We start from the raw sequence: 54528 nt of genomic DNA, 5'->3' as shown, positions 1-54528 counted from the left end.
CGTACTCGATCGTCAGGATTTCGTAGGCCCGCACACCACCGGGGGTGCGCACCTCGACACTGTCGCCTTCTTCTTTGCCGATCAGGGCGCGGGCGATTGGGGACCTGATGTTCAGCAAGCCGTTTTCAATGTTGGCCTCGTATTCACCAACGATCTGCCAGGTCTTTTCCTCGTCTGTGTCCTCATCGACAAGTGTTACCTTGGCACCGAACTTGATCGCACCGGACAGTTTGGCTGGATCGATCACATCCGCCAACGAAAGTATACCTTCAAGCTCTTTGATGCGGCCTTCGATAAAGCCCTGCTTTTCGCGGGCCGAATGGTATTCAGCGTTTTCCTTAAGGTCGCCCAGTTCGCGTGCCGTTGCGATGGCCTCGATGATCGCAGGGCGTTCAACGGATTTCAGGTTTTTCAGTTCCGCCGCGAGCGCGGCATTGCCCGCGGGCGTCATTGGAATTTTTTCCATTTTCTTGTCGTCCACGCAAAAAGTGAGTCGCCCCGCCGCAAAAGGTTAGCGTCGGGGCGATGTGTTGGGTTGCTAAATACCTGACCCAAATGCAGCGTGAATTGCAAGAGGGCTTGAACGCGTAACGCGCGGAATACGGCCTAGTTGTAACTTATGACCTCGAATTCGATGCCATTGTCATCGTCGAAATAGAACCGTCTGCCGGGTTCGTAGTCCGCGTGGGATTTGGGGGTAAAACCCGCATCCTTTACTTTCCGCTCGGTGGCGTCGATGTCTTCGACCAGAACACCCACATGGTTCAGCCCGCCGACGATGTCATAGCTGATTTCGCCAGAAGGCTTTGGATCGCTGGGCGCATAGAGCGCAAGATAGGTATGCGCGCTGCCCACATGTACGGTGTAGCCGCCCGCAATGGCCGGGCCTTCCCAGCGGGTTTTCCAGCCAAATACCTTATGCATCCAAGCGGCCGAGGCCTGTGGATCGCGGACCGTGAAATTGGTGTGTTCAAGCGTCGCCATCATGGGATCTCCTTTTCCGTCTTGAGGCTTGTCCCGACTCACTGTAATTTCTAAACCTCACTTGAGGTCAAGGTATTTGTTGAGAGGTGAAGTGGCAGTTTCCGAAGGGCTGGCAATCGGCGCATTGGCAAAGCGAACGGGATTGGCCGTTTCGGCCATTCGATACTATGAGGCGCAGGGTCTGATCGCTCCTTGGCGCAATGCCGGTGGACAACGAAGGTACCAGCGCGCAGACATCCGGCGGCTGAGCTTTGTGATGATTGCCCAACAGTTCGGCCTGTCACTGCCGGAAATCCGCAGCGTTCTGACCGATCTGCCCGGACACCGGACCCCGACGCCGCAGGACTGGAAGGATATCAGCCTTAAACTGAGGGCTCATCTTGATCAGCGAATCGCGACGCTGATGCGGCTACGCGACAATTTGGACGGGTGTATCGGCTGTGGCTGTCTGAGCTTGCCCAAATGCGCACTTTACAACCCTGATGACCGCGCCAAGTCTAAAGGTAGCGGTCCCAGGTATCTTATGGGGGATGGGCCAGAGATATAACTGCCGCATAGCAGCATTGTTACGCCGTGTTTTGATTGACCAAGGTCTTTCAGAGCATGTAATCAGCCGTGAAACAAAATTGCGCCGACCGCGCGTGAAAAGCGCCAATTCGGAAAGTTAGCTAGGGAGCCCGCGATGGCCGAAATTGAACGCGAAGCAATGGAATATGACGTGGTGATCGTGGGTGCAGGCCCTGCAGGTCTGTCTGCGGCCATCCGCTTGAAACAGCTGGATGCCGATCTGAACGTCGTTGTTCTTGAGAAAGGCTCGGAAGTGGGCGCGCATATCCTGTCTGGCGCGGTGCTTGACCCGTGTGGGCTTGATGCACTGATCCCCGACTGGAAGGAAAAAGGCGCGCCGCTGAATGTGCCGGTGCATGAAGACAATTTTTATATGCTGGGTGAGGCGGGCCAAATCCGCATCCCGAATTTCCCCATGCCGCCGCTGATGAACAACCACGGCAACTACATCGTCTCGATGGGGAATGTCTGCCGCTGGATGGCAGAACAGGCCGAGGAACTGGGCGTGGAAATCTTCCCCGGCATGGCGTGTTCGGAACTGGTGTACGGCGAAAACGGCGAGGTCAAAGGCGTCGTCGCAGGTGTGTTTGGGCTTGAGCCCGACGGCTCGATCGGTCCGAATACCGAGCCGGGCATGGAACTGCACGGCAAGTACGTGTTCCTGTCGGAAGGCGTCCGCGGTTCGCTGTCCAAGGAAGTCATTGCCAAATACGACCTGTCGGCGGGCAAAGAGCCGCAGAAGTATGGCGTCGGCATGAAAGAAATCTGGGAGATCGACCCGGCCAAGCACAAGGAAGGCTCGGTCACGCACACGATGGGCTGGCCGCTGGGCAGCAACGCAGGTGGCGGGTCGTTCATCTATCACCTTGAAAACAATCAGGTCTATGTCGGTTTCGTGGTCCACCTGAACTACAAAAACCCCTACCTGTACCCCTACATGGAATTCCAGCGGTTCAAGCATCACCCCATGGTGGCCGAGCTGCTCAAGGGCGGTAAGCGCGTTGCCTATGGTGCGCGGGCGATCACCGAGGGTGGCTATCAGTCGATGCCAAAACTGGTTGCGCCGGGTGTGGCGTTGCTGGGGTGTTCGGCGGGTATGGTCAACGTGCCGCGCATCAAGGGCAATCACAACGCGATGCTGTCGGGTAAAGCCGCGGCAGAGGCTGCCTATGATGCCATCAAAGCCGAACGGTCGGGAGATGAGCTGTCCGCGTATGAGGCCGACGTGCGCACCGGAGCGATTGGTGCCGATCTCAAAAAGGTCCGTAACGTCAAACCGCTGTGGTCGAAATATGGTCTGACCGCCTCGCTGGTGCTGGGCGGCATGGATATGTGGACCAACACGCTGGGCTTTTCGCTGCTGGGCACATTGGGCCACGGTAAGAATGACGCCGAAGCAACCGAGGATGCCAGCAAGCATCAGCCTATCGACTATCCAAAACCCGATGGCACGCTGTCATTCGACCGTCTGACCAACGTCTCTTTCGCGATGACGAACCACGAAGAAAGCCAGCCTTGTCACCTGAGACTGGCTGACCCCGAGGTCCCCGTGAAAGTCAACCTGCCCAAGTTCGACGAACCGGCACAGCGCTATTGTCCGGCAGGTGTGTACGAGGTTGTCGAAGATGACGGTGATCCGCGGTTTGTGATCAACTTTCAGAACTGTGTTCACTGCAAAACATGCGATATCAAAGACCCGAGCCAGAACATCACCTGGACCACACCGCAAGGTGGGGATGGGCCGAATTATCCCAATATGTAGGCAGAAAACCGGGCAGTGGCGGGGTCGTGAAGGCTGCGCCATTGCCTCTTGTGGACCAAAGCCCTAGCTTGTTGCGCAGATAAGACTAACAAGGCAGTATTTTGGTGTTTTCTCTGGCTCGTCGCGCAACAGTCGCAGCACTTTTCATCTCGTCATTTATGCTTCCGGCTGTGGCGGACACGGGGTCCGGTGCCTATCTGGCCGGCCGTCAGGCTATTTTCCAAAATGATTATGCGGCCGCCGAAAGTTTCTATGCGCAGGCTTTGAAAGCTGATCCTGAAAATCCCGCGCTTTTAGAAAGCGTTGTTGTCGCCCGGCTGGCCCTGGGTGAGGTAGAACGCGCCCTTCCCGTGGCGCAGGTGATTGAGAATATCGGCCTGAACAGCCAGGCCGCCCGCATGGCGATTGCCGCGAATCTGGTGGCGGACGGTAAACTGGATGAGTTGTTGGCGCGGGATCCTGAAACACAGGGTGTTGGGCCCTTGGTCGACGGGCTAATGCAAGGCTGGGCACATATGGGTCGCGGCGCTATGACCAGCGCGATGGAGCAGTTTGACGCGGTTTCGACCGAAGAGGGGCTGCGCGATTTTGCATTGTATCATAAGGCGTTGGCATTGGCCTCAGTCGGCGATTTCGAGGGTTCGGAAGAGGTTTTTGCCGCCAACAACAATGCGGTCGCCCGCTTTTCGCGCCGCGCGGCTTTGGCCAGGGCCGAAGTGCTGTCACAGCTGGATCGCAACGCGGATGCCTTGCAGTTTCTGAAGGATGTTTTCACCGCGGGCAGTGATCCATCCATCGAAAGTTATCTGGCCCGCTTGACCGCAGGCGACCGGCTGCCCTTCACCCACGTCCAAAACGCGCAGGATGGCATGGCCGAGGTATTCTTCACCGTCGGCGCCGCATTAAGCAACGAAGCAGCGCAAAACTATGTTCTGTTGTTCGTGCGCACTGCCGTTTTCCTGCGCCCTGACCACGTTGATGCGATCCTGCTGAGCGCCGAGTTGCTGGACGCGCTGGAACAATACGATCTGGCGGTGGAAATTTATCGGAAGGTGCCTGCAAGCAGCAATGATTATCACGTTGCTGAACTTGGGCGGGCCGAAGTTCTGAGCCGGTCGGGCAAAAAGGACGCCGCTGCCGAAGCGCTGCAAACATTGGCCAGTCAGAACCCCAATCTGCCCAGTGTGCATGTGGCATTGGCGGACCTGCAGCGCCAGCAAGAGGAATACGCAAGCGCAGTTGTCTCGTATAACCGCGCCATTGAATTGACCGAAGACACCTCGGGTGGCAATTGGTTCCTGCACTATGCACGCGGAATCTCGCATGAGCGGCTCAAGCAGTGGGACGAGGCCGAAGCAGATTTTCGCCGCGCGCTTGAGCTGAACCCGGACCAGCCGCAAGTGCTCAATTATCTTGGCTATTCGCTGGTTGAACGGCGGGAAAAGCTGGATGAGGCGCTGGACATGATTGAACGTGCCGTCGCCGCGCGACCTGACAGTGGTTACATCGTCGACAGTCTTGGCTGGGTCCTGTTTCGTCTGGGGCGGTATGCTGAGGCGGTCGAGCATATGGAGCGGGCGGTCGAGTTGATGCCGGTCGATCCGGTGGTAAACGACCATCTGGGTGATGTGTATTGGGCTGTGGGTCGCGCGCGTGAAGCGGAGTTCCAATGGAAGCGCGCCCTCTCGTTTATTGATCCTGTTGACACAGACGGTGAGGCTGACCCGGAACGCATTCGTCGCAAGCTGGAAGTTGGGTTAGACGCGGTTCTGGCCGAAGAGGGCGCCGACCCGTTGACAGTCGCAAATGGCAACTAAGGCCTTTGCGCCCGCCAAGGTTAACCTGACCCTGCATGTGACTGGTCGCCGGGCCGACGGATATCACGAATTGGATTCACTGGTGGTGTTTGCCGATGTCGGTGACACCTTGGAATTCTCACCGGGTCCCGATCTGTCGATGGCTGTGATTGGGGAACATGCAGCCGGGGTGCCAGTGGACGCCCGGAACCTGGTTTGGAAAGCCGCCGAAGCCGCGGGTTGGACCGGGCATATCGTCCTGAACAAAGTGCTGCCGCACGGTGGCGGTATCGGTGGCGGATCATCTGACGCTGCCGCGACCCTGCGGATGGCGGCAGATCAGGGTGCGTCCGTGTCGTCGGAGGCGGCGTTGTCACTTGGTGCGGATGTTCCGGTCTGCCGGCTGGCGCGGGCAGCCCGGATGCGAGGCATCGGCGAGCAGCTTGACCCCATCTCGTTACCGCAGTTGCCCGCCTTGCTGGTCAATCCGGGTGTCGAAATCCCGACGGGCGCGGTGTTCTCAGCCCTCGAAAGCCGGGAAAACCCGCCGATGCCCATGGAAATCCCGTTATTTGAGACCCCGGCGGATTGTGCCGAATGGCTGCGGCATCAACGCAACGATCTTGAGCTGCCGACAACTGGGTTAGCGCCTGACGTGGCCCGCGTGATTGAGGCGCTGTCCGGCACAAAACATGCGCTGCTGGCCCGCATGTCAGGATCGGGGTCAACGTGCTTCGCGCTGTATCCCACGATGAAAGACGCGCATTTAGCAGCTTACGAGATTGGTGCAGCACATCCGAGCTGGTGGTGCCGCGCGGCGCAGCTTAATTAAGGCGCGCGACCACGTAATCAGCCAGATCATGCAGTAGCGTGCGGATTTCGTGATCAGGCAGTACCTGCAGCGCCGCCTTCGCTTTCTCGGCCCAATTGAATGCGTCTGACCGTGTGGCGTCGAGCGTGCCATACTTTTCCATCAGACCCAGCGCATGGTCCAGATCGCCTTCGTCCTGACGCCCCCTGCTTATAGTGCGTTCCCAAAAGGCATATTCGTCCGGTGTCGCTTGCGCTACGGCCTTGATCACCGGCAACGTTAACTTACGCTCGCGAAAATCATCCCCGACATTCTTGCCGGTGGTTTTGCTATCGCCCTTATAGTCCAGAAGATCATCAGCGATCTGGAATGCGATGCCTAGGGCGTCACCATATTCAAACAGAGCCTTGACCTGATCCTCTGACGCCCCGGCGATGACGCCACCCACCTCGGTTGCTGCTGAAAACAGGGCCGCCGTTTTGCCGCGTACGACTTGCAAATACACAGCCTCATCCGTGCCCAGATCTGTGGCCGCGGTCATCTGCAGCACTTCGCCTTCGGCAATTGTGGCCGACGCATTTGCCAGAATGTCCAAAACGCGCAGCGATCCAGTTTCAACCATCAATTGGAAGCTGCGGGCAAACAGGTAGTCGCCGACAAGAACACTGGATTTATTGTCCCACAAAAGGTTCGCCGTCGGACGCCCGCGCCGCTGGGCGCTCTCATCCACGACGTCGTCATGTAACAGCGTCGCCGTGTGAATGAATTCAACCGTCGCGGCCAGACGTATCTGGTGGTCGCCCGAGTATCCGAACAAGCGCGCCGTTGCCAATGTCAGCATCGGGCGCAGACGCTTGCCGCCAGCCTCGACCAGATGCGCGGTCACCTCGGGGATGCGTGGCGCATGTTCCGAAGCCATACGCGTGCGGATCAGCGTGTTAACCGCATCCATTTCGCTGGTCAGAAGATCTGCAAGACGCTCATGCGGTTTCGTGATCGTGTCGGTATCCATCACACTCCTGATACAAGGCTCGACTTTCAGCGCACCTTGCCCTTACATCCATCCCCATGAAAGAACTTTTGCGCAGCACCGATCCGACGATCCTGGCCTTTGCTTCTGCCCTTCTTGAGGGTGAGGATATAGACTGCTTTCAGATGGACGTAAATATGAGCATCCTCGAAGGTGGCATTGGCATCTTTCCGCGCCGCCTGATGGTGCGAACCGATGATCTTTCCCGTGCAGAGCGGGTCATGCGCGACAACGACATCCCGCTGGGCCGATGAGCCGTATCCAGGATAGTGACCTCACGTGTAACGACTTTTTGAATGGGCGTTTGCACCTATGGCAACCGCGTGCGGGTTACCGTGCAGGGGTTGATCCAGTGCTTCTGGCGGCTGCAGTGCCGGCAACGTCCTCGCACACCGTGCTGGAACTTGGCTGCGGCGCAGGGGCTGCTCTTCTTTGCGTTCTGACGCGCGTGCCGGGCGCTAAAGGTGTCGGGGTAGAGTTGCAGCCGTTCTACGCCGATCTTGCGCGTCGCAATGCAGCTGAAAACAACCTGCCGATAGAAGTGCTTGAGGCCGACCTCAGCGCGCTTCCAGCGGATTTGAAACAACGCCAGTTCGACCATGTCATCGCCAATCCGCCCTACTACCGTGCTGGGGCACATAGTGGTGCATCCGATGACGGACGGCGAATTGCATTAGGGGAAACTACACCGCTGGACACGTGGTTTGACACGGCCGCCAGACGTCTGGCACCACGGGGCTATCTGCACATGATTCAGAAGGCTGACCGCCTGCCAGACATGTTGGCGGGCTGCGCGGGGCGCTTAGGCTCGGTCGAAGTTCTGCCATTGGCGGCGCGGGCAGGTCGCTCTGCTGAATTGGTGATTCTACGGGCCAGAAAAGGCGGAAAAGCAGCGTTTCGTCTGCACGCCCCATTGATTTTACATGCCGGTGAGCGTCACGAAAAAGACGGCGAAAGCTATACGCCTCAGGTCGTGGAAGTGCTGCGTCACGGCGCCGCGATCAGTCAGTTTTTCTCAAAATAGGCATTAACCAGCCGAATTTGTCGGATTTATTATAATTTCTGTGCGCCTGCAGCGTGACAGGGTGGAAACGATGTGTTCAAATTCTTACGTGAAACTCAGACACCAACAAAGGAGTATCGCCATGAGCGTGAGCGCACACCTGACCGAACTGAAGAAAAAGCACGAAACCCTCGGTCTTGAAGTTGAACAAGCCCAACGCTCGCCCGGCATCGACGATCTCCACGTATCTCAACTCAAAAAGAAGAAGCTTAGGTTAAAAGAAGAGATCGAGCGTTTGTCGAATTAACGACGCAAACTTGCCCGCGCTGCAAGAGCAGCGCCGCCTGTAACCAAGACGGCTGCGATCGCCAATCCCCAAGACGGGGTGGCGATCCCGGCCACAACCAGGGCCAGAGTGGACAAAAGCGGTGCCGCGTAGGATGCCGTGCCGAGAATCTGAATGTCCCCCTGCTTCACCCCGATATCCCATACATAAAACGCCAGACCCACCGGCCCCAGACCCAGTGCCACGACTGAGGCCCAGCCATATCCGCTGTCTGGCCAGATGGTTTCTTCCAGGGTCAGATGCAGCGCGCCCGAGGCGATGGCCGTGGCAATGCAGAACACGGCAACAGAACTGGTGGGCGTATGCCCCAGTCTGCGCGACAGGACCGAGTAGCCTGACCAAGTAAGGGCACACAGCAATGCCAACCCATAGCCTGGCAGATGTGCGGCCTGAAATCCGGTGCTGCTGCCCCCGGCAATGATCACGGCCGCCCCTGCAAAGCCAAGGCACGCGCCGATCAGATGCCCGATACGCAGATGTTCGCCCGGCAGCAGCCCGGAAAACAGGACGATGAGCAGCGGCCAGAGATAGGCGATCAGCCCAGCCTCAGCTGCTGGGGCCATTCTCAGGGCTGAAAAGTACAGCGCGTGGTATCCAAACAAACCCACGGTTCCGAATAGGTATGTGCGCCAGCTAACAGAGCGTAATTGGCGCAGCCCGCCACTTGCCCATGTCCAGATCAGACCCAGAGTACCCCCGATCGAAAAGCAAATAGTGTTCAGCAGCAAAGGCGGAGTTGGGGTAGACCCAACTGTGAAAAGGGCCAGCAAGGACCATAACAAAACGGCCACAAAGCCGATGCTCGTCGCCTGTGTTCTGGTCAAAGCGCTGTTACCTTTTCAACGGGGATGATTTCGAATTCATCCGAGACATGTGCGGTTTTTTCGATCTCAGCCACGAACCAATCTCTGAACGCTGCGATCTGGGGCCGTTTTTCCGCGCCGGGAAGGCAAAGAAAGCGATATCGGCCTTTGGTTTCGATCGCTGTTTTGAAAGGGGCAACCAAGCGTCCCTCGGTCAAGTCTTGAAGGATCATTGAACGGCGGCCCAGTACAACGCCAACGCCCGCAAGGGCGGCATCAATCGCGTGATCGGCGTTGGAAAACCGCGCCCCATGTTCGGGGACGAAATCGATCCCCACAGCCCGGAACCAAGCAGGCCAGTCGCAGGGCGGCTGCAGAAACGTAATCGAGTCGTCATGGATCAAGGGCGCATCCCTAAGGCTGTCGGGCGTTGGATACTGTGCGGCCAGCTCCGGCGTCATCACCGGGGTTTGCCATTCCTTACGTACCGGCAGGGAATACAGGCCTTCGTCAGGGCCATCGCCAAAGCGGATAGCGACATCTACATCATCGCGTTCCAAGTCCATATTCCGCAAGGTGGCCGAGAATCTCAGGTCAATCTCGGGGTGTTCTCTTGCAAAATCATACAGGCGCGGGGCGAGCCATTTTGCGGTCAGGGCCGGCCCTGCGGTCACGGTCAGATTGGTGTCGTCCCCTTGCCTTCGGGCGGCCTGCCAAGCGGATTGCAAGGCGGCAAACCCCTCGGCCGCGCCCGGAGCAAGGGCGCGCCCTGCTTCGGTCAGCTCAACCGCGCGATTCAAGCGTCGAAACAGCGGACGTCCCAGATGCTCTTCGAGCGATTTGATCTGAAACGACAGGGCCGCAGGGGTGACGTGTAATTCCTCAGCCGCCTTTGCAAAAGACATATGCCGCGCAGCTGCATCAAAAGCACGCAAAGCGGTCAGAGGGGGGAGGGAGGTGCTCATCAGTAAAGTAATTCTTATGCGAAAGCCGTAGAAACCTCGTTTGTCAGCCTTTTAAAGCCAGCCCATACTTTAAGCAAGTCAAACAAAATTAAACTGAAAGGAATAAAGTCATGATTGAAGTTTCCAGCAACTCTGCGATGGCTCGCGCCTTTCAGCGCGCACATTTGGAACGGTCCCGTGCAGTTGGCAAGGCACTGAAATGGATTTTTGGTTCCCGCTGAGCGTAGCGCGCACGTTCTTACGGGATAAAAATGGGCCGGTCCAAATGGACCGGCCCAGCTTTTCTTAAGTCGGTATCAGCTAAAGAACTGCGCGCCGTTGGCAGAAAGAGTCGAGCCGTTGATGAATTGCGAGTCATCGGACGCCAGGAACGCAACGCAGCGCGCGATTTCCTCGGGCTCACCCAGGCGGCCCGCTGGTATCTGGCCGATGATGGCTTCACGGACCTTTTCGGGAACGGCCATCACCATCTCGGTCGCGATATAGCCTGGGCAGACCGCGTTCGCGGTGATGCCAGCGCGTGCGCCTTCCTGAGCAAGCGATTTCACGATACCCAGATCACCCGCCTTTGTCGCGGCATAGTTCACCTGGGCGAACTGACCCTTTTGACCGTTAACCGAACTTATAACGATCACGCGGCCAAATTTCCGTTCACGCATGCCGGGCCAGACAGGATGGACGGTGTTGAACACACCGGTCAGGTTGGTGTCGATCACCTGGTGCCACTGTTCGGGGGTCATCTTGTGGAAAGGCGCATCGCGGGTAATCCCCGCATTGGCAACCACGATATCAATCGGGCCAACTTCGGCTTCGACTTTTTCGATCCCGGCCTTCGATTCATCATAGTCGGCAACGTTCCACTTATAGGTGGCGATACCGGTTTCCTCGGTAAACTTTGCGGCGGCTTCGTCATTGCCGGCATAGGTGGCTGCAACATTGTACCCTTCGGCCTTGAGCGCCTTAGAAATTGCTGCGCCTATGCCGCGGGAACCGCCGGTGACGAGTGCTGTACGTGCCATTGAGGACTCCTCCAATATTAGTCTGGCTTGGTAATCTTGTTACTCTGAGTGTTCAAATCTAGCAATAATGTATCGTGACGAATTTTTCGTTTTGATTCAAATTCATTGAAGCACTCGGGAGAGGGATTAGAAGTTTTACAAAAAAGGGCGCCAAAAGGCGCCCTTGGTATGATGCGTAATCCGGTACTTAGTCGCGCTCCACGCAGAGGGCGACACCCATGCCGCCACCGATACAGAGCGTTGCCAAACCCTTCTTGGCGTCGCGGCGTTTCATTTCAAACAGCAAGGTGTTCAGAACGCGGCAGCCCGAAGCGCCGATCGGGTGTCCGATAGCAATTGCTCCGCCATTCACGTTCACGATCGAAGGGTCCCAACCCATGTCCTTGTTCACGGCGCAGGCCTGGGCTGCGAAGGCTTCGTTGGCTTCGATCAGGTCCAGATCGTCTACCGACCAGCCTGCCTTTTCAAGTGCTTTGCGCGACGCGTAAATCGGGCCAACACCCATGATCGACGGGTCGAGACCAGCGGTTGCGTAAGAGGCAATGCGCGCCAGCGGTTCAATTCCGCGCTTTTCGGCGTTTTCTGCCGACATCAACAGGGTGGCAGCAGCGCCGTCATTCAGACCGGATGCGTTAGCAGCAGTCACAGAACCATCCTTGGTGAAGGCAGGGCGCAGCTTGGCCATGGCTTCCATCGTGGCACCGTGGCGGATGTATTCGTCGCTGTCCATCACAGTTTCGCCCTTGCGGGTCTTGATGGTGAATGGAACGATTTCATCGTTGAATTTGCCTGCCTTCTGCGCGGCTTCGGCTTTGTTCTGCGAGGCTACGGCAAACTCGTCCTGCATGTCGCGGCTGATCTGCCATTTTTCGGCGACGTTTTCGGCGGTCTGACCCATGTGATAGCCGTTGAACGCATCCCAAAGTCCATCACGGATCATCGTATCGATGTACTTCATGTCGCCCATTTTGTGACCTGCCCGCAGAGCGGCGGCGTGGGGCGAGAGCGTCATATTCTCCTGCCCACCTGCCGCGACGACTTCGGCGTCACCCAGTTGGATATGTTGCGCGCCCAGAGCGACAGCGCGCAGGCCCGAACCGCAAACCTGGTTGATACCCCAGGCAGCGCTTTCCTGTGGCAGGCCGGCGTTGATGTGAGCCTGACGTGCCGGGTTTTGACCCTGAGCAGCCGTCAGAACCTGACCCATGATGGTTTCGCTTACTTCGCCCTTTTCAACTCCGGCGCGTTCGACAACGGCTTCAAGAACGGCCGCACCCAGATCATGTGCGGGTGTGTTTGCAAACGAGCCGCCAAAACTGCCGACACCAGTGCGTGCTGCGGATGCGATTACTACGTTGGTCATTTAGACAATCCTTTACCATCAAGGTCCTGTGGGAACCGTAACGGCGCGGATCACTGGCGCAAAGCCCCAATGAACCAGAGCGCCTCCTGATCCCCCGCTCCAACTGCACATGGCATAGCGTAACGCTGCAGTTGCAGCAACGGTAAGCTTGTCACGGGTACGAAGGACGGCGTGTTTACTAGGTTTAAGTGCCTGTTTGTTTGAGTTTTTCGCGCTCCCATGGCGCGGAGACGGTGGGCGCGCCGAACAAAAAGCCCTGCAAACAATCCACACCGCTGGCCACGAGAAATTCGGCATCTTCCTTTGTTTCAACCGATTCGGCGGTTACCAGGATCTCGAATTCCCGCGCCACGGCCACCAATGCCCGGACCAACGCCTGATTGTCGGGATTATCGCTGATACCCCGGACGAACTGCCCATCGATTTTGGCCGCGTCGAACAGAAACTCACGAAAATGACGGAAACTGAAATTGCTGGCGCCGAAATCATCCAAGGCAAAAGCAACGCCACGTGGTTGCAGCCGGTCCATGAAGTCAATCACAAGCTCGGGCACCGTCATGGCTGATTTTTCTGAGATTTCGAGGATCAGACGCTCACCCAGAGTTTCATCTTTCTTCAGATACCGGTCCAGAACCCGAGCGTATCGCGCGTATCCGATCGAGCGCGCGGACATATTGATCGACAAGCGTATGTCTGGATTTTTGGTCAGTGTCCGCAGACCCATCTCAAGCGCTACGCAATCCAGGTCACGACCGATGGGTGTGTTTTCCAACTGAGGCATAAATTCGCGCGCGGGGATGGCCCGACCAGTTTCATCCAGAACCCGAATGAATCCCTCATAAAAAGCGACACCGAAGGGAGGATGCGCTTGCATAACAGGTTGATAGGCCAGTTTACACTGTTTGTGTTTGACCGCCTCGGTTGCCATTTGAACAGTAGACTTGTCACGGGATGAAATGGCCGCATTCAGCGGGCTTTCGGCGCCTTCTGGTATGTCCGCTTGGTGTTTGTCCCCCATGCTTGTGAAATCCCCCTACGTCACAGGTCAGGGTCGGATTTCACTGCAAAGTCATGAATTTGAGGTTAAAATCAAAAGAACTGATTGCCGTTATCGTGGCGTGTCCCAAACGCGACCCAATGCGGCCGCCGCACTGATGACCGCGCCAAAAAAACCCAACGCCAGCATGATGAAACCAAGGGCGACCATCGTTTGCGCGGTTCCGATTAAGGCTGACACCATTGCGATGATTAGACCGATCAGACCAAGTGTGGTTGATATCATCATCAATCGGCTCATGGGTTCCTCAAATCGTTTTGGTGTTTAACTCATTAACAAACTGGAACCGGGTGGCGTAATTTCAAGGACGATGGGCTTCGGATCGGCGGATTTAAGCCTGTTTTGCCTCCGTATTGTGCGATTTTGCCTCGAATTGCTCGAATCCGGGCGTTCCACGATCCTCCGGGTGGCGGGCCAGATGTCGGGCTTTGATCTGTTCCGAGTTCTGACGGCTGCCATCGTGACTGTACCCGGGCGGTGCAAAGCAATAGGCGAGGCGTTCCCGTGGACTCAACCCCGGTTGCGTCGCATCGCGCCAGATACCAACCCATTCGTGAAATGCGACGCGCAGCGGGTTGAACGTGCCGATATTGTGAACCAAGCCATAGTCGACCCGGTCGTTTTCTTGTTCCGGGACGAAGGTGCCAAAGATTTTGTCCCAAATGATAAAGACTCCGGCATAGTTGCAATCCAGATAGCGCGCATTGCGGCCGTGATGCGCACGGTGGTGGCTGGGCGTGTTCATGACGGCTTCGAACCAGCGGGGCATTTTGCCAATTGCTTCGGTATGAATCCAGAATTGATAAATCAGGTTCAACCCGCCCACAAACAGCACCATCGCGGGGTGAAAACCCAAAAGGATTAACGGCGCCCGAACCACCATCATAAAGGTAAAAGTATAGGTCCAGGTCTGCCGCAACGCGGTGGTCAGGTTGTAGTGTTGGGAACTGTGGTGGTTCACGTGGCTGGCCCAAACCCAGCGGATACGGTGACCAAAGCGGTGAACCCAGTAATAGCGCAGATCATCCAGCACAAAGCACAGCACAATCACAGGGACCGAGGTGCCAAGGTCCAGCGGCGTAATCTGCCACAGCCACATGAAGAATCCATACGCGATGAACCCCAGCAGAAAGCCCGAGGCGATATTTCCCGCGCCCATCACCAGTGAGGTTACCGCATCCCGCGTCTCGTACCGTCCCCCTTTGCCTTTGACTGCGATCCACAGGAATTCGACCAGAATAGCGGCGATAAAGAACGGTACGGCCCATTGTACGGCGTCTGGAAAGCTGATTTGATCGGTCATGCAGTGTCCATCAGGCTTTGCCACTGAGGGCGTTCGAATTCATCCAGGCGGACGAGGGCGTTTGGGGTGCCGAAATCGTGGAAGCGAATCTTGAAGCCTTCAGGGTGGACGATCCGGTCAAAGTCCTGCAGATGGCGCGCCACTGTATCGGCCCCGAAAGACCACAGCAGACCAATGCCTACCTCGGTCCGAACCAGCGCCGACCGCATGTCATGCGCTATTGTAACGTCCACGATCACATCGTCTGGCGCATGGCGCATCCATTCAGATCGCGCGCTCTGCTGCGTCAATTCACGCACACGCGACCGCCCCGACAGGTGCAGCAGAGCAGTTATCGCAAGGATGCCTCCGACCACCAGAACCAGAAGAATTTCAAGCGGCATATTGTCCTCCCGCCCGGCAAGGTGCAGAGCGGTAGAGAGCTTGTCAAAGGTTGCGTAGCGTCAGCTTGTTTCGAGCTTGTTCAGGATTTCGTGCTGCACAACCCGTTCTACGAATGGCACAAGCCCATCCGGGCCTGACGATCGGTCTTTCAGGTGCATGCAGATGTCCGGCCTGCGTGTGGCGATGATGCCAACCATCTCGCCGCGTATCTTGTCATTCAGTCCTGCGCCCATGATCGCGCAGACGATCCGCGGTTCGGCGTCCAGTTGCCGCCGAACTTCATCCGCATCATGCGCACCCAGCCATTGGATCGGCAAGTGATCCAACTGCCGTGCCACGTCGCCGATGACGCTCGGCAAGCGGCCAATCAGTAAAACCACCGGTTTCATTGTCGCTTCCGTTTCGTTTTTGCGTTTGGAGTGTCACTGTTCACGACGGTGACACTCTAAGTTTAACACGAAAGTGAAAAAATCGGTGGATTGGGTATTTTGGCGGTTTAGCGGATCAGCTTTCTGCGCCCACAAGCGTCGATATGATGGCCTTGGCGCTGTCGGAGTTCCATTCCGCGTCACCGATCAGGCGGGCCATTTCATTGCCTTCGGGGTCCAGAATTACCGTGATCGGCAATGCGATTACGCCAAATTCTCGTGCCACGGCTGAACCAGTATCCTGATGTCTGGGCAGGTTGTTGATCCCGTTTTCCTCGAAGAATTTCTTGATCCCGGCAGGGGAGTTGCGACCGGTTGCAAGCGTAAGAACCTCGAACTTGTCACCGCCGAATTCTTCTTGCAGCTCGGCGATCTGCGGCATCTCTTTACGGCAGGGCGCACACCATGTCGCCCAGAAGTTCAGCAGAACGTATTTGCCTTTGTAGTCTTCAATCGTTGCAGTGCCGCCATCATCCTCAAGCTGAAACTCAACCGGTTCTACGGGTTTCGGTTCCTTATGAAGGATCAACCGCTTCAGGGTGCCATCCCGCAGCGGACCCAAGGTCTCGGCATCTGTGGCCAAAGCGGTATTTGCACCCAACGCAAGGGCCATATAAAGGGGGATCAAACGAAATAGGCGCATATCAACTCCGGGTTTTCTTTCATGACCGATCAATCCTCGAACCAGATGTGGGGCGGCCGCTTTGCCGCCGGTCCAGACGCGATCATGGAGGCGATCAATGCCTCGATCGGGTTCGATCAGCGGATGGCAGCCCAGGACATCGCAGGCTCGCGCGCCCATGCCGCCATGTTGGCTGCCACAGGCGTCATAAGTGATAGTGACGCTCAGGCCATTCGGGAAGGGCTGCTCACTGTTTTGTCAGAAATCCAGAGCGGAGAGTTCAAGTTCTCGACCGCGCTTGAAGACATTCACATGAATGTTGAGGCGCGCCTGAAAGAAGTCATAGGCGAGCCTGCGGGTCGTTTGCACACAGGGCGGTCGCGGAACGACCAGGTGGCGACCGATTTCAAACTTTGGGTGCGCGATCAGCTGGATGCAGCGGAAACCGGCCTGCTGGCCCTGATCCGCGCGTTGCTGGCGCAGGCTGAGGCAGGGGCAGGATGGGTCATGCCCGGTTTCACCCATCTTCAAACCGCCCAACCGGTGACATGGGGCCACCACATGATGGCCTATGTCGAAATGTTTGGCCGCGACTTGTCCCGTGTCCGCGATGCCCGCGCCCGGATGAACGAGTCCCCCTTGGGTGCGGCGGCGCTGGCTGGCACGTCTTTTCCGATCGACCGGGACATGACGGCGCAGGCGCTGGGCTTTGACCGGCCTGCCGCCAATTCACTGGATGCCGTCAGCGATCGTGATTTCGCGTTGGAGTTCCTGTCCACAGCTTCAATCTGCGCCGTCCACCTGTCGCGCTTTGCCGAAGAATTGGTGATCTGGTCCTCGGCTCAGTTCCGCTTTGTCACGCTCAGCGACCGGTTCTCGACCGGCTCATCGATCATGCCGCAGAAAAAGAACCCCGATGCGGCCGAACTGATCCGGGCCAAGGTGGGTCGGATCTTTGGTGCAAACACTGCATTGATGATGGTGATGAAAGGTCTGCCGCTGGCTTATTCCAAGGACATGCAGGAAGATAAGGAACAGGTCTTTGACGCTGCCGACAACTGGATGCTGGCGCTGGCGGCGATGGAAGGCATGGTCAAGGACATGACCGCAAATCGCGACAGCCTCGCCGCTGCGGCGGGCTCGGGCTTTTCGACCGCGACTGATCTGGCCGACTGGCTGGTGCGGGTGCTGGGCTTACCGTTCCGCGATGCACATCATGTGACAGGATCACTGGTCGCGATGGCTGAGGATAAGGGCTGTGATCTGCCCGACCTTACGTTGACTGACATGCAATCGGTGCATTCCGGGATTACCGAAGATGTCTTTTCTGTCCTTACCGTCGAAAACTCGGTAAACTCGCGTCAGTCTTATGGGGGAACCGCACCGGATCAGGTGCGCGCCCAGATCAAGCGGTGGAAGGCGCTGGTGTGATGCGGATACTGCGTGTAATGCAATTGATCGTGATCGGGTTCGTTCTTGCGTCTTGTGGCGCGGATGGAGAACCTATTCAGCCGACCATGAGCGCAAATATTGGCGTTGGCAGCAGTGGCACCCATGTCGGGGGCGGCATTGGGCTGCGGCGTGGCGGCCTTGGGATCTACGTGGGACGGTGACACGGGGCGAAGGCAGCTCGACCGCGCCCGGCTATGTCCAGGCAAGTTACGATCTTTCTAAAATAACAGAAAAAGAGGCCAAGTATGAGATTTACCGGCTTGATCCTGACCCTTGTCGTGCTTGCCGCCTGCGAACCAACTGGCAACACGCGACCACAGCCGGAAGCCAGTACCGGGGGCTCCGGCATCTCAATCTCGGGTTATGGCCGGGTCGGTGTGTCGACGACACGGTGACGGAATGCCGCCAATAGCGCGGAAATTATTGATCAGCCCGGCGGTTTTGGTCTAAGCGCGCAGTTATGGATCACTTTCTTTACCGCGACGGCGCGCTCTACGCCGAGGATGTTCCGATCACCGAAATCGCCGCTGCGGTGGGAACCCCGTTCTACGTCTATTCGACGGCAACCCTGCTGCGGCATTTCAAGCTGTTTGACGATGCTCTGGACGGCACTGACCACCTTGTTTGCTACGCCATGAAGGCAGCCAGCAATCAGGCGATCTTGAAGACGCTGGCGCAGGCCGGTGCCGGAATGGACGTTGTGTCTGGCGGGGAATATCTGCGCGCCAAAGCTGCTGGTGTTCCGGGCGACAAGATCGTGTTCTCGGGCGTTGGCAAAACGGCAGAGGAAATCCGCACCGCACTGACCGGTGGCATTCGCCAGTTCAACGTCGAATCCGAGCCTGAGATGCAGGTGATCAACACGGTTGCGCTGGACTTGGGTGTTGTTGCGCCGATCACCGTGCGGGTGAACCCCGACGTAGATGCCAAAACCCATGCCAAGATCGCCACCGGCAAATCCGAAAATAAATTTGGCATTCCAATCTCGCGCGCATCCGAGGTTTATGCCTACGCGGCCAGCTTGCCGGGTCTGGAGGTCATTGGTATCGATGTTCATATCGGCTCGCAACTGACCGAGTTGGAACCGTTCGAACTGGCCTACACCAAGGTCGCCGAACTGACAGGGCGTCTGCGCGCCGAGGGCCACACCATTCGCCGCCTGGACTTGGGCGGAGGTCTGGGTATCCCCTACACCCGCTCGAACGAGGCACCGCCTTTGCCGGTAGAGTACGGCGCGCTGATCAGGAAAACGCTGGGCCATCTGGGGTGTGAGATCGAGATTGAGCCGGGACGCCTGATTGCTGGCAACGCTGGTCTGATGGTCAGCAAGGTGATATATGTGAAATCGGGTGAAGGCCGGGACTTCCTGATCCTCGATGGGGCTATGAATGACCTGATCCGCCCTGCGATGTATGAGGCGTATCATGATATCGTTGCCGTGCAAGAGCCCGCGCCGGGCGTGGAACAGCGGCCCTATGACATTGTCGGCCCCGTGTGCGAGACGGGCGATACCTTTGCCAAACAACGCGACATGCCGCCGCTTGAACCGGGTGATCTGGTCGCCTTCCGCAGCGCTGGCGCATATGGTGCCGTGATGGCCAGCGAATACAATACCCGCCCCCTGATCCCTGAGGTTCTGGTTCACCGGGATCAATTTGCAGTTATTCGTGAACGCCCAAGCTTTGACGAAATCATAAACCGCGATACCATACCAGAGTGGCTCTGACGCGATAACCGTGCGGGCCTGTTCAGGAGGCCCGCCTTGACCACAAGACCGACCCTGCCGATTCCGAGACTGTCCCTGTTGCTGACGCACGCAGGTATGCTGGCCGAGCAGGTTTTGCGTGCCTTCTGGCCCTTTTTCTCGATTTTTATGGCGATTTTAGCCGCTTTGATGCTGGGTCTTCAGGATCACATCAGGGTTGAGATGGTTTGGACCCTTGGTGGTTTAGCGATCATCGCAGAGGTTATTTCGCTGATCTGGGGCATTCGGCGATTCCATCTGCCTCGCCGGGCCGAAGCGCTTATGCGACTGGACGAATCCCTGCCGGGACGCCCGATTCAGGCATTGATGGATGATCAGGCCATAGGTGCGATGGATGCGGACTCAGTTGCTTTGTGGCACGCGCACCAGGCTCGGATGGCACAGCGGGCGGCACAAGCCGAAGCGGTCAAACCCGATCTGCGGCTTGCAGACCGAGACCCTTATGCGCTGCGGTACTCAGCGTTGCTGGCGCTGGTGATCGCAGGTCTTTTCGGATCATTCTGGCGCATTGGGTCCGTGGCCGAGATGACGCCGGGCGCAGCCGTGGCAGGGCAGGGACCCAGCTGGGAGGGTTGGGTTGAACCTCCGCGCTATACCGGCTTGCCGACGCTTTATCTGGCGGATCAGTCTGGTGATACTCTTTCAATACCGCAGGGCAGCCGGATCACATTGCGGTTCTACGGCGAGGTGGGCGCGCATAGCTTGTCGGAAACCACGTCGCTTTCGGGCACACAAGGTGCAGCGGACCCGGAACAGGAGTTCGTGGTCGAGCGTTCGGGCCAGATGGTGATCGAAGGACCTGCCGGACGAGACTGGGCGCTGAGCGTCATAGAAGATGCGCCTCCGCAGATCGCTGTTACCGATCCGGCCGAGGCCGAAGCGGGCGGGCAGATGAAGCTGCCCTTTACCGCCACTGACGATTACGGCGTGGTGTCCGGTACGGCGGTGATCGAGTTGGACCTGCCTTCCGTTGCCCGTCAATATGGCCTGGCGTCTGACCCCGAGCCACGTGAGAGGATCGAGGTGCAGCTACCGATGCCGATAACCGGCGACCGTTCCGATTTTACCGAGGATCTGATCGAAGATTTCTCGGAACACCCTTGGGCACATCTTCCGGTCAAGATTACTTTAATGGCACAGGATGCAGCCGATCAGGAAGGAGAGTCCGCGCCTTATACGACGGATCTGCCTGCGCGCCGCTTCTTTGATCCATTGGCTGCGGCGGTGATCGAACAACGCCGCGATCTGCTCTGGACGCGGGACAACGCGACCCGGGTGTCGCAGATTCTTCGCGCGGTGTCGCATCTGCCTGAAGAGGTGTTTCGCTCGGACACGGCCTATCTGCGCCTGCGTGTCACGCTTCGACGGTTAGAGACGTTCAATGACTATGGATTGACCCAGACTCAACAGGAAGAGATTGCACAGGCTTTGTGGGATCTGGCGATCATCATCGAAGAGGGCACCTTGGCCGATGCGCTGGAGCGTATGCGCCGCGCGCAGGAGCGTCTGACCGAAGCCATGAAAAACGGCGCCACCGATGAGGAAATCGCCGAGTTGATGCAAGAGCTGCGCGAAGCGACACAGGATTACATGCGTCAGTTGCAGCGTCTGGCGCAGGAAAACGGTGAATTCGACGAAAATCAGCAAGGTCAGAATGGCGAAACCATGCAGATGACGCAGGATGATCTGCAACGGATGATGGATCGCATTCAGGAACTGATGGAACAGGGCCGCATGGCCGAAGCACAGCAAGCGCTGGAAGAGTTCCAGCAAATGATGGAGAACATGCGCGTCACCCAGGGCCAGGGTCAGGGCCAACAGTCAGAAGGCCAACAGGCAATGGAGGGACTGGCCGAAACCCTGCGTGAACAGCAGGGGCTGAGCGATCAGGCCTTCCGCGATCTGCAAGAACAGTTCAATCCCGGCGCGCAGGCCGGTGAAAGCCAAGGCAACGAAGGCCGCAATGGTGGTCAGGGCCGCGGCCAAAGCCACGAAGGCCAAGGCGGTCAGGGTCAGGGGTCTGATCAGGCCGAAGGCGGCGGTGGCCAGCCAAGCCAGGAGTCTCTGGCTGATCGCCAACAGGCTCTGCGCGACGAACTGGGTCGCCAACAACAGAATCTGCCCGGTGCCGGAACACCTGAAGGCGAAGCGGCACGCGATGCGCTGGGCCGCGCAGGTCGGGCAATGGATGGTGCTGAAGAAGCCCTGCGCAGTGACGACCTGGCCGAGGCCATAGATCGCCAATCTGAAGCGATGGAAGCCCTCCGTGAAAGCATGCGATCACTGGGTGAAGCTTTGGCGCAGAACCAGCAGAACCAGCCCGGTCAGGGAACCCAAGATGGTGATATGCAGGCCAACAGCCGCGATCCGCTGGGACGCAGCCCCGGCGCAAACGGCTCGATAGCAACTGACGACAACCTGTTGCAGGGTGAAGACGTTTATCGTCGCGCGCGTGAGTTGCTGGATGAAATCCGGCGTCGCACCGGTGAGACGGAACGCCCACAGATCGAGCTGGAGTACCTCAAGCGGTTGTTGGAGCGCTTCTAAACCCTGCCCGGCGTTTAATTCTGCGATGCCCCCGATGTCTGCGCCTCAAGCCAAAGTCGCGCCTGATCCACAAGCGATACGTATGGGTCCAGGATCGGCTCGGCCTGCGGAACCGCTTCACTGATCTGCTGCGCGTTGCCATAGACCAGCAGCAGAATGACGCCGACAATCAGCATCAGCGCAAAACCACGCGTGAAACCGCCGCCAGACTTGCGCGGCGCAGGTTCTTCGTCAGAGGCTAAGCTGTCATCGCTACGCAGGCTGGAGTTGATCGCTTCGACATCCGGCAGGGCATCTTTCTGCCCGGCATCCTTTGCCGTCTCCGTTGCGGTCAGATCTTTTATGGCGCGTTCCGGGTCGGGCTTGGGGGGCGCCTCCAAGGCCAGATCGGGCTGCGTTTCAAGGCCGCCACCCTCTTGCGCACGAAGGTCCGCCTCGCGTTCGGCTTCTTCTTTCAGGATACTCGCAACTGCAGGATCGATCTTTCCGGTGGCCGGTGGTGTTTCTGGTTCGCTTGCAGCCGCTGGTTTCGGGGTAGCCTCTGGTTCTTCTGTGATCGCTGGTTCGGGTGCAGGTGTCGGGTCCGGCTGCGCTTGGTCTGCTAAGGCCTGTTCCACCACATCAGGCTCGGTTGCGGCAGTCTGGGACGGCGTATCCTTGGCACCGGGTGCGTCTTTGGCGGGGGCTGTTTGGTCTGGGTGTTTGGGCTGGAACCAGGTCGTCTCACAGTTCGAACACTGAACGTCGCGGCCCTCTTCCGGGATGACCTCGTCTGGCACCTCGTACTGGGCACCGCAATTCGGACAAGTAAGACGCATGCTGCCTCCTGGCCGGGACCCCGACCGATAGTAGTTTTTTCAGGGATGTTAATCCGTTAAGACCTGACCGCAAAGGGTGTTTTGGGTTTCACAGTGTAAGTGTCACCGATTCGACCCGGTGCAGGCATTGAAACCGCAACCACGCTCGGGCAAGAAGGGCGACAACAAAAACGGGGGCGCCTTTTGATCGAGCTGGAGAATCTCAGCTACACCTATGGCGGTGGCGAACTGCTGAGCGACGTGTCTTTACGGTTGCAACCGGGGTCGTTTCACTTTCTGACCGGCCCGTCGGGTGCGGGCAAGACCACCATACTTAAACTCTGCTACGGCGCTTTGTTGCCCACGACGGGCCGGCTCAGCGTGTTCAAGCAGGATATCGCCCGGCTGGATCGGGATCAGATGGCCCTGATGCGCCGTCGGATCGGTGTGGTGCATCAGGATTGCCAGTTCCTTGATCACATGACGCTGGCCGAGAATGTGGCGTTGCCGCTAACGGTCTCCGGGCAAATCGACACCGCCCAGCGCGAAGACCTGAGCGAGTTGCTATCCTGGGTGGGGCTGGGCACCCGATTGGATTCTCATCCGCCGGAATTGTCAGGAGGAGAACGCCAGCGTGCTGCACTGGCCCGCGCGGTCATCCTGTCGCCGGACGTGGTTCTGGCGGATGAACCAACCGGAAACGTGGATTGGGAGATGTCGCAACGCCTGCTTCGCCTGTTGGTCGAATTGAACAAGATGGGCAAGACCGTGTTGATCGCGACCCATGACATGAGCCTGATCCGCGCGGCGAAAAGCCAGGTGCAGGCAAGGGTTCTTCGCATCTCGCAACGTCAGGTTCAACTTGCGGGGGCGGATCTATGAGCAGCGGAATGATCCGAAGCCTGCTGAAACGGGATACGCGCGCGGACCGGGTCGTTCCGCCAACTGGGTATACGGCGCATCTGACCCTGTTTGTATCAGGCGCTATGGCGTTTCTGGCGGTGTTTGCATTGGCCCTTTCTCTGGCATCGGGGCGGTTGGCCGACCGCTGGGGGACGGAATTGGCCGGGGCCGTCACCCTGCGCATCAGCGCACCTGCCGATCAGATGGACGCGCAGACCGAGGCGGCCCTGACAGTGCTGAGCCAAACGCCGGGCATAGCTTCTGCGCGCGCGTTGACCACCGAAGAGCAGGCCGCGCTGCTCTCCCCTTGGTTTGGCCCGGATCTACCGCTGGATACGCTGCCTATCCCTCAACTGATTGAGATCATCGAAGGTGAGCCGGGACTGGATGCGGCTGGTCTGCGCCTGCGGCTTGGCGCGGAAGTTCCCGGTGCGGTTCTGGACGATCATACCCGCTGGCGTGAACCCTTGGTAGAGGCCGCAAGGTCGCTGCGGCGGCTGGGCTGGGTTTCAATCCTGCTGATTGGCGGGGCCACGGCAGCCATGATCACGCTGGCAGCAAATGCCTCACTGGCCGCCAATGCCCAGATTATCGAGGTGCTGCGTCTGGTTGGTGCCCGTGACAGCTTTATTGCCCGTGCCTTTGTCCGGCGCTTTACCTACCGGGCTTTCTTTGGTGCAGTTGTCGGCGTTCTGCTGGGCATGACCGGAGTGCTGCTGCTGCCCGAAGCCTCGGATGCGGGCGGGTTTCTGACGGGTTTGGGATTTCAGGGGTATGGCTGGCTGTTGCCGGCCCTGATCCCCGTATTGGGTGCGGCGGTTGCCTTTCTGGCAACCTGGAGTGCCGCCAGCCGTAAATTGAAGGAGCTTTCGTAATGGCCGCCGCGTTTCAGTGGGTACGCTCATTGATCTTCATGATCGTGATCTACGTCTGGATGCTGGTTCTGGGCATCCTGTTCGCCCCTTACGCCATGCTCACCAAGCGTGGCGCATTGAAAGCTTGCAAGACCTACGCGCGTACGACCTTGTGGTTGGCCCGCTGGATGGTTGGCATCCGGACCGAAGTGCGTGGCGCGGTGCCGTCAGGCGAAGTTGTCATCGGTGCCAAACATCAGTCCTTTCTGGATATAATCATCATTTTCAACGCCATACCCCACGGCAAATTCATCATGAAGAAAGAATTGCTGTGGACCCCGGTCATCGGCATGTATGCGCGGCGTCTGGGCTGTATCCCGGTTGATCGGGGTAAAAAGGGCGTAGCCGTGGCCAAGATGGTCAAGGACGTCGCTAAGGAATTCACGGAACCCGGGCAGTTGGTAATCTATCCCCAAGGCACGCGCGTCGCGCCCGGCGTACACAAACCATATAAGGTCGGCACGGCCATTTTGTATGAGGGGCTGGGGTTTCCCTGTATCCCTACGGCCACAAATGCGGGAGTGTTCTGGCCCCGCACCGGCGTTCTGCGCAAGCCGGGCCTAGCCATTGTTGACTTCCTCGATCCCATCAAGCCCGGTGTTGCACGGGACGATTTCCTCGGGAGGCTGGAGGACGTCATTGAAACACGGTCCAATGCGCTGATGCGAGAAGTGGGGTTTGATCCTGATGCAGTTCATTGACGACATCGAAACGCTCGAAAGTCTTTACGGTACACCCGGTGCACCCTCATTACGGAAGGTGGCGCACAGCCTGACACCGCTGTATCGCAAGTGGATCATGACCGCGCGGTTGTGCATTCTCAGCACCGTTGGTCCCGAGGGCGTGGATGGAAGTCCACGCGGCGATGATGGTCCCGTCGTGCTGGAGCTTGATGCAAAAACTTTGGCGCTTCCAGATTGGCGCGGCAACAACCGGTTGGATTCACTGCGCAATATCGTACGTGACCCGCGCGTGGCCCTGATGTTTTTGGTACCGGGCTCCAACACTGTTGTCCGGGTGAATGGTACAGCGCGCCTGACTGCGGACAGTGAATTGCGCGCCCGGTTTGAAAAAAACGGCAAACAACCCGCCACGGTCGTCGTCATCGAAATTGCCGAAATCTATACGCAATGCGCCCGCGCACTGATGCGCGCGCGGACCTGGAACGCAGGTGATGAAAGCGCCACCTTACCCACAGTTGGCGAAATTCTGGCCGAAGTAAGCCGGGGTGAGGAAGGCGGTGCACAATACGACGCGGAATGGGGTGCAAGAGCCGAAAAAACGATGTGGTAGCACGTGCAACTACACCGCAGCCGCACCGATTTTGGCGACTTGTGAAACCCAGCGCTCGACACTGCCGGGCTTTGGATAGCTGGCACCCGCAAAATAGGTGAAACGTGTTGGTTTGAAGCCGACAAATCCAAGAATTTGATCGCGGACCTGCCGAATAAGGGCTTGCCGGTAAATCAGCCGCATGAACCAGCCCGGCGTATCAGACGTCAGGATGACACGAGCCGTACGACCTGCCAGCATCGGGGCTGGAAGTCCCAGCTTGCTGATGTTTCTCGTGTCGAAGGTGCGCCCCGGGATGAACATCCGGTCGATCAAGCCTTTCAGCTTGGCCGGCAACCCGCCCCACCACATCGGCGTTGTGAGGACCAGATGGTCGCTCCATTCGATGTCCTGAAGAACCTGTTCCAAAACGGGCTCAAGCGGTTTGAAGTCTTGATAGTTGCCCTGACCAAAGTCGTGATCGAACTGCATTTCGCTGAGGTGAACCATTCGGACATCGTGGCCATTCTTTTCGGCGGCGTCTTTGTAGGTTTCAGCGAAAGTGCGAGACAGGCTGCTTTCAGCGGGGTGCCCATCAAGGATGAGGATTTTTTTACGTTGCATCAGGATTCTCCAAAATTGACCGTGGTCACTTTGTAAACCAGAAAAATGACCACGGTCAATAAAAAATTTGACCACGGTCAAAAACTATGCAAATTGGACCTATGCAAAAGACAATTCAAAAACGCACTCTGAAAACTCGGGCGCGCCTTATCGAAGCCTCGGAAAACCTGATCACCACAGGCGGATACGAGGCCCTTAGGGTCGAAGACGTTGTGCAGGCGGCGGGTGTGGCCAAAGGTACGTTCTTCGCGCATTTCCGCGACAAGGACGCGCTGATGGAGATTCTGATTGGCGCAAAGTTGGATAGGTTTCTTGACAGTGCCGAAGCCCGGACGCCACCCAAGACCGTATCAGAGATCATAGCCGCGCTGGAGCCAGTCCACAGATTCATGACATCCGAGCGATACGTATTTGATGTGTTGATCAAATATTCAGGCGCGACGGCTGTTGCTGAAATAGGACCGATTGCCCATTTTTTTGACCGATACTTTCGCCTTGTAGCGATGTGGCTTAAAACAGCAGATGTGCGCAAGGACGTAACGCCTGAACTTCTTGCAGAAGGGGTGCAGGCCTTTGCCATTCAGGCCATGTCGCTAAGGTTCTGCGCCCTGCATGCGGCCAACACATTCAGTGACAGGTTAGAGACCTATCTGGACGCGTGGTTGACCCCGCCGACCGGTTAGCCGGCGGGGTAGTGAGTTAGCTGTGGATCGGGCCGTCACCGCAGGCCAGCGCTGCTTCTCGTACCGCTTCGGAATAGGTTGGGTGCGCATGGCAGGTCAGGGCCAGATCTTCGGCTGACGCGCCGAACTCCATTGCGACGCAAACCTCATGGATCAGATCGCCTGCTGCCGGGCCGATAATGTGGGCGCCAAGAATCCGGTCGGTTTCGGTGTCAGCCAGAATTTTGACGAACCCATCCGCCGCAAAATTCGCCTTGGCGCGACCGTTGCCCATGAACATGAATTTGCCCACCTTATAGGCGCGGCCTTGGTCTTTCAGGGTCTCTTCGGTTTCGCCGACATTGGCGACCTCGGGCCAGGTGTAGATTACCCCCGGAATGACGCCATAATTGACGTGGCCATGTTTTCCGGCGACCTGTTCCGCGGCGGCCATGCCTTCGTCTTCGGCCTTATGCGCCAGCATCGGGCCTTCGGTGACGTCGCCGATGGCATAGATGCCGGGTACGTTTGTCTGCCAGTCAGAACCCACCTTGATCTGGCCGCGCGGGGTCATTTCAACACCCAGTGCCTCAAGCCCAAGACCGTCCGAGAATGGCTTGCGCCCGGTGGCGACCAGAACGGTATCCGCCTCAATCACGTGTTCGCTGTCATCCTTGCGCAGCTTATATGTGACTTTTGCCTTGGTCTTGGTCGCTTCGGTCTTTTGTACCGCTGCGCCCATGACAAAGTTCAACCCCTGTTTTTTCAGAATACGCTGGAACGTTTTCTGAACCTCGGGGTCCATGCCCGGCGTGATCACGTCGAGGAATTCGATCACGGTGACTTCAGCGCCAAGACGTTGATACACCGACCCCAGCTCCAGACCGATCACGCCCGCGCCAATGACCACCATCTTTTTCGGAACCTTGCCAAGCGACAGCGCCCCGGTCGAGGTCACGACAACTTTTTCATCCACGTCAACGCCCGGCAGCGAAGCTGGTTCAGAGCCCGAAGCGATGATGATGTCCTTGGCCGTGTAAATCTCGTCACCCACTTTGACCTGACCTGCAGCGGGGATCGAGCCCCAGCCCTTTAACCAGTCGATCTTGTTTTTCTTGAACAGAAACTCGATGCCCTTGGTATTACCCTCAATGGTTTCGTCTTTGTAGACCTGCATCTGTTTCCAATCGACTGAGGGGCTTTTCCCCTTCAGGCCCATCTTGGCAAAGTTATGCTCGGCCTCGTGCAGTTGGTGGCTGGCATGCAGCAGCGCCTTGGACGGGATGCAGCCGACGTTCAGGCACGTGCCGCCCAGCGTATCTCGCCCTTCCACAACGGCGGTTTTCAATCCCAGTTGGGCACAGCGAATAGCGCAGACATAGCCGCCGGGGCCAGCGCCGATTACGATGACGTCATAGTTTGCCATGAAAGGTCTCCTTGAGTAGTCGGGCTGTGGCAGAGCAGACACCACCTGCGCACAGGCTGTAAACTGGCGGTGTCAAAAAAGCACCGCCAAAAGCATGAAAGTTGTTGCGAGAAAACCGGCGAACCAGATGAGGCTGCGCCAGGGCGACAAGCCAAAAAAATACGCCGGTACGTAGAGTATGCGGGCGATCAGATAGATCCATGCGCAGGTCGCGGTAAATCCAGTGCCCGCATCTGCGACCGTGACGACAGTGCAGGCTATCGTGAACAGGATTAATCCTTCGAAATGATTGTTCAGCGCACGGTATAAACGGCCAGTCTCATCCGATAACTGGTCTTCCAGCGATCCTTTCAGACGCGAGCGGTCGCGCGGGGACATGGTTTTACCCGGTCCCAGTTCGATATTCGCGGGTATCGCCATCAGGGCATATTGCACGACCTGTAACAATGCGGCCAAGGTCAATGCGATAAGTTCGGGGGTCATGTGGTGCGATCTCCGAATGAGCGGGGGTTCCTACAGTAAAAGTTCAACGCAGATCGCAGTTGTAGACCCTGCCGGGGTGTGGCGGCGCGGACGCCGCCAGTCAATTGGAATATGTCACGTACACAGGGCATCATGCCTACTCGGGCGAAAGAACTTTGACCTGAATATGCGCGACGCCGCCGCGTTCGTGATGCATGGCAAGTTCCTCGGATTCGAGAAAAGCCGTGGCCCGATCTAGATCCGAGATCTCGAACAGGGCAACGGCGTGATCGCGCCGCGCAGGATCGCGCCAGACGTGAAGGTCGTGAATTCCGGCAGATTTCCGCACTGCCGCATCCTCGCGGAACACCTTCAGCCAGGCATCGAAATCCGCCACATCAGCTTGCCAGAGCACATGCGTTGCCATGATTACAGGTCCATCAACAGGCGGCGTGGATCTTCCAGCGCCTCTTTTACGCGGACAAGGAAGGTCACCGCGCCCTTACCGTCCACGATCCGGTGGTCATATGACAGCGCCAGATACATCATCGGACGGATTACAACCTGACCGTTGATTGCCATCGGACGATCCTGGATCTTGTGCATGCCCAGAATACCCGACTGCGGGGGGTTCAGGATGGGGGAAGACATCAGCGAGCCATAGACGCCACCGTTTGAGATGGTGAAGGTCCCTCCCTGCATCTCGGCCATCGACAGTTTACCGTCGCGGGCGCGTTTGCCTTTCTCGGCGATGGCCTTCTCGATCGCGGCAAAGGACATCGAGTCCGCGTCGCGAATAACCGGAACCACAAGGCCAGTCGGTGTACCCGCGGCCACGCCCATATGGACAAAGTTCTTATAGACGATGTCGGTGCCGTCGATCTCGGCATTGACCTCGGGCACTTCCTTCAGCGCATGGCAGCACGCCTTGGTGAAGAAGGACATAAAGCCCAGGCGCACGCCGTGTTTCTTCTCGAACTGGTCCTTGTACTGGCTGCGCAGGGCCATCACCTCGGTCATGTCCACCTCGTTATAGGTGGTCAGCATCGCGGCGGTGTTCTGGCTGTCTTTCAGGCGCTTGGCGATGGTTTGGCGCAGACGGGTCATCTTGACGCGTTCTTCGCGCGCAGCGTCATCCGCAGGAACCGGCGCGCGTGGCGCGGCGGCCGGAGCGGGAGCCGGTGCGGGCGCAGGCGCAGCAGCAGTTGCGACCGCCTTGGCCACGTCTTCCTTCATGATGCGGCCATCGCGACCGGTGCCGGTAACCTGATCAGCACTCAGACCAGCCTCGGCCATCGCTTTTTCGGCCGAAGGTGCGTTGGCTACGTCTTTACCCGCAGTTGCTGCGGCCGGTGCTGCTGCAGCAGCTGCCGGAGCCGCGGCGGGGGCCGTTGCAGCGCCCGCGCCCGAGATCACGGCCAGCTTGGCCGTTGCATCCACGGTCGTGCCTTCGGGCGCGACGATTTCGGACAGAACGCCTGCGGCAGGCGCTGGAACTTCGACGGAGACCTTGTCAGTTTCAAGCTCGCAGAGCATTTCGTCTTGCGCCACTGCGTCGCCCACCTGCTTGAACCACGTGGATACCGTGGCCTCGGTGACCGACTCGCCCAAGGTGGGAACCATCACGTCGACACTGCCAGCGCCAGCATCCGGTGCGGGCTTAGGTGCGGGTTCAGCGGCGGCAGCGGCCGGTGCCGGAGCTGCACCTTCGCCTGCGGCAATAGTCGCAAGCAAGGCGTCAACACCAACGGTTTCACCCTCGGCGGCGACGATTTCACCCATGACACCGGCAGCCGGGGCCGGGACCTCAACCGTTACTTTGTCAGTCTCAAGCTCACAGAGCATCTCATCCACAGCCACGGCATCACCAGGTTTCTTGAACCAGGTCGCAACCGTGGCTTCGGTGACGGATTCGCCAAGCGTGGGAACACGAACTTCTATGGTCATCGTTTACTTTCCTTCGAGGCTCAGCGCTTCGTTCACGAGCGCCTCTTGTTGAGCTTTGTGTTGGCTGGCCAGACCCGTCGCGGGCGAAGCCGAGGTTGCGCGGCCGACATAGGTCGGCCTTGTGTTTTTGGCGCCGATGCGGGTCAGCACCCATTCGATATTGGGTTCAATAAATGTCCAGGCGCCCTGGTTCTTGGGTTCTTCCTGACACCAGACCATCTCGGCCCCTTTAAAACGCTCAAGCTCGTTGATCAGCGAGTGCGCCGGGAACGGATAGTATTGCTCGATCCGCAGTAGGTAGATGTCGTCGATCCCGCGTGCGTCGCGTTCTTCCAGCAGGTCGTAATAGACCTTGCCCGAACACAGAACGACGCGTTTGATCTTCTTGTCGGCCACCAGCTTGGTGTCCGAGTTGCCCTGTTGCGCGTCGTCCCACAGCACCCGGTGGAAGCTGGAGCCGGTGGTGAAATCCTCGACCGTGCTGACTGCCAGCTTGTGCCGCAACAGCGACTTCGGAGTGACCAGAATCAGCGGTTTGCGGAAGGTACGGTGCAATTGGCGGCGCAGGATGTGGAAGTAGTTCGCCGGCGTCGTGCAATTCGCAACGATCCAGTTGTCCTGACCGCACATCTGCAAGAAGCGTTCCAGACGGGCCGAACTATGTTCGGGGCCTTGACCTTCGAACCCGTGCGGCAGCAGGGTCACCAGACCCGACATACGCAGCCATTTGCTTTCGCCTGAGCTGATGAACTGGTCAAACATGATCTGCGCACCGTTGGCAAAGTCACCAAACTGCGCCTCCCAAAGGGTCAGCGCGTTGGGTTCGGCAAGCGAATAGCCGTATTCGAAGCCCAAGACCGCGTATTCCGAGAGCATCGAGTCGATCACTTCGTATTTCGACTGCCCTTCACGGATGTTGTTCAGCGGGTAATATCGCTCTTCGGTTTCCTGGTGCACGAAGCCTGAGTGGCGCTGACTGAACGTACCGCGTGTCGCATCCTGCCCGGACAGGCGTACCGGATACCCCTCGGTCAGCAATGACCCAAAGGCCAGTGCCTCACCCGTTGCCCAATCAAAGCCTTTGCCGCTGTCGAACATCTGTTTCTTGTGGTCCAGCAGGCGCGAGACGGTTTTGTGCACCGCGATATCGGCGGGCGCATGCGTCAGGGCCTTGCCGACTTCGGCGAATGTCTCGGGCGAGATTGCAGTTTCACCGCGGACATATTCCTCTTTGTTTTTGTTCAGATGCGACCAACGCCCATCCAACCAGTCCGCCTTGTTCGGCTTGTAATCCTTGCCGGCGTCGAACTCATCGTTCAGATGCGCCTGGAAGGCGGCTTTCATGTCCTCGATCTCACCTTCCGGGATCAGGCCGTCTTGGACCAAACGCTCAGTATACAACGACAGCGTGGTCTTATGAGTCTTGATCTTCTTGTACATGATGGGGTTGGTAAACATGGGCTCATCGCCCTCGTTGTGACCAAACCGGCGATAGCAGAAGATGTCGATGACCACGTCCTTGTGGAACTTCTGGCGGAACTCGGTCGCAACCTTGGCTGCGTGCACCACCGCTTCGGGGTCATCGCCGTTCACGTGGAAAATCGGTGCCTCGACCATTAGCGCGATATCCGTCGGATACGGAGAAGACCGCGAGAAATGCGGTGCGGTGGTAAAGCCAATCTGGTTGTTCACCACGATATGCATGGTGCCGCCGGTTCTGTGACCGCGCAGACCCGACAGACCAAAGCCTTCGGCCACAACACCTTGACCGGCAAAAGCTGCGTCACCGTGCAGGAGGATGCCCATCACCGCGGTACGATCAGTATCGTTCAGTTGGTCCTGCTTGGCACGGACCTTGCCCAGCACCACAGGGTTCACGGCCTCAAGATGCGAAGGGTTCGCGGTTAGCGAAAGGTGCACGCTGTTGCCGTCAAACTCTCGATCACTGGAGGCGCCGAGGTGGTATTTCACGTCGCCCGACCCATCCACGTCTTCGGGTTTGAAGCTGCCGCCCTGGAATTCGTTGAAGATCGCGCGATAGGGTTTACGCATCACATTGGCAAGGATGTTCAGACGCCCCCGGTGGGGCATACCAATGACGATGTCCCTTATGCCCAAGGCACCGCCACGCTTGATGATCTGTTCCATCGCAGGGATCAGCGCCTCACCACCGTCAAGACCAAAGCGTTTGGTGCCCATGTATTTGACGTGCAGGAATTTCTCAAATCCCTCGGCCTCGACCATCTTGTTCAGAATGGCCTTGCGGCCTTCCTTGGTGAACTGGATTTCCTTGCCATAGCCTTCGATCCGTTCCTTCAGCCAGGCGGCCTGTTCGGGGTCCGAGATATGCATGTATTGCAGCGCGAATGTGCCGCAATAAGTGCGTTTCACGATCTCGACGATCTGGCGCATGCTTGCCATTTGAAGGCCCAGAACGTTGTCGATAAAAATTGGCCGGTCCATGTCGGCCTCGGTGAAGCCATAGGTTTTGGGATCCAGCTCAGGATGCGTACTGGCGGCTCGCATGCCCAGCGGGTCAAGATCGGCAGCCAGATGACCCCGGATACGATAGGCCCGGATCAGCATCAGCGCGCGCAGACTGTCCAGAACGGCGCGTTTGACCTGGTCGTCGCTGACCTCAACGCCCTTGTCCGCAGCCTTTTCCTTGATCTTCTTGCCCGCCGCCTTGGCGTCAATCTCTGACCATTCACCAGTCAGCGCTCCGGTCAGGTCATCAGCGGGCATCGGCGGCCAGTCGGTCCGCGCCCAGGACGGCCCCTCGGCCTCTTTCTGAACGTCCGGCGTGGCGTCGCCCATGGCCTTGAAGAACTCGGCCCAGGCGGCGTCTACCGCACCGGGGTTCTTGGTGTACTGGGCATAAAGCTGCTCCAGATACTCGGCATTGTGCCCCTGCATAAAGCTAGAGGCGTGAAATGCGGAATTAGGCGTATGTTCGGTCATTGGGCTACCTCATGTGGGTTGGGACCGTATTGGTTGGTGCCTGGCTGGCTGGGGCGGGAGAGCCACCACAGGACCAGAAGGGGTGACACAAACAGAACAAGCAGTGTCGGAATGACGAGCAGCAAAGTGGCACGGGTGAACAGGATGTCCAGATTGCCGCCATGCTGGAAACTGGATGCAAGGCCGATGCCGAAGAACAGAACGGCACCTGCCCCGAGGATCAGCAGGATCGGTAACAACGCATAAAGCCCGCTGCGCCCGGTATCATGCATCCGCCGCCACGCGACGGCCAGATGCGGAAAGAACACAATCAGGCTGACGATGCTTTGTACAGGTTGTGAGGACGTGGCGGTGACGGATTTCACCTCATCGCTCTGGCTGACCGAGACTTGCGTGAAGAACTGCCAGTCGATGATCCCGGCGATTAAGCTCCAGATCACGATGAAAAGGAAAAAGAACCAATATTCGGGCCGCGAGGCTCTCCCTGAGAAGGTGAAGAACTTGGCGAAACAGGTGCGGATGGCGTCGGAGAAGGTCATTGTTTGGCCTCCAAAGGGTTTGGTCCGTACTCATTTAACCCGGGTTCTGATGGGGTCGTTCCCCACAAGATGATTACTAGAAATGCAAGCAATGTAAGTATGAGCTGTGGTACGCCCAAAAAGAACGCAACAATCAGGGCCAAGGGAATTGAGATCATGCCCAGAAGACCCGCGAAGAACGTCAAAGCAGGTCCGAAGAAAAACGCTAGGAAAAGTGCCAGCCAAGCGTACCATGCAGGAAAACCGATATCATGTACTCTGCGAACTAAAACTGAGGAGAAAGGGATAAGCAGCACAAGGGAAACAACGAAGCTCAGTGTTCCAGGGCCGTAGTGGATCACCGTAGAAACTTCACGTGATTTTTCGCCAGTGAACAAGTCAGTCGTAATGGTTTCACGTTTGTACGCAACTGGGTCAAGGACGAACAAATCGAAAGCTATAGTGCCCGCCAATACAACCAGTATCGGCACCGCGTACTTCCAGTAGTCCGAGCGGGATGCCCGCCCGGAAAAAGTAAGAAGGTGTGTAGCGCTGGCTTTCATAGCTTTCGACGACTTCGATTACCCTATCGCTTCCAGCACAGCCTCACCCAGCGTTGCCGGGCTTTCGGCCACGACGATACCGGCCGAGCGCATGGCTTCGATCTTGTCCTCGGCGCCGCCTTTGCCGCCGGCGACGATTGCGCCCGCGTGGCCCATGCGGCGGCCCGGAGGGGCCGTGCGGCCTGCGATGAAACCGGCAACCGGCTTTTTGCGGCCCTTCTTGGCCTCATCCGCCAAGAACTGCGCGGCTTCTTCTTCGGCCGAGCCTCCGATCTCACCGATCATGATGATCGAGTGGGTTTCGTCATCGGCCAGGAACCATTCCAGCACGTCGATATGCTCGGTGCCTTTGATCGGGTCGCCACCGATGCCAACACAAGTGGACTGGCCCAGACCCACATCAGTGGTCTGCTTGACGGCCTCATAGGTCAGGGTACCCGAGCGCGACACAACGCCGACCGAGCCGCGCTTGTGGATGTGGCCGGGCATGATGCCGATCTTGCAGGCGTCGGGCGTGATGACACCGGGGCAGTTCGGGCCGATCAGGCGCGATTTGCTGCCTTCCAGCGCGCGCTTCACTTTCATCATATCCAGCACCGGGATGCCTTCGGTGATTGCCACGATCACTTCCATCTCGGCATCAATCGCTTCGAGGATCGAGTCGGCCGCAAAGGGAGGCGGTACGTAGATCACGCTGGCATTGGCTTCGGTCACATGCTTGGCTTCGTGGACCGAATTGAACACGGGCAGGCCCAGGTGCTCCATCCCGCCTTTGCCGGGGGTCACGCCGCCGACCATCTTGGTGCCATAGGCGATGGCCTGTTCGGAGTGGAATGTTCCCTGCGAGCCGGTGAAGCCCTGACAGATCACTTTGGTATTTTCGTCGATGAGGACTGCCATTTTAGGCCTCCATTTTGATTAGTGTGAGCGCGCCGATAATCGAATTCACCGGTGTCGCAATTCGCGTATTCTGTGTTTCATGAGCCATTCTGATGCCGGTCCAATGCGTCAATAACTTGGTCTCTGGACCATATGCCTAACGAACGCTGGTCTTTCCCCTCTGCCGATTGAAGGAAGTCAGGGTCGATATTAATCTCGCCCGTTTCCTCGATTTTTTCGATCGGATCCGAGAAATTGAAAGGCGCAACACAAGGGTTGAACCTTTTGAAGCCTGCGTTGTTTTTCAATCGCTCGTTAACGGGCACATGGTGCATCGTAGTCAGCAGATAAGGTGTCTCGCTTTTGACGAAGTTTTCAAAAAACGCCCACCGCAGCCACCATTTCAGGTGAAACAGGCAATCCCGACACATCATCAAGTCAGCTCGGGGCAAGGGGTCGGAGGTAATGTCCAGATGAACAAACTCGCGACCCGGTGCTGTATGCTGTTCCTGAACAGACTGAACCAGTTCGAGGGATATATCTCCGCCGATGTAGTTCAAGCCGGTCAGGTCCACTTCCTGCATCCAGGTCCAGTCACCACAAGGCGCGTCAAGGAATGTCTTCACCTTGTACCGCTCAAAAATCCCTGGAAGGGCAAGACGAAGCGGCGCAGTTGCTTCAAGCGTTGAGCCATTGCCCGAGCGAGGGGTATTTCGCCCCGCCCAGCTCTTGCACTCGAACGCATTCCTAACACCGCTACGCATCACACACTTCCTTCGGACCCCGAGAAATGAACCGGCTTTTCGGAAATCAACCCTTAACCGCTTTCACGATCTTCTCGGCACCGTCTTTCAGGTTGTCCGCCGCGATCACGTCCAGGCCAGAGGTGTTGATGATCTCTTTGCCTTTCTCGACATTCGTGCCTTCCAGACGCACGACCAGCGGAACCTGCAGGCCGACCTCTTTCACCGCAGCGACCACGCCCTCGGCGATGACGTCACAGCGCATGATGCCGCCGAAGATGTTGACCAGAATGCCTTTGACTTGCGGGTCCGAGGTGATGATCTTGAACGCCTCGGTCACTTTCTCTTTGGTCGCACCGCCGCCCACGTCGAGGAAGTTGGCAGGCTCGGCCCCATAGAGTTTGATGATGTCCATGGTGGCCATCGCCAGGCCGGCGCCGTTGACCATGCAGCCGATCTCACCATCCAGCGCGATGTAGTTCAGGTCGTATTTGCTGGCTTCCAGTTCCTTGGGGTCTTCCTCGGTCTCGTCGCGCAGTTCGGCGATGTCGGGGTGGCGGTAGACCGCGTTGCCGTCAAAGCCGACCTTGGCGTCCAGCACTTTCAGATCACCTTTGTCCGAAATGATCAGCGGGTTAATCTCCAGCATCTCCATATCCTTCTCGACGAAGGCGGCGTAAAGCTGGCTCATCAGTTTAACGCATTGCTTGACCTGCGCGCCTTCCAGTCCCAGCGAAAAGGCGATGCGGCGGCCGTGATAGGCTTGATAGCCGGTCGCAGGGTCGACCGAAAAGGACAGGATTTTTTCGGGCGTGGCAGCAGCAACCTCTTCAATGTCCATGCCGCCCTCAGTCGAGCAGACGAATGAGATGCGGCTGGTCTGACGATCGACCAGCAGGGCCAGGTACAATTCGCGTTCGATGCCGGACCCGGCCTCAATATAAATGCGGTTGACCTGCTTGCCTGCGGGGCCGGTCTGATGCGTGACCAGAGTACGACCCAACATCTTCTTTGCTTCTTCGGCGGCTTCTTCCACCGACTTGGTCAGACGGACACCGCCCTTTTCACCAGCATCGGTTTCTTTGAAAGACCCCTTGCCGCGACCACCTGCGTGAATTTGTGCTTTGACAACCCAAAGGGGGCCATCCAGTTCACCGGCTGCGGTTTTGGCTTCCTCGGCGCGCAAAACCGCGCGACCTTCGGAGACCGGAGCGCCATAGCTGCGAAGAAGAGCCTTGGCCTGATATTCGTGAATGTTCATCGAAACTGTCCCGTCTGACTACGATTAAGTCGTTATAGACGGCTGTAGAGCAGAAATATAAAGGCTTTTTTGCTGCCTTAGCACTTTTTCGCTAAGATTTTCGACTTTTGTGATCACAGATTTTTTGGGTGTGATCACAAGATGCCCGTTGATGTGGGCCGATTGATTTGAGCAGCCGCATCGATTCTACAAATCAACACCTGCGACAATCGCCTACCCGATAGTCCTGAGCGCGGTTACGACCCGAGAAAAAATGATCGCGTCGTGTTGCATTCCGCCGACAAGGTTCGGATGCATGCCGGATTTTGTCAGAGTTGACGGAAAGAATGTTAGACGCGCGCCGGTGGTAGAGCCCAAACAGGCCAACAAGACAAAAAATGCGCGCCCGAAGACGCGCATTAAGATTCATAGTCGGTTACACCGGACCTTATGCCAACGAGTTGTCGATGCCTTTGCAAGCTTCGATCAGACCCTTCACAGCATTGACCGAGTTGTCGAAACCGGCCTGCTCTTCATCGTTCAGGGTGATATTGACGATTTTTTCGATGCCACCAGCCCCGATTACGGTGGGGACACCTACGTACATGCCGCTAACACCCAGCTCGCCATCGCAATAGGCGGCGCAGGGTAGGACGCGTTTTTGGTCTTTCAGATAGGCCTCAGCCATTTCAATCGCCGACGTTGCCGGGGCGTAGAAAGCTGATCCTGTTTTCAGCAGTCCAACAATCTCGGCGCCGCCGTCGCGGGTGCGCTGTACGATCGCGTCCAGTTTGTCTTGCGAGGTCCAGCCCATTTTGACCAGATCGGGCAGCGGGATACCCGCAACGGTCGAATAGCGAACCGACGGTACCATGGTATCACCGTGGCCGCCCAGAACGAAGGCCGTGACGTCTTTCATGGAGACGCCAAATTCTTCGGCCAGGAAGTGCCGGAACCGGGCCGAGTCCAGGACGCCAGCCATGCCACAGACCTTATTGTGCGGCAGGCCAGAGAATTCGCGCAGCGCCCAGACCATCGCGTCCAGCGGGTTGGTAATGCAGATGACGAAGGCGTCAGGCGCGTGGGCGGCGATGCCTTCACCGACGGATTTCATGACTTTCAGGTTGATCCCCAGCAGATCGTCACGGCTCATACCCGGTTTGCGCGGTACGCCAGCGGTCACGATGCAGACATCGGCACCTGCGATATCCTCATAGGACTGGGTGCCTTTCAGCTTGGCATCAAAGCCCTCGGAGGGCCCGGACTCAGCGATATCGAGCGCTTTGCCTTCGGGGATGCCTTCGGCGATGTCGAACAGGACGACATCACCCAGTTCTTTCATTGCTGTGAGGTGGGCGAGCGTGCCGCCGATCTGACCTGCGCCGATCAGCGCGATCTTGGGTCTGGCCATTTGGATTGTCTCCGGTCGGTTTTGAAGTCGCGGTTGTGCTAGTCGGTAAATGGCGTTCGCGCAAGGGTTATGCAGCGCGGCATGCAACCGCATACAGTTTGCACCGGGCGCGCCGATTGCGCTAAACGGCTTTTTAGACAAGCCAATATACGGGATGCCGCATGTTCGAACTGAACCTGATGTTTTTTGCCGTCGCAATTCCGGCGGTGATCTTTGCGGGCATCTCGAAGGGCGGGTTCGGGTCAGGCGTGGCTTTTGCGTCGTCGTCGATTCTGGCGCTGATACTTGAGCCGGGGCAGGCGCTTGCACTGATGCTGCCCATACTGATGGTCATAGATGTGGCGACCCTTGGCCCGTATTGGAAACGCTGGAGCTGGCCTGACTCGCGCTTGTTGATTTTGGGTGCGGTCCCTGGGGTCGCGCTGGGCGCTTGGCTCTACCGCGCGACCGATGATGACCTGCTGCGTTTGCTGATTGGCGGAATCTCGGTCGGATTCGTAGTCTGGCATTTCGCCCAGAGCAAAGGCCTGATCCGGGGGTTTGAAAAAAGACTGCCGCCAACTGCCGGGTTGTTTGCCGGGCTGGTCGCCGGGTTTACCAGTTTTGTCAGTCATGCCGGCGGGCCGCCTGCCGCTGTCTATCTGCTGTCGCAGCGCTTGACGAAGACCGAATTCCAGGCATCCACCGTGCTGGTCTTCTGGGTCATCAACATCTCGAAATTCGTTCCCTACGCCTTTCTCGGTATGTTCACCTGGCACACGGCATGGGCTGATCTGCTGCTGACACCTTTTGCATTGCTGGGTGCCTGGCTGGGCGTCCGGGCGCATTTCATGCTGTCCGAACGGCTGTTTTTTGGCATTGCCTACGTATTGCTGATCATTACTGGCAGCAAACTGATCTGGGATGCCTTGACTTAGATATTGGGTGGAAGGGCTTCTGTGATCGCCTCATAGTCCCCACCCGCTGCGACCAGGCAGCTTGTTCCGTCCGGCAGCGTTACCGTGATCGTCCAGCTGCCAGTCTGATCCGAAGCAAAAAGCTCCATTATCGCACCTTGCCGCGCGAGTCCGATGGCGTGGCGCGTTTCGCCATATTTGCCTGCCAGTCGTTTCACCATTTCATCGCGTGGGGCGCAGGTGCGGGCCTGTACCTGCTGTGCGGCCAGCACCATGATACCAAGGCCCATCGTCAACTTGATCAGCATGTCTTTCATCTGTATAACCTCCTGTTTCCATCTGACCTTCAGCTTGGCGTCGGCTGACCCAAATTAGGTTAAGCCTACGCACGTTGCGGCGCTCATGCTGCGTTGCGGCGATTTTGCCCTTGAACTTTCCGGAAAATAATGCCCCATTTCGCGCAATTTTGTTTCAAAGGGAGAGGCCAATGGACGCCCGTCAGCGCCCCTATCGCTCAGTTTTGTACATCCCCGGCTCACGCGAGCGGGCACTGGACAAAGCGCGCACATTGCCGGTGGATGCAATCATCTTTGATCTCGAAGACGCGGTGGCCGCTGAGGAAAAGGCAAATGCGCGCCAAACGCTGAGTGCGGCGCTGGCGGCTGGTGGCTACGGTGAACGCGTCAAGATCGTACGCATCAACGGCCTGGATACAGAATGGGGCCGGGCCGATGCCGAGGCGGTCCGTGATATGAACGCTGATGTTGTGTTGCTACCCAAGGTGAACGCAGCCGCTGACGTGGATGCCCTTGCTGCCATCACAGGTGACAAGCCGGTCTGGGCGATGATGGAAACGCCGCGCGGTATGCTGAATGCGGCTGAGATTGCGGCTCATCCGCTGATGACAGGCTTTGTGATGGGCACAAATGATCTGGCCAAAGACCTGCAAACCCGGTTCCGCGCCGACCGCCTGCCGCTGATGACCTCATTGGGTTTATGCCTGCTGGCCGCCAAGGCCGAGGGGCTGACCATCGTCGACGGGGTATACAATGCGTTCAAAGACAACGATGGTCTGGCGGCTGAATGTGAGCAGGGCCGCGATATGGGTTTTGATGGCAAGACTCTGATTCACCCGGCGCAGGTCGACATCGCCAACGCGGCTTTTGCGCCATCGCAGGCCGAGATTGATCTGGCGCGCCGCCAGATTGCTGCGTTTGAAGAGACCGAGGCGCAGGGTCAGGGTGTCGCAGTGGTCGATGGGAAGATTGTTGAAAATCTGCATGTTGTAACAGCCCGCGAAATTCTGGCAAAAGCAGAGGCGATTTCAGCTTTGCAAGCGGGGTAAGCCAGCATGGGCTTTTTTCTTCTGATCCTTGGGGTGGCACTGTGGTGGGCCGCACATCTTTTCAAACGCATAATGCCAACGCAACGTGCAGCGATGGGCGATGCGGGCAAAGGCGCGGTGGCCCTGTCACTGGTTGCAGCAATCCTGTTGATGATCTTCGGCTATCGCATGACCGATTTCATTTATGTCTGGGCGCCACCGGCATTCATGATCCACATCAACAACCTTTTGGTGCTGATCGCGATCTATCTGATGAGCCCGGCCGGAACCAAAGGCCGCTTGCTGCACAAGCTCCGCCACCCGATGCTGGGCGGGTTCAAGCTGTGGGCTTTCGCGCATCTTTTGGTCAATGGCGATCTGGCCTCGATCATCCTGTTCGGCGGCTTGCTGGCCTGGGCGGTGGTCGAGGTGATTGTCATCAACCGCGCCGAGCCTGAATGGATGCCCGGCGAACCCGGCACTTATGGCAAGGACGCGATATTCTTTGCTGGCTCGATCGTGCTGTTGGGCATCATCGGTTACATCCACGGGCTGGTTGGCCCTTGGCCATTTCCGTCGTAAGGAGCTGATGCAATGGCAAAACTCTACCGGCTGCTGACTGCGGAAGACACCTCAGCCTTCTGCCACAAGGTCTCGGACGCGCTGGCCAAAGGGTGGGAGCTGTATGGCGACCCTTCATACGCCTTTGACGAATCTAGCCGTATGATGCGATGCGCGCAGGCCGTGATCAAAGAGGTCACTACGGACTATTCACCCGACATGAAACTGGGACAACAATGATGGCAAAAACCAATCCGGGCCGCTTTTTCGAGGATTACTCAGTCGGGCAGGTGCTGCACCATGCTGTGCCACGCACCGTAACCAATGGAGAGCGCGCGTTGTATCATGCGTTGTATCCCGCGCGGCATGCGCTCTATTCCTCGGATGAGTTCGCCCGGAACTGTGGTCTGCCGAAAAGCCCGATTGACGATCTGGCCGCGTTCCACGTGGTTTTTGGCAAAACCGTACCTGATATCTCGCTGAACGCGGTGGCAAATCTGGGCTATGCCGAAGGGCGGTGGCTAAAGCCGGTCTATCCCGGTGACACGCTGCGCGCGGAGTCTGAGGTAATCGGCGTCAAACAGAACTCGAATGGTAAGACCGGGGTGGTGTGGGTCCGCACGCGTGGCTTTAACCAGCGCGACGAGGTTGTGATCGAGTATGTACGCTGGGTTATGGTGCGCAAATCGAACCTTGACGCCCCTGCACCCGAAGCCGTTGTTCCGGATCTGAAAAAGGCGCTTGATCCGCAGGATCTGGTGGTACCATCGGGGTTGGATTTCTCGAATTACAACTTTGTTCAATCGGGCGAGGGACATCGCTGGGGTGACTATGAAATTGGCGAAACCATTGATCATGTCGATGGCGTAACTGTGGAAGAGGCTGAGCATATGCTGGCCACGCGTCTCTGGCAAAACACGGCAAAAGTACATTTTGACCTGACGTTCCGACCCGATGGCCGTCTGATCTATGGTGGACACGTGATTTCGATGGCGCGGGCCTTGTCGTTCAATGGGCTCGCAAATGCGCAGATGATCGTGGGTCTGAACGGCGGGGCGCATGCCAACCCTTGTTTTGCCGGCGATACGATCAAGGCCTGGTCCGAAGTTCTGGACAAGGCGGAAACGACAGTTCCGGGCATTGGGGCCATGCGCTTGCGATTGGTTGCAACCAAAGGCGGTGAGCCGTTTGTTTTGAAAAACGAAGACGGTCGGTATCAGCCAAATGTCCTGCTTGACCTTGATTATTGGGCTCTGATGCCGGTCTGAGGGCGAGGCACACTCATGTGATCACAGCCTGCCCTATTCGTGCTAGGCTGCGGCTATGGTCCTGCTGCGCTCCCTTCTTGCTTGCCTGTTTCTGACGCCGCCTGTGCTGGCGTGCGATCTGGCTTTGGCATTGGCCGTGGATGTATCGGGATCGGTCGACACAAAAGAATACCGGATTCAGATGGACGGATTGGCCGAGGGGTTGCGTGATCCGCTTGTGTCTGAAGCATTGGTGCGCGGGCAGGCTCATTTGATGCTTGTGCAATGGACCGGATCGTCGCGCCAGAAAGTGACGATCCCATGGACCAGGATCGACAGCTTTGACGCGCTTGAACGTTTTGCCGCTCAGGTCGCCAGCGATCCCAGAGTCTGGCGCAACTTTTCCACGGCCATTGGTGAAGCACTTGAGATGACGATGTCCAGTTTTGATGCCGTGTCAGACTGTAAACGCCACCTGATAGACATTTCGGGCGATGGGGTCTCAAACGAAGGCATAGAGCCATCCGAACTACACAATACGCTGCGGAGCAGAGGCGTGACGGTCAACGCCATCGCGATCGAAGAAAGCGAACCGGATCTGACAGCCTATTTCTTTGAAAACGTGATTGTCGGAGAGGGGGCGTTTGTTGTCTCGGCCGCGGGTTTTGCGGACTACCCTGAACGTATCCGGAAAAAGCTGCTGCGCGAGGTTGTGCAACAGTCCGCAGCCTTGGAGCAGCCGCAGTAGATTCGTGATCACAATGCTTTTCCCCTGAAAACGCTAACATTATGACAATTCCAGGAATTTTGTGATCACGGTTTTATTTAGTGTGATCACGTAAAGCCAAAATCTGCGATTTTGAGCCCATTTTACCCATTTTTGGCTAAGCAACACGTGACAGAGGATCAAAAAAGGGTAAAACCACCGGTAGCCAATGAAAGAGGAGCCGACATGGCCGATGTCAATCGGGGCAACCGCCCGCTCTCGCCACATATAATGATTTACCGCCCGCAGATGACGTCCATGTCATCGATCATGGTCCGTTTTTCGGGTTTGGGTGTATTTGCCGTTGCAATCCTGATCGTCTGGTGGCTGCTGGCCGCTTCGACCTCGGAAAGCGGGTTCGCTGCCATCGACGGGTTTCTGCGCAGTTGGTTCGGGGATATCCTTCTGACCGTCGCGACCTGGGCGCTTTGGTATCATACATTGGGTCGCCTGCGGCACGTCTTCTGGGATTTCGGCTACTGCCTTGACGTTAAAGTCGCCGAAAAGCTGGGTCTGGGCATGTTCATTGGCGCGACCCTCCTCACCGTTATCACCGTGCTTGTGGTGTAAGGAGACGGCACATGCGATATCTGACAGACCGTAAACGCGCACAGGGTTTGGGCGCAGGAAAATCCGGCACACGCACACATTGGCAGGTGATGGTTCGGGCAATGATCCTGACCGTGCTGATTCCGATATTCATATTCACGTTTGGCGCAGGCCTTGGTGGCACCTACGAAGAGGTTGTGGCCTATTTCAGCCGCCCCTTCCCGGCGATCGTAACCGCCCTAACTTTGATAGTGGGCATGCTTCAGTTGATGTACGAAGCTCAGGAAACGATCGAGGATTATGTTCACGGAATTATGGAAAAAGTCTCTCTCGTTGCGATGTGGGCTCTGGGTTACACGCTGATTGCGGCCGGGCTGTTCGCCTTGGTTAAGCTGGCCCTTTAACGGCGCGCGATAAGGAACAAGAAGAATGACAGCAGCATATGAATATGAAACCCACGAATACGACGTTGTTGTCGTAGGCGCAGGTGGTGCAGGTCTGCGTGCAACGCTTGGCATGGCAGAGCAGGGCTTGCGAACAGCCTGCGTCACCAAGGTGTTCCCGACACGCTCTCACACAGTCGCTGCGCAGGGCGGAATCGCGGCATCCCTGTCCAACATGGGCCCGGACCATTGGCAGTGGCACATGTATGACACCGTCAAAGGCTCGGACTGGCTGGGCGATACCGATGCAATGGAATACCTCGCCCGCGAAGCTCCCAAGGCGGTTTATGAGCTTGAACATTACGGCGTGCCGTTCAGCCGGACCGAAGAAGGCAAGATCTATCAGCGCCCTTTCGGTGGCCACACGACTGAGTTTGGGGAAGGTCCCGCAGTTCAGCGTACCTGTGCCGCCGCGGACCGGACGGGTCATGCGATCCTGCATACGCTTTACGGGCAGTCGCTGAAGAACAACGCCGAGTTTTACATCGAATACTTCGCCATCGACCTGATCATGTCAGACGATGGTCAGTGTGAGGGTGTCGTCTGCTGGAAGCTGGACGACGGCACGATGCATGTCTTCAACGCAAAGATGGTGGTGCTGGCGACCGGCGGGTATGGCCGCGCCTATTTCAGCGCAACCTCCGCCCATACCTGCACCGGCGACGGTGGCGGCATGGTGGCCCGTGCGGGTCTGGCGCTGCAGGACATGGAATTCGTTCAGTTCCACCCGACCGGCATCTACGGTTCGGGCTGCCTGATCACCGAAGGCGCGCGCGGCGAAGGCGGTTACCTGACCAACTCGGAAGGTGAACGGTTCATGGAGCGTTATGCGCCCCAGTACAAGGACCTCGCGCCGCGCGACTATGTCTCGCGCTCGATGACTATGGAAATCCGCGAAGGCCGGGGTCACGGTGAGAGTGGCGATCATATCCACCTTAACCTCAGCCACCTGCCAGCCGAAGCGTTGGCGGAACGTCTGCCGGGCATTTCGGAATCGGCACGCGTGTTTGCGGGCGTCGATGTGACCAAGGAACCGATCCCGGTTCTGCCGACCGTGCACTATAATATGGGCGGTATCCCGACCAACTATTGGGGCGAGGTTCTGAACCCGACGGCCGACAACCCGACAGCCGTTGTCCCCGGCCTTATGGCCGTGGGTGAGGCTGGCTGCGCCTCGGTCCATGGTGCGAACCGTCTGGGTTCGAACTCGCTGATCGACCTTGTCGTGTTCGGACGCGCGGCGGCGATCCGCGCAGGTGAGGTTGTGGATGCGAAGGCTCCGAACCCGGTTCTGAACCAGGCGTCGGTCGACAAGGCCTTTGATCGCTTTGACGCGGTGCGGAACGCAAGCGGAGCCGTTCCGACCGCCGATCTGCGGCTTGAGATGCAGCGAACCATGCAAGAGGACGCCGCCGTATTCCGGACCGCCAAGACCATGGCTGAAGGTGTAGAAAAGATGACGGCGATTGCCGCCAAGATGGACGACCTAAAGGTCAGCGACCGCTCGTTGGTCTGGAACAGTGACCTTATGGAAACGCTGGAACTGACCAACCTGATGCCAAGCGCGCTGGCCACCATTGTCGGAGCTGAGGCGCGCAAGGAATCTCGCGGCGCGCACGCGCACGAAGACTACACCGAACGTGACGATGAAAACTGGCGCGTTCACACCGTCAGCCGGGTTGAGGGCAACAAGGTTGAACTCAGCTATCGCCCGGTCATTGTCGACCCGCTGACCACCGAAGACGAAGGTGGCATCAGCCTCAAGAAAATCGCGCCCAAGGCGCGGACGTTCTAAGGAGAGGAACATATGGTACAACTGACCCTCCCCAAGAATTCACGGATTACGACGGGGAAAACCTGGCCCAAGCCTGAGGGTGCCAAGAATGTTCGTAAGTTCCAGATTTATCGCTGGAACCCGGATGACGGCAAAAACCCACAGCTCGACACCTATTTTGTCGATATGGACAGCTGTGGCCCGATGGTTCTGGACGCACTGATCAAGATCAAGAATGAGATCGACCCGACCCTGACCTTCCGCCGATCATGTCGCGAAGGCATCTGCGGGTCCTGCGCGATGAATATCGACGGGATCAACACGCTGGCCTGTATCTATGGCATGGATGAAATCAAAGGCGACGTGAAGATCTATCCGCTGCCGCACATGCCAGTGGTCAAGGACCTGATCCCGGACCTGACGCATTTCTATGCGCAGCACGCGTCGATCATGCCGTGGTTGGAAACCAAAACCAACCGCCCGGCGAAAGAGTGGAAGCAGTCTATTGAGGACCGCAAGAAACTCGATGGTCTGTATGAATGTGTGATGTGCGCTAGCTGCTCGACTTCATGCCCGAGTTATTGGTGGAACGGCGACCGCTATCTAGGGCCCGCAGCGTTGCTGCACGCCTATCGCTGGATCATCGACAGTCGGGATGAAGCCACGGGTGAGCGTCTGGATGAACTTGAAGACCCTTTCAAGCTGTATCGGTGCCACACGATCATGAACTGCGCCAAGACCTGTCCGAAAGGTCTGAACCCGGCCAAGGCGATCGCTGAAATCAAGAAGATGATGGTCGACCGCTCAATCTAAGTTCCCAAAAAAGCACTTGCCGTTTTGCGGCAAGTGCATGGCGAGGTTGCAAAACTATGCGATGTTGCCAGCCCTGAACGTGACTATCTTGCGTGCAGGGAGGAGTGATTGAACCGAAACGGGATCGCTCCGATGGAAAAACAAACCTCCAAAACAAAAGCAGCCGAAGCGCTGGAATTGCTGGAACAGGCTTGGGCCTACTACACGCCAGAACCCGCAGCGAAATCAGATGCTCGTGAGCCTGAGCTGTTTGAATACGCAAACGCGGCCTGACGCTTGAAATCGCGGTTGGGTTGGGCAACAGATAGAAATGCCCATCTTGTTGCTACTGCTGGCCGCCGGAGTATTCGCCTATTTCTTTTGGCGGTCGCGGACGTCTTCTTTGACGCGCGATTGCAGATGGCGGCAGCATCGTAAGGAAGGCGTTTGGAAATGCGCCTATTGCGGCGCGCAGCACAAGGGCGAGGATGCGCCCACTATTTGCTTAAATGGGAAATAGAAGGGCAGGGCGCTAACTGCGCCCTGTTTATTCAGTCATTGTCCGGAAAAGCTGAGTGCAGGGCGATCTCGACCATGTCGCCGAAACTGCTTTCGCGTTCTGACGAGGACAAAGCCTTACCGGTCAGCAAGTGATCAGACACCGTCAGAACGGCCAACGCCCGGCAGTTGTGGCGCGCGGCCAGAATGTAAAGCTCAGCGGCCTCCATCTCGACACCAAGAATGCCGTGGCGCACCATCTGTTCGTTAAGATCGGGGCGTTCGTCGTAGAATACGTCAGAGGAGTATATCCCGCCGATATGGGTGGGCGTTCCCTTGGCCGCCGCTGCTTGTGCGGCCGCTTGAAGCAATCCCCAATCGGCGCAAGGCGCAAAGTTCAGTTCTTTGAGGATACCACGAGACGGAGTGCTGAGCGTTGTCGAAGTCATCGCCAGGATCACATCGCGGATTTTTACGCTTTCCTGCATAGCTCCGCAAGATCCAATGCGGATCAGGGTTTTTGCGCCATAGTCACGGATCAACTCGTTGGCATAGATCGACAAGGATGGCATGCCCATGCCGCTGCCTTGTATCGTAACCCGGTTTCCCTTCCAGGTTCCTGTGAACCCCAGCATACCCCGGACGTTATTGACCAGAGTCGCGTTCTCTAGAAAGTTTTCCGCTGCCCATTTTGCCCGATAGGGATCACCGGGCATAAGAACCGTTTCAGCGATTTCACCTTGTTTCGCGCCGATATGAATTGTCATTCTTCAGTTAAGTCCTGTCAGATTTCCAAGTCCGAAATATCAGCGCCGGCTTTCATAGCGTCGTGAACCCATTGCGGTTTGCGCCCCCGGCCTGACCAGGTTTGTTCGGGGTTGGCAGGGTTTTTGTACTTGGCTTTTGCCTTTCCGCTTTTAAGTGACTTAGAACTGACACCCGACAACTCTGCAAGCGAAAAGCCAAACTCGGCGGCAGCTTTTTCAGCGGCTTTCAAAGCCTCTTTACGTTCGCGTTTCTCTGCATTTTTGAGTGCAATTGCCACCTTGTCGCTAAGTTCAAGAAGTTCCATTCGCGACATTTTTTCAAGGCTGATCGCCATTTGGCTTCTCCATTCCGAAAATCGATCCAAGCAGACAAGCGGCCCACTTTTGCTTCCTTTTTGGTAATTATCGATCTTTTACCGAAAGGCAATACATATAGACATTATAGTATCTATATAGTGTTATTCTGCCGCCATGTTTTGCGGATCGACCAGGGTAACTATATCTCCCATGATGGCATTAAGCTCAAAATTCTTGGGAGTATAGATTTTGGAAACACCCATTGCCTTGAGTTTTGAAGCATCTTCATCAGGGATAATCCCGCCTACAACAACGGGGATATTGTCCAGCCCGGCATCGCGCAAGCGAGTCATCACGTCTTGCACCAGCGGTATGTGGCTTCCTGACAGGATTGACAGGCCGATAACATGGGCTTGGTCCTCGATCGCGGCTGTTACGATTTCTTCGGGGGTCAACCGGATGCCCTCATAACTAATGTCCATGCCGCAGTCGCGGGCGCGAAACGCGATCTGTTCGGCGCCGTTGGAATGGCCGTCCAGCCCGGGCTTGCCGACCAGGAATTTCAGACGGCGGCCCAGCTTGTCACTGACAGCATCAACAGCGGCACGCAGATCCTCAAGACCCTCTGTCTTGTTCGAGACGGACCCAGATACACCTGTTGGACCGCGATAGGTTCCGAAAACCTTGCGCATCTGTTCCGCCCACTCACCTGTTGTCGCTCCCGCTTTGGCAGCAGCGATCGAGGGTTCCATTACGTTAGCTCCTGATTGGGCCGCTTGGCGCAGCGCGGCCAGCGCTGTGGCAACGGCGGTGTCATCACGTTCGGCACGCCATGTGTTCAGCCGGTCGATTTGGTCCTGCTCTACCGCGGGATCGACCACCATGATCCCGCCATCCTCGGTTTGCAGGGGCGAGGGCTCTCCCTCAGTCCATTTGTTCACACCAACGACAACGGTTTCGTTGCGTTCAATACGATTCAGGCGTTCGGCGTTGGAATCTACAAGGCGAGACTTCATGTATTCGATAGACGCGACCGCACCGCCCATTGCATCCAGGTTTGCCAGCTCGGCGCGCGCGCCATCTTTTAGCTCTTCAACTTTTGCATCGACCACGGGGTTTCCGTCGAAAAGGTCTCCGTATTCCAACAGGTCGGTTTCATAGGCCAGGATCTGCTGCATCCGCATCGACCACTGCTGATCCCACGGGCGCGGCAGGCCAAGTGCTTCATTCCATGCGGGTAACTGCACCGCGCGGGCACGGGCCTTTTTTGACAGGGTCACAGCCAACATCTCAATCAGGATGCGGTAGACATTGTTTTCAGGTTGCTGTTCGGTCAGGCCAAGCGAATTCACCTGAACCCCGTACCGGAATCGGCGGAATTTTGGGTTCTCGACACCATAGCGTTGTTGCAGAATTTCGTCCCAAAGATCGACGAAAGCCCGCATTTTGCACATTTCGGTAACAAAGCGAATTCCAGCATTCACAAAAAACGAAATTCGGCCGCAGAGCGCCGGGAAATCCTCAGCCGGTACGCGTGGGCGCAGTTCATCCAGAACCGCGATGGCAGTTGCAAGCGCGTAGGCCAGTTCCTGTTCCGGTGTCGCGCCTGCTTCTTGCAAGTGATAGGAACACACGTTCATCGGGTTCCACTTGGGCACGTTCGAATAACAATACTCAGCTACATCCGCGATCATCTTGAGCGACGGCTTGGGCGGGCACACATAGGTGCCACGGCTCAGGTATTCTTTGATCAAGTCGTTTTGCACGGTTCCCTGCAACTGAGAGACATCTGCGCCTTGCTCTTCGGCCACCGCGATATATAGCGCCAGCAGCCATGGCGCTGTCGCGTTGATCGTCATCGAGGTGTTCATCTGCTCCAACGGAATCTGGTCGAACAGAACGCGCATATCCCCAAGATGGCTGATCGGTACACCAACCTTGCCAACTTCGCCGCGCGCCAGCGTGTGGTCGCTGTCATATCCGGTTTGGGTCGGCAAATCGAATGCGACCGACAAACCGGTTTGCCCCTTGGCCAGATTTCCACGGTACAGCGCATTTGACGCCTTGGCGGTGGAATGACCGGCATAGGTTCGGATGAGCCAGGGGCGATCTTTCTGCGACTGCGTCATATCTGATCCTCGTGAATCGGCTGAGTAAGAATATTGCGTTACAGGGTTCTAAAGCGCAATTTTAGAGATATGTCAATTCGCTGCGTCGCGGCATTCAGACTGTTCAGATTGTAGGGCAAGAGGATTGGTGGCAGTGTGCTGCCATGACTCAGACCGTTGAGCTTCCACTTTGGCTGTTTTTGCTGATCCTGGTGTTTGCCGCGGTCACGTTTGCCTCGCATTTTCTTTTCCCTTCTGTGCGTTGGTTTTTCAGGCGTCGTCTTGAGCGGGCGGTCAAACGCCTGAACGAACGCCTGCAGCGACCGATCCAGCCGTTCAAACTGGCGCGTCGGCACGACATGATTCAGCGCCTGATTTATGACCCACAGGTCGGACACGCCGTTCAGAGCTTTGCAAAAGAGGAGCGCGTTCCCGAGGCCGTGGCGTTCGAAACCGCGCGCCGCTACGCGCGAGAGATCGTTCCATCTTTTTCCGCTGTGGCTTATTTCAGCGTCGCCATTCGTCTGGCGCGCATGCTGAGCAATGCGTTTTATGATGTGCGGCTCAGCTATATGGACGAAAAAGCCCTGCGTAATATCGACCCTGAAGCCACGGTTGTTTACGTGATGAACCACCGCAGCAATATGGACTATGTCCTGGTGACTTATCTTGCTGCCAATCAATCAGCCCTGTCTTATGCGGTGGGGGAATGGGCCAGAGTTTGGCCTCTCAGCCGTTTGATCCGCGCAATGGGGGCGTACTTTATTCGCCGCAAGTCGGGCAGTGAGCTCTACCGTCAGGTACTGGCTTGCTATGTGCGGCACGCGACCGAGGCTGGTGTTACCCAGGCAATGTTCCCCGAAGGAGGGCTGAGCCTGACCGGTGGATTGGGGCGACCGAAGCTGGGTCTGCTCAAGTATATCATTGATGCCACCGACCCCGAAGGTCGGGATGTTGTGTTCGTGCCGGTTGCCTTGAATTATGACCGCGTGCTTGAAGATACGATTTTGACCAAAGCGGCACTGGGAAACCAACGTCGGTTCCGGGCGAGGATCGGGGTCATTGCGTGGTGGATAATCAAACAGATCGGACGACGGCTGGTCGGTCGTTACAAGCGCTTTGGGTTGGCGTCCGTCCGGTATGGGCAGCCGATCTCGCTGAGCGCATTTCGGGCGGATCACGAAGCGGACCTTACAACGGATCTGGCCCGCGATCTGATGGCAGGCCTTAAAGACGCTCTTCCACTGGTCCCGGGTCCTGCGGCGTGTTGGCTGGTGCAGGAAAAAGGTGAAATCCCTGAGGTTGATCTGGTGCCCTTGATCGACAAGCTGTTGCGAAACAACGGGGCCGAGACGCCAATCGATCGTGAGGCGATTGAAAGCGGAGTTCAGCAATTGGTGGATCGTCGCATTTTGAAACGCGACAATGGGAAAATATCCTCATCCGGGCAAAGGATTGATCTTCTGAATTACTACGCGGCGTCGGCAGCCCTAAGCGAAGAGCGTGTTCTTTCTGCATCTGCAAAGGAAATTTCTGCAGTCGCAGGGTCATAAAATTACAAAAATAGACCAAAATGGGTTGCAATATTGCTGGATGGAAAATAACCGTCGGGTAAAGCCGGCGATTCTGCATCGCGGCAAGGATTGTGGACAAGGGAGGCCAATATGGCTCTGGACACCGACAGTGGCATCGCGTCGTACGAGGCACCGGAAAAAGACCTTTATGAGATGGGTGAGATCCCTCCGATGGGATATGTCCCGAAGCAAATGTATGCGTGGGCTATCCGAAAAGAGCGCCATGGCGAGCCAGATACCGCAATGCAGTTGGAAGTGGTCGACGTACCCAAACTGGACAGCCACGAAGTGCTGGTTTTGGTGATGGCTGCTGGTGTGAACTATAACGGTGTCTGGGCGTCACTGGGCAAACCGATCAGCCCGTTTGACGGTCATGGACAGCCGTTCCACATCGCCGGGTCCGATGCGTCCGGTATCGTTTGGGCGGTGGGCGACAAGGTCAAGCGCTGGAAAGTGGGGGACGAGGTTGTCATTCATTGCAACCAGGATGACGGCGATGACGAATACTGCAACGGCGGCGATCCGATGTATTCCCCAAGCCAACGAATCTGGGGTTATGAAACACCGGACGGCTCGTTTGCTCAGTTCACCAACGTACAGGCCCAGCAGTTGATGCCGCGCCCAAAACACCTGACCTGGGAAGAAAGCGCGTGCTACACCCTGACCCTGGCCACCGCATACCGGATGTTGTTTGGGCATGAACCGCACGACCTGAAGCCGGGCCAGAATGTTCTGGTGTGGGGCGCGTCGGGTGGATTGGGCTCGTACGCGATCCAGTTAATCAATACCGCAGGTGCCAACGCGATCGGTGTGATCTCGGACGAAAGTAAACGCGATTTCGTCATGGGGCTTGGCGCCAAAGGCGTGATCAACCGTAAAGACTTCAACTGCTGGGGGCAGCTGCCCACGGTGAACACTCCGGAATATTCAGAGTGGTTCAAAGAGGCCCGCAAATTCGGCAAAGCCATCTGGGATATCACCGGCAAGGGTGTGAATGTCGATATGGTGTTTGAACACCCGGGCGAAAGCACATTCCCGGTTTCAACCTTCGTGGTGAAAAAGGGTGGCATGGTCGTGATCTGCGCTGGAACCACCGGCTATAACCTAACTTTTGACGTGCGCTATATGTGGATGCATCAAAAGCGTCTGCAGGGGTCGCATTTCGCGCATCTCAAACAAGCTGCATCCGCGAACCAGTTGATGATCGAGCGTCGTCTGGATCCGTGTATGTCCGAGGTATTCTCGTGGAAAGAGTTGCCCGAAGCGCATATGAAAATGATGCGAAACGAACACAAGCCCGGCAATATGTCGGTTCTGGTCCAGGCACCGCAAACAGGGATGCGCACCCTGGAAGAGGTTTTGCACGCGCGCAATTGAGCCAGAGTTAAAAACGCTAACGCCCGCAAATCGTCGCAACGGTTTGCGGGCGTTCCATTTTCTCGCAAGCAAGTTCAGGCTTTCCAGAGGTTTAGAAACGACACCCCCGCTATTTTTGGGGGGTAGAAAGCAGTGAATATGCCGAAAATTATTGCTCATGCTATAGTTGTGTTAACCCTTCGTTAACCGTTTCGGAGAGACCTTGATGGCGCAAAATGAGTGGATA

61 protein-coding genes (2 of these 61 cut by a window edge) are annotated in these 54528 nt (G+C 57.3%); 31 read left to right on the top strand and 30 right to left on the bottom strand.

Features of this window, described 5'->3' with window-relative positions; all coding sequences use genetic code 11:
- Both greA and ACXAET_RS11140 read right to left on the bottom strand, forming a co-directional pair.
- Window positions 1-466, bottom strand: partial view of a transcription elongation factor GreA gene (gene greA / locus ACXAET_RS11145; RefSeq protein WP_068338048.1) — the 5' portion only. The gene continues 5 nt to the left of window position 1, outside the view; only the first 466 of its 471 coding nucleotides appear in the window; it begins with the start codon at window positions 464-466; its stop codon lies off the left edge, out of view.
- 140 nt (window positions 467-606) lie between these two features.
- Entirely contained in the window at window positions 607-987 is a 381-nt protein-coding gene (locus ACXAET_RS11140) for a VOC family protein (protein WP_475184736.1), read from the bottom strand.
- Between the two features lie 88 nt (window positions 988-1075).
- Here ACXAET_RS11140 and soxR point away from each other — a divergent pair, with 88 nt between their 5' ends.
- From soxR to ACXAET_RS11120, 4 genes are all read left to right on the top strand, one after another.
- A complete protein-coding gene (gene soxR, locus ACXAET_RS11135; RefSeq protein ID WP_475184732.1) occupies window positions 1076-1531 on the top strand; it encodes a redox-sensitive transcriptional activator SoxR in 456 nt (151 codons plus the stop codon).
- 135 nt (window positions 1532-1666) lie between these two features.
- Window positions 1667-3313, top strand: a complete 1647-nt coding sequence (locus ACXAET_RS11130) for an electron transfer flavoprotein-ubiquinone oxidoreductase (RefSeq protein WP_475184730.1) — start codon at window positions 1667-1669, stop codon at window positions 3311-3313.
- Window positions 3314-3414: 101 nt separating this feature from the next.
- Window positions 3415-5130 carry a tetratricopeptide repeat protein gene (locus tag ACXAET_RS11125; protein WP_475184727.1) on the top strand — a complete coding sequence of 572 codons (1716 nt, stop codon included), beginning with the start codon at window positions 3415-3417 and terminating at the stop codon, window positions 5128-5130.
- Window positions 5120-5941: a 4-(cytidine 5'-diphospho)-2-C-methyl-D-erythritol kinase gene (locus ACXAET_RS11120; RefSeq protein ID WP_475184725.1), complete on the top strand. Its 822-nt coding sequence runs from the start codon at window positions 5120-5122 to the stop codon at window positions 5939-5941. Before ACXAET_RS11125 ends, ACXAET_RS11120 begins: the two co-directional genes overlap by 11 nt.
- On the opposite strand, the gene ACXAET_RS11115 is transcribed toward ACXAET_RS11120, so the two are convergent.
- Window positions 5934-6932 carry a polyprenyl synthetase family protein gene (locus ACXAET_RS11115; RefSeq protein ID WP_475184720.1) on the bottom strand — a complete coding sequence of 333 codons (999 nt, stop codon included), beginning with the start codon at window positions 6930-6932 and terminating at the stop codon, window positions 5934-5936. The genes ACXAET_RS11120 and ACXAET_RS11115 overlap by 8 nt on opposite strands.
- 56 nt (window positions 6933-6988) lie before the next feature.
- Here ACXAET_RS11115 and ACXAET_RS11110 point away from each other — a divergent pair, with 56 nt between their 5' ends.
- The 3 genes from ACXAET_RS11110 (at window position 6989) to ACXAET_RS11100 (ending at window position 8260) form a co-directional block, all read left to right on the top strand.
- Window positions 6989-7204, top strand: a complete 216-nt coding sequence (locus tag ACXAET_RS11110; RefSeq protein ID WP_068338058.1) for a putative signal transducing protein — start codon at window positions 6989-6991, stop codon at window positions 7202-7204.
- The gene (locus ACXAET_RS11105) at window positions 7201-7974 is read left to right on the top strand and encodes a tRNA1(Val) (adenine(37)-N6)-methyltransferase (protein ID WP_475184709.1); all 774 of its coding nucleotides are present in this window, start codon (window positions 7201-7203) and stop codon (window positions 7972-7974) included. Before ACXAET_RS11110 ends, ACXAET_RS11105 begins: the two co-directional genes overlap by 4 nt.
- 121 nt (window positions 7975-8095) lie before the next feature.
- The gene (locus ACXAET_RS11100) at window positions 8096-8260 is read left to right on the top strand and encodes a YdcH family protein (RefSeq protein ID WP_475184706.1); all 165 of its coding nucleotides are present in this window, start codon (window positions 8096-8098) and stop codon (window positions 8258-8260) included.
- Here ACXAET_RS11100 and yddG read toward each other — a convergent pair.
- The 10 genes from yddG to ACXAET_RS11050 form a co-directional block, all read right to left on the bottom strand.
- Window positions 8257-9123 (bottom strand): aromatic amino acid exporter YddG, encoded by an 867-nt coding sequence (yddG, locus tag ACXAET_RS11095; RefSeq protein WP_475184704.1) that lies wholly within the window; start codon window positions 9121-9123, stop codon window positions 8257-8259. The two genes, ACXAET_RS11100 and yddG, sit on opposite strands and share 4 nt — an antisense overlap.
- A complete protein-coding gene (locus ACXAET_RS11090) occupies window positions 9120-10067 on the bottom strand; it encodes a transcriptional regulator GcvA (RefSeq protein ID WP_475184702.1) in 948 nt (315 codons plus the stop codon). The genes yddG and ACXAET_RS11090 overlap by 4 nt, the downstream gene beginning before the upstream one ends.
- A gap of 296 nt (window positions 10068-10363) precedes the next feature.
- Window positions 10364-11086, bottom strand: coding sequence for an acetoacetyl-CoA reductase (gene phbB, locus ACXAET_RS11085; protein WP_475184699.1), 723 nt, complete (start codon window positions 11084-11086; stop codon window positions 10364-10366).
- Window positions 11087-11273: 187 nt separating this feature from the next.
- Window positions 11274-12449: an acetyl-CoA C-acetyltransferase gene (locus ACXAET_RS11080; RefSeq protein ID WP_475184696.1), complete on the bottom strand. Its 1176-nt coding sequence runs from the start codon at window positions 12447-12449 to the stop codon at window positions 11274-11276.
- A 184-nt stretch (window positions 12450-12633) separates the two neighbouring features.
- Window positions 12634-13467 carry an EAL domain-containing protein gene (locus tag ACXAET_RS11075; RefSeq protein WP_475184695.1) on the bottom strand — a complete coding sequence of 278 codons (834 nt, stop codon included), beginning with the start codon at window positions 13465-13467 and terminating at the stop codon, window positions 12634-12636.
- Between the two features lie 90 nt (window positions 13468-13557).
- Entirely contained in the window at window positions 13558-13734 is a 177-nt protein-coding gene (locus ACXAET_RS11070) for a hypothetical protein (RefSeq protein WP_475184694.1), read from the bottom strand.
- Between the two features lie 103 nt (window positions 13735-13837).
- The gene (locus tag ACXAET_RS11065) at window positions 13838-14809 is read right to left on the bottom strand and encodes a sterol desaturase family protein (protein WP_475184692.1); all 972 of its coding nucleotides are present in this window, start codon (window positions 14807-14809) and stop codon (window positions 13838-13840) included.
- Window positions 14806-15192 (bottom strand): hypothetical protein, encoded by a 387-nt coding sequence (locus tag ACXAET_RS11060; RefSeq protein WP_475184690.1) that lies wholly within the window; start codon window positions 15190-15192, stop codon window positions 14806-14808. The genes ACXAET_RS11065 and ACXAET_RS11060 overlap by 4 nt, the downstream gene beginning before the upstream one ends.
- 60 nt (window positions 15193-15252) lie before the next feature.
- On the bottom strand, window positions 15253-15582 hold the full coding sequence (locus ACXAET_RS11055; RefSeq protein ID WP_475184688.1) for a hypothetical protein: 330 nt from the start codon (window positions 15580-15582) through the stop codon (window positions 15253-15255).
- A 115-nt stretch (window positions 15583-15697) separates the two neighbouring features.
- The gene (locus ACXAET_RS11050) at window positions 15698-16264 is read right to left on the bottom strand and encodes a TlpA disulfide reductase family protein (protein WP_475184685.1); all 567 of its coding nucleotides are present in this window, start codon (window positions 16262-16264) and stop codon (window positions 15698-15700) included.
- Window positions 16265-16285: 21 nt separating this feature from the next.
- Here ACXAET_RS11050 and argH point away from each other — a divergent pair, with 21 nt between their 5' ends.
- From argH to ACXAET_RS11025, 5 genes are all read left to right on the top strand, one after another.
- The gene (argH, locus tag ACXAET_RS11045; RefSeq protein WP_475184682.1) at window positions 16286-17674 is read left to right on the top strand and encodes an argininosuccinate lyase; all 1389 of its coding nucleotides are present in this window, start codon (window positions 16286-16288) and stop codon (window positions 17672-17674) included.
- Window positions 17674-17856 (top strand): argininosuccinate lyase, encoded by a 183-nt coding sequence (locus tag ACXAET_RS11040; RefSeq protein WP_475184677.1) that lies wholly within the window; start codon window positions 17674-17676, stop codon window positions 17854-17856. Before argH ends, ACXAET_RS11040 begins: the two co-directional genes overlap by 1 nt.
- An 84-nt stretch (window positions 17857-17940) precedes the next feature.
- Window positions 17941-18090, top strand: a complete 150-nt coding sequence (locus ACXAET_RS11035; protein WP_475184674.1) for a hypothetical protein — start codon at window positions 17941-17943, stop codon at window positions 18088-18090.
- A gap of 65 nt (window positions 18091-18155) precedes the next feature.
- Window positions 18156-19421, top strand: a complete 1266-nt coding sequence (lysA, locus tag ACXAET_RS11030; RefSeq protein ID WP_475184671.1) for a diaminopimelate decarboxylase — start codon at window positions 18156-18158, stop codon at window positions 19419-19421.
- A 36-nt stretch (window positions 19422-19457) separates the two neighbouring features.
- A complete protein-coding gene (locus ACXAET_RS11025) occupies window positions 19458-22007 on the top strand; it encodes a TIGR02302 family protein (protein ID WP_475184669.1) in 2550 nt (849 codons plus the stop codon).
- Window positions 22008-22021: 14 nt separating this feature from the next.
- Here ACXAET_RS11025 and ACXAET_RS11020 read toward each other — a convergent pair whose 3' ends face one another.
- Window positions 22022-22825 carry a zinc-ribbon domain-containing protein gene (locus tag ACXAET_RS11020; protein ID WP_475184667.1) on the bottom strand — a complete coding sequence of 268 codons (804 nt, stop codon included), beginning with the start codon at window positions 22823-22825 and terminating at the stop codon, window positions 22022-22024.
- Between the two features lie 183 nt (window positions 22826-23008).
- Here ACXAET_RS11020 and ACXAET_RS11015 point away from each other — a divergent pair, with 183 nt between their 5' ends.
- Genes ACXAET_RS11015 through ACXAET_RS11000 form a run of 4 tightly spaced genes read left to right on the top strand, consistent with a single transcriptional unit; the run spans window position 23009 to window position 25914 of the window.
- Complete coding sequence (locus ACXAET_RS11015; RefSeq protein WP_475184662.1) at window positions 23009-23686, top strand: cell division ATP-binding protein FtsE; 678 nt, start codon at window positions 23009-23011, stop codon at window positions 23684-23686.
- Window positions 23683-24582, top strand: coding sequence for a cell division protein FtsX (locus ACXAET_RS11010; RefSeq protein WP_475184656.1), 900 nt, complete (start codon window positions 23683-23685; stop codon window positions 24580-24582). The genes ACXAET_RS11015 and ACXAET_RS11010 overlap by 4 nt, the downstream gene beginning before the upstream one ends.
- On the top strand, window positions 24582-25322 hold the full coding sequence (locus tag ACXAET_RS11005; protein ID WP_475184652.1) for a lysophospholipid acyltransferase family protein: 741 nt from the start codon (window positions 24582-24584) through the stop codon (window positions 25320-25322). Before ACXAET_RS11010 ends, ACXAET_RS11005 begins: the two co-directional genes overlap by 1 nt.
- Entirely contained in the window at window positions 25309-25914 is a 606-nt protein-coding gene (locus ACXAET_RS11000; protein ID WP_475184650.1) for a pyridoxamine 5'-phosphate oxidase family protein, read from the top strand. The genes ACXAET_RS11005 and ACXAET_RS11000 overlap by 14 nt, the downstream gene beginning before the upstream one ends.
- Window positions 25915-25923: 9 nt before the next feature.
- Here ACXAET_RS11000 and ACXAET_RS10995 read toward each other — a convergent pair whose 3' ends face one another.
- Window positions 25924-26517 carry an NAD(P)H-dependent oxidoreductase gene (locus ACXAET_RS10995; protein ID WP_224891507.1) on the bottom strand — a complete coding sequence of 198 codons (594 nt, stop codon included), beginning with the start codon at window positions 26515-26517 and terminating at the stop codon, window positions 25924-25926.
- A 101-nt stretch (window positions 26518-26618) separates the two neighbouring features.
- Between ACXAET_RS10995 and ACXAET_RS10990 the strand changes: the two genes are divergently transcribed.
- Window positions 26619-27200, top strand: coding sequence for a TetR/AcrR family transcriptional regulator (locus ACXAET_RS10990; RefSeq protein ID WP_475184645.1), 582 nt, complete (start codon window positions 26619-26621; stop codon window positions 27198-27200).
- A gap of 16 nt (window positions 27201-27216) precedes the next feature.
- Here ACXAET_RS10990 and lpdA read toward each other — a convergent pair whose 3' ends face one another.
- The 11 genes from lpdA to mdh form a co-directional block, all read right to left on the bottom strand.
- Window positions 27217-28605, bottom strand: a complete 1389-nt coding sequence (gene lpdA, locus ACXAET_RS10985) for a dihydrolipoyl dehydrogenase (protein ID WP_475184642.1) — start codon at window positions 28603-28605, stop codon at window positions 27217-27219.
- 72 nt (window positions 28606-28677) lie between these two features.
- Window positions 28678-29088: an MAPEG family protein gene (locus tag ACXAET_RS10980; protein ID WP_475184637.1), complete on the bottom strand. Its 411-nt coding sequence runs from the start codon at window positions 29086-29088 to the stop codon at window positions 28678-28680.
- Window positions 29089-29224: 136 nt separating this feature from the next.
- Window positions 29225-29494, bottom strand: coding sequence for a hypothetical protein (locus tag ACXAET_RS10975; protein WP_475184633.1), 270 nt, complete (start codon window positions 29492-29494; stop codon window positions 29225-29227).
- A gap of 2 nt (window positions 29495-29496) precedes the next feature.
- The gene (gene odhB / locus ACXAET_RS10970; protein WP_475184630.1) at window positions 29497-31014 is read right to left on the bottom strand and encodes a 2-oxoglutarate dehydrogenase complex dihydrolipoyllysine-residue succinyltransferase; all 1518 of its coding nucleotides are present in this window, start codon (window positions 31012-31014) and stop codon (window positions 29497-29499) included.
- Window positions 31015-31017: 3 nt separating this feature from the next.
- Window positions 31018-33975, bottom strand: a complete 2958-nt coding sequence (locus ACXAET_RS10965; protein WP_475184627.1) for a 2-oxoglutarate dehydrogenase E1 component — start codon at window positions 33973-33975, stop codon at window positions 31018-31020.
- The gene (locus ACXAET_RS10960) at window positions 33972-34514 is read right to left on the bottom strand and encodes a DUF805 domain-containing protein (RefSeq protein ID WP_475184623.1); all 543 of its coding nucleotides are present in this window, start codon (window positions 34512-34514) and stop codon (window positions 33972-33974) included. The genes ACXAET_RS10965 and ACXAET_RS10960 overlap by 4 nt, the downstream gene beginning before the upstream one ends.
- On the bottom strand, window positions 34511-35056 hold the full coding sequence (locus ACXAET_RS10955; RefSeq protein ID WP_475184619.1) for a DUF805 domain-containing protein: 546 nt from the start codon (window positions 35054-35056) through the stop codon (window positions 34511-34513). The genes ACXAET_RS10960 and ACXAET_RS10955 overlap by 4 nt, the downstream gene beginning before the upstream one ends.
- Window positions 35057-35074: 18 nt before the next feature.
- Window positions 35075-35956 carry a succinate--CoA ligase subunit alpha gene (gene sucD / locus ACXAET_RS10950; RefSeq protein WP_170480831.1) on the bottom strand — a complete coding sequence of 294 codons (882 nt, stop codon included), beginning with the start codon at window positions 35954-35956 and terminating at the stop codon, window positions 35075-35077.
- Between the two features lie 77 nt (window positions 35957-36033).
- Complete coding sequence (locus ACXAET_RS10945) at window positions 36034-36699, bottom strand: hypothetical protein (protein WP_475184616.1); 666 nt, start codon at window positions 36697-36699, stop codon at window positions 36034-36036.
- Between the two features lie 46 nt (window positions 36700-36745).
- Window positions 36746-37939, bottom strand: a complete 1194-nt coding sequence (sucC, locus tag ACXAET_RS10940; RefSeq protein ID WP_475184612.1) for an ADP-forming succinate--CoA ligase subunit beta — start codon at window positions 37937-37939, stop codon at window positions 36746-36748.
- A gap of 427 nt (window positions 37940-38366) precedes the next feature.
- Window positions 38367-39329, bottom strand: a complete 963-nt coding sequence (gene mdh, locus ACXAET_RS10935; protein WP_475184611.1) for a malate dehydrogenase — start codon at window positions 39327-39329, stop codon at window positions 38367-38369.
- A 161-nt stretch (window positions 39330-39490) separates the two neighbouring features.
- On the opposite strand from mdh, the gene ACXAET_RS10930 reads away from it, so the two are divergent.
- On the top strand, window positions 39491-40246 hold the full coding sequence (locus tag ACXAET_RS10930) for a sulfite exporter TauE/SafE family protein (RefSeq protein ID WP_475184609.1): 756 nt from the start codon (window positions 39491-39493) through the stop codon (window positions 40244-40246).
- On the opposite strand, the gene ACXAET_RS10925 is transcribed toward ACXAET_RS10930, so the two are convergent.
- A complete protein-coding gene (locus tag ACXAET_RS10925; RefSeq protein WP_475184607.1) occupies window positions 40243-40542 on the bottom strand; it encodes a hypothetical protein in 300 nt (99 codons plus the stop codon). The genes ACXAET_RS10930 and ACXAET_RS10925 overlap by 4 nt on opposite strands.
- A 170-nt stretch (window positions 40543-40712) precedes the next feature.
- Here ACXAET_RS10925 and ACXAET_RS10920 point away from each other — a divergent pair, with 170 nt between their 5' ends.
- From ACXAET_RS10920 to ACXAET_RS10875, 10 genes are all read left to right on the top strand, one after another.
- Window positions 40713-41570, top strand: a complete 858-nt coding sequence (locus ACXAET_RS10920; RefSeq protein ID WP_475184605.1) for an HpcH/HpaI aldolase/citrate lyase family protein — start codon at window positions 40713-40715, stop codon at window positions 41568-41570.
- A 6-nt stretch (window positions 41571-41576) separates the two neighbouring features.
- Entirely contained in the window at window positions 41577-42131 is a 555-nt protein-coding gene (locus ACXAET_RS10915) for an NnrU family protein (RefSeq protein WP_475184603.1), read from the top strand.
- Between the two features lie 12 nt (window positions 42132-42143).
- Window positions 42144-42350, top strand: coding sequence for a DUF1737 domain-containing protein (locus tag ACXAET_RS10910; protein ID WP_475184601.1), 207 nt, complete (start codon window positions 42144-42146; stop codon window positions 42348-42350).
- On the top strand, window positions 42350-43378 hold the full coding sequence (locus ACXAET_RS10905) for a MaoC family dehydratase (protein WP_475184599.1): 1029 nt from the start codon (window positions 42350-42352) through the stop codon (window positions 43376-43378). The genes ACXAET_RS10910 and ACXAET_RS10905 overlap by 1 nt, the downstream gene beginning before the upstream one ends.
- 55 nt (window positions 43379-43433) lie before the next feature.
- The gene (locus tag ACXAET_RS10900) at window positions 43434-44105 is read left to right on the top strand and encodes a DUF1194 domain-containing protein (RefSeq protein ID WP_475184597.1); all 672 of its coding nucleotides are present in this window, start codon (window positions 43434-43436) and stop codon (window positions 44103-44105) included.
- 204 nt (window positions 44106-44309) lie between these two features.
- Window positions 44310-44693: a succinate dehydrogenase, cytochrome b556 subunit gene (sdhC, locus tag ACXAET_RS10895; RefSeq protein ID WP_475184595.1), complete on the top strand. Its 384-nt coding sequence runs from the start codon at window positions 44310-44312 to the stop codon at window positions 44691-44693.
- A gap of 11 nt (window positions 44694-44704) precedes the next feature.
- Complete coding sequence (locus ACXAET_RS10890) at window positions 44705-45076, top strand: succinate dehydrogenase, hydrophobic membrane anchor protein (protein WP_068338132.1); 372 nt, start codon at window positions 44705-44707, stop codon at window positions 45074-45076.
- 25 nt (window positions 45077-45101) lie between these two features.
- Window positions 45102-46910 (top strand): succinate dehydrogenase flavoprotein subunit, encoded by a 1809-nt coding sequence (gene sdhA / locus ACXAET_RS10885; protein WP_475184593.1) that lies wholly within the window; start codon window positions 45102-45104, stop codon window positions 46908-46910.
- Between the two features lie 12 nt (window positions 46911-46922).
- The gene (locus ACXAET_RS10880; protein ID WP_475184590.1) at window positions 46923-47702 is read left to right on the top strand and encodes a succinate dehydrogenase iron-sulfur subunit; all 780 of its coding nucleotides are present in this window, start codon (window positions 46923-46925) and stop codon (window positions 47700-47702) included.
- A 132-nt stretch (window positions 47703-47834) separates the two neighbouring features.
- Complete coding sequence (locus ACXAET_RS10875; protein WP_475184589.1) at window positions 47835-47975, top strand: hypothetical protein; 141 nt, start codon at window positions 47835-47837, stop codon at window positions 47973-47975.
- Between the two features lie 257 nt (window positions 47976-48232).
- On the opposite strand, the gene deoD is transcribed toward ACXAET_RS10875, so the two are convergent.
- The 3 genes from deoD to ACXAET_RS10860 all read right to left on the bottom strand — a co-directional run bounded on the left by deoD (window position 48233) and on the right by ACXAET_RS10860 (window position 51372).
- The gene (gene deoD, locus ACXAET_RS10870) at window positions 48233-48946 is read right to left on the bottom strand and encodes a purine-nucleoside phosphorylase (protein ID WP_475184587.1); all 714 of its coding nucleotides are present in this window, start codon (window positions 48944-48946) and stop codon (window positions 48233-48235) included.
- Window positions 48947-48963: 17 nt separating this feature from the next.
- Window positions 48964-49281: an H-NS histone family protein gene (locus ACXAET_RS10865; RefSeq protein WP_475184584.1), complete on the bottom strand. Its 318-nt coding sequence runs from the start codon at window positions 49279-49281 to the stop codon at window positions 48964-48966.
- Window positions 49282-49404: 123 nt separating this feature from the next.
- Window positions 49405-51372, bottom strand: coding sequence for a methylmalonyl-CoA mutase family protein (locus ACXAET_RS10860; protein WP_475184582.1), 1968 nt, complete (start codon window positions 51370-51372; stop codon window positions 49405-49407).
- Between the two features lie 143 nt (window positions 51373-51515).
- Here ACXAET_RS10860 and ACXAET_RS10855 point away from each other — a divergent pair, with 143 nt between their 5' ends.
- From ACXAET_RS10855 to ACXAET_RS10845, 3 genes are all read left to right on the top strand, one after another.
- Entirely contained in the window at window positions 51516-52904 is a 1389-nt protein-coding gene (locus ACXAET_RS10855; RefSeq protein WP_475184580.1) for a 1-acyl-sn-glycerol-3-phosphate acyltransferase, read from the top strand.
- 111 nt (window positions 52905-53015) lie between these two features.
- Complete coding sequence (gene ccrA / locus ACXAET_RS10850) at window positions 53016-54302, top strand: crotonyl-CoA carboxylase/reductase (protein ID WP_475184579.1); 1287 nt, start codon at window positions 53016-53018, stop codon at window positions 54300-54302.
- A gap of 205 nt (window positions 54303-54507) precedes the next feature.
- On the top strand, window positions 54508-54528 hold the 5' portion of the coding sequence (locus ACXAET_RS10845) for a hypothetical protein (RefSeq protein ID WP_475184577.1). The gene runs 201 nt beyond the window's last position; only the first 21 of its 222 coding nucleotides appear in the window; the start codon lies at window positions 54508-54510; the stop codon falls past the right edge of the window.

It is taken from the genome of Ruegeria sp. AWH4_226 (assembly GCF_056159225.1).
This window is presented reverse-complemented; position numbering and strand designations above follow the sequence as displayed.

What these genes read in the sequence shown, in the direction of transcription:
- ACXAET_RS11140 (WP_475184736.1), bottom strand. Translation starts at nt 987, where the DNA reads ATGATGGCGACGCTTGAACACACCAATTTCACGGTCCGCGATCCACAG.
- ACXAET_RS11130 (WP_475184730.1), top strand. Translation starts at nt 1,667, where the DNA reads ATGGCCGAAATTGAACGCGAAGCAATGGAATATGACGTGGTGATCGTG.
- ACXAET_RS11120 (WP_475184725.1), top strand. Translation starts at nt 5,120, where the DNA reads ATGGCAACTAAGGCCTTTGCGCCCGCCAAGGTTAACCTGACCCTGCAT.
- ACXAET_RS11115 (WP_475184720.1), bottom strand. Translation starts at nt 6,932, where the DNA reads ATGGATACCGACACGATCACGAAACCGCATGAGCGTCTTGCAGATCTT.
- ACXAET_RS11110 (WP_068338058.1), top strand. Translation starts at nt 6,989, where the DNA reads ATGAAAGAACTTTTGCGCAGCACCGATCCGACGATCCTGGCCTTTGCT.
- ACXAET_RS11105 (WP_475184709.1), top strand. Translation starts at nt 7,201, where the DNA reads ATGAGCCGTATCCAGGATAGTGACCTCACGTGTAACGACTTTTTGAAT.
- ACXAET_RS11100 (WP_475184706.1), top strand. Translation starts at nt 8,096, where the DNA reads ATGAGCGTGAGCGCACACCTGACCGAACTGAAGAAAAAGCACGAAACC.
- ACXAET_RS11090 (WP_475184702.1), bottom strand. Translation starts at nt 10,067, where the DNA reads ATGAGCACCTCCCTCCCCCCTCTGACCGCTTTGCGTGCTTTTGATGCA.
- phbB (WP_475184699.1), bottom strand. Translation starts at nt 11,086, where the DNA reads ATGGCACGTACAGCACTCGTCACCGGCGGTTCCCGCGGCATAGGCGCA.
- ACXAET_RS11080 (WP_475184696.1), bottom strand. Translation starts at nt 12,449, where the DNA reads ATGACCAACGTAGTAATCGCATCCGCAGCACGCACTGGTGTCGGCAGT.
- ACXAET_RS11075 (WP_475184695.1), bottom strand. Translation starts at nt 13,467, where the DNA reads ATGGGGGACAAACACCAAGCGGACATACCAGAAGGCGCCGAAAGCCCG.
- ACXAET_RS11070 (WP_475184694.1), bottom strand. Translation starts at nt 13,734, where the DNA reads ATGATGATATCAACCACACTTGGTCTGATCGGTCTAATCATCGCAATG.
- ACXAET_RS11065 (WP_475184692.1), bottom strand. Translation starts at nt 14,809, where the DNA reads ATGACCGATCAAATCAGCTTTCCAGACGCCGTACAATGGGCCGTACCG.
- ACXAET_RS11060 (WP_475184690.1), bottom strand. Translation starts at nt 15,192, where the DNA reads ATGCCGCTTGAAATTCTTCTGGTTCTGGTGGTCGGAGGCATCCTTGCG.
- ACXAET_RS11055 (WP_475184688.1), bottom strand. Translation starts at nt 15,582, where the DNA reads ATGAAACCGGTGGTTTTACTGATTGGCCGCTTGCCGAGCGTCATCGGC.
- ACXAET_RS11050 (WP_475184685.1), bottom strand. Translation starts at nt 16,264, where the DNA reads ATGCGCCTATTTCGTTTGATCCCCCTTTATATGGCCCTTGCGTTGGGT.
- argH (WP_475184682.1), top strand. Translation starts at nt 16,286, where the DNA reads ATGACCGATCAATCCTCGAACCAGATGTGGGGCGGCCGCTTTGCCGCC.
- ACXAET_RS11040 (WP_475184677.1), top strand. Translation starts at nt 17,674, where the DNA reads ATGCGGATACTGCGTGTAATGCAATTGATCGTGATCGGGTTCGTTCTT.
- ACXAET_RS11035 (WP_475184674.1), top strand. Translation starts at nt 17,941, where the DNA reads ATGAGATTTACCGGCTTGATCCTGACCCTTGTCGTGCTTGCCGCCTGC.
- lysA (WP_475184671.1), top strand. Translation starts at nt 18,156, where the DNA reads ATGGATCACTTTCTTTACCGCGACGGCGCGCTCTACGCCGAGGATGTT.
- ACXAET_RS11020 (WP_475184667.1), bottom strand. Translation starts at nt 22,825, where the DNA reads ATGCGTCTTACTTGTCCGAATTGCGGTGCCCAGTACGAGGTGCCAGAC.
- ACXAET_RS11010 (WP_475184656.1), top strand. Translation starts at nt 23,683, where the DNA reads ATGAGCAGCGGAATGATCCGAAGCCTGCTGAAACGGGATACGCGCGCG.
- ACXAET_RS11005 (WP_475184652.1), top strand. Translation starts at nt 24,582, where the DNA reads ATGGCCGCCGCGTTTCAGTGGGTACGCTCATTGATCTTCATGATCGTG.
- ACXAET_RS11000 (WP_475184650.1), top strand. Translation starts at nt 25,309, where the DNA reads ATGCAGTTCATTGACGACATCGAAACGCTCGAAAGTCTTTACGGTACA.
- ACXAET_RS10995 (WP_224891507.1), bottom strand. Translation starts at nt 26,517, where the DNA reads ATGCAACGTAAAAAAATCCTCATCCTTGATGGGCACCCCGCTGAAAGC.
- ACXAET_RS10990 (WP_475184645.1), top strand. Translation starts at nt 26,619, where the DNA reads ATGCAAAAGACAATTCAAAAACGCACTCTGAAAACTCGGGCGCGCCTT.
- lpdA (WP_475184642.1), bottom strand. Translation starts at nt 28,605, where the DNA reads ATGGCAAACTATGACGTCATCGTAATCGGCGCTGGCCCCGGCGGCTAT.
- ACXAET_RS10980 (WP_475184637.1), bottom strand. Translation starts at nt 29,088, where the DNA reads ATGACCCCCGAACTTATCGCATTGACCTTGGCCGCATTGTTACAGGTC.
- ACXAET_RS10975 (WP_475184633.1), bottom strand. Translation starts at nt 29,494, where the DNA reads ATGGCAACGCATGTGCTCTGGCAAGCTGATGTGGCGGATTTCGATGCC.
- odhB (WP_475184630.1), bottom strand. Translation starts at nt 31,014, where the DNA reads ATGACCATAGAAGTTCGTGTTCCCACGCTTGGCGAATCCGTCACCGAA.
- ACXAET_RS10965 (WP_475184627.1), bottom strand. Translation starts at nt 33,975, where the DNA reads ATGACCGAACATACGCCTAATTCCGCATTTCACGCCTCTAGCTTTATG.
- ACXAET_RS10960 (WP_475184623.1), bottom strand. Translation starts at nt 34,514, where the DNA reads ATGACCTTCTCCGACGCCATCCGCACCTGTTTCGCCAAGTTCTTCACC.
- ACXAET_RS10955 (WP_475184619.1), bottom strand. Translation starts at nt 35,056, where the DNA reads ATGAAAGCCAGCGCTACACACCTTCTTACTTTTTCCGGGCGGGCATCC.
- sucD (WP_170480831.1), bottom strand. Translation starts at nt 35,956, where the DNA reads ATGGCAGTCCTCATCGACGAAAATACCAAAGTGATCTGTCAGGGCTTC.
- ACXAET_RS10945 (WP_475184616.1), bottom strand. Translation starts at nt 36,699, where the DNA reads ATGCGTAGCGGTGTTAGGAATGCGTTCGAGTGCAAGAGCTGGGCGGGG.
- sucC (WP_475184612.1), bottom strand. Translation starts at nt 37,939, where the DNA reads ATGAACATTCACGAATATCAGGCCAAGGCTCTTCTTCGCAGCTATGGC.
- mdh (WP_475184611.1), bottom strand. Translation starts at nt 39,329, where the DNA reads ATGGCCAGACCCAAGATCGCGCTGATCGGCGCAGGTCAGATCGGCGGC.
- ACXAET_RS10930 (WP_475184609.1), top strand. Translation starts at nt 39,491, where the DNA reads ATGTTCGAACTGAACCTGATGTTTTTTGCCGTCGCAATTCCGGCGGTG.
- ACXAET_RS10925 (WP_475184607.1), bottom strand. Translation starts at nt 40,542, where the DNA reads ATGAAAGACATGCTGATCAAGTTGACGATGGGCCTTGGTATCATGGTG.
- ACXAET_RS10920 (WP_475184605.1), top strand. Translation starts at nt 40,713, where the DNA reads ATGGACGCCCGTCAGCGCCCCTATCGCTCAGTTTTGTACATCCCCGGC.
- ACXAET_RS10915 (WP_475184603.1), top strand. Translation starts at nt 41,577, where the DNA reads ATGGGCTTTTTTCTTCTGATCCTTGGGGTGGCACTGTGGTGGGCCGCA.
- ACXAET_RS10910 (WP_475184601.1), top strand. Translation starts at nt 42,144, where the DNA reads ATGGCAAAACTCTACCGGCTGCTGACTGCGGAAGACACCTCAGCCTTC.
- ACXAET_RS10905 (WP_475184599.1), top strand. Translation starts at nt 42,350, where the DNA reads ATGGCAAAAACCAATCCGGGCCGCTTTTTCGAGGATTACTCAGTCGGG.
- ACXAET_RS10900 (WP_475184597.1), top strand. Translation starts at nt 43,434, where the DNA reads ATGGTCCTGCTGCGCTCCCTTCTTGCTTGCCTGTTTCTGACGCCGCCT.
- sdhC (WP_475184595.1), top strand. Translation starts at nt 44,310, where the DNA reads ATGGCCGATGTCAATCGGGGCAACCGCCCGCTCTCGCCACATATAATG.
- ACXAET_RS10890 (WP_068338132.1), top strand. Translation starts at nt 44,705, where the DNA reads ATGCGATATCTGACAGACCGTAAACGCGCACAGGGTTTGGGCGCAGGA.
- sdhA (WP_475184593.1), top strand. Translation starts at nt 45,102, where the DNA reads ATGACAGCAGCATATGAATATGAAACCCACGAATACGACGTTGTTGTC.
- ACXAET_RS10880 (WP_475184590.1), top strand. Translation starts at nt 46,923, where the DNA reads ATGGTACAACTGACCCTCCCCAAGAATTCACGGATTACGACGGGGAAA.
- ACXAET_RS10875 (WP_475184589.1), top strand. Translation starts at nt 47,835, where the DNA reads ATGGAAAAACAAACCTCCAAAACAAAAGCAGCCGAAGCGCTGGAATTG.
- deoD (WP_475184587.1), bottom strand. Translation starts at nt 48,946, where the DNA reads ATGACAATTCATATCGGCGCGAAACAAGGTGAAATCGCTGAAACGGTT.
- ACXAET_RS10865 (WP_475184584.1), bottom strand. Translation starts at nt 49,281, where the DNA reads ATGGCGATCAGCCTTGAAAAAATGTCGCGAATGGAACTTCTTGAACTT.
- ACXAET_RS10860 (WP_475184582.1), bottom strand. Translation starts at nt 51,372, where the DNA reads ATGACGCAGTCGCAGAAAGATCGCCCCTGGCTCATCCGAACCTATGCC.
- ACXAET_RS10855 (WP_475184580.1), top strand. Translation starts at nt 51,516, where the DNA reads ATGACTCAGACCGTTGAGCTTCCACTTTGGCTGTTTTTGCTGATCCTG.
- ccrA (WP_475184579.1), top strand. Translation starts at nt 53,016, where the DNA reads ATGGCTCTGGACACCGACAGTGGCATCGCGTCGTACGAGGCACCGGAA.